Raw genomic sequence first — 57,671 nt, forward strand, 5'->3', positions numbered from 1 at the left:
AAAATTGGCTGGACGAAGTCCAGTACAATACCGAACTCAATCCAGCCAATTAATAGCATAATGGAAACTCTAACTTTGGGGGGTCACTACCATCCTGGGGTTAGTGCAGAATTTCTACGGGGTTTTTCTATGACTTAATCTATTTTAGATAATGTAACGGATGATGTTCTATTTCTTAAGTCTACTTCGATTTCTTCAAGGCTTCTGCCTCTTGTTTCTGGTAAGTATTTGATGACAAATATCATTGCGAGTATACCGATGACTGCAAAGATTAGAAATACTTGTTCGATTCCCATAACTGATGTGAGTAGTGGGAAGAATTGTGCGACTAATAAACTACCTATTGATAATGATAATGTTGCGATACCTGTTGCTGCGCCTCTTGCTCTCATTGGGAATAGTTCTGGTAACATGATCCATAAGATTGGTCCCCAAGTGAATGCGAAGAAGACAATGAACAATGTTAAACATGCGACAATAATCCATGCACCGACTGTTGAGTGTAATCCGATTGTCCATACGAGTGTCGCCATAATAAGTAATGAACAAACCATACCGATATTACCTGTAATGAGTAGTTTTTTACGGTCAATTTTATCCATTATATATATTGCAAATATCGTTACAATTACATTGACTGATCCGATGCCGACTGTTCCAAGAATAGCTGTTGCATCTCCTAAACCTGCTTTACTAAAGATTGTTGGTGCATAGTAAATGATGGCATTAATGCCGATGATTTGTTGGAGTAGTGCAAATATACAGCCAATAACAAGTACGGGTCTTAGCCAAACGGATTTTAAGACTGTCCATGTACTTTCTGATATATGAATAATTTCTTTCATTTCATCAATTTCTTTATCAATTTCTGATTGTTTTCTTGTAATTGCCATAACTTTTCTAGCGGCTTTTTCACTTTTATGTTCAAGTAACCATCTAGGGCTTTCTGGCATAAAGTAAACACCGATCATTAAGATGACAGAAGGTACAACTGCTAATCCAACCATCCATCTCCAAGCTTCCATATCTGCGAACGCATAGTTGACTAAATATGAAGCAAGAATACCTATTGTGATCATCAGTTGGTTTAATGAACTTAAAGAACCTCTCGTGTCAGTAGGTGCCATTTCAGATAAATAGACTGGCACGATCGCTGTAGAGCCACCAACTGCTAACCCGATTATAAATCTACCTAAGACTAAGATAACCATTGATTGTGCTAATGATAGAATTAATGCGCCGACGATAAAGACAATCGCAATAACAAATACGAGCTTTCTTCGACCAAGTTTATCCGATAGTGGTCCACTGAATCCTGAGCCGAATATTGCACCAACTAACATTGAACTCACGACCAAACCTTCAGTGAAACTTGTGAGTGGTATATCATTTTTTATAAAAAGCAACGCGCCAGATATAACACCCGTGTCATATCCGTAAAGCAATCCACCTAAAGCACCTAGGAAGAAAATTAACTTCGTTCTATAATTGCTTGCTTCCATTTTATTACCCCCATGTAATTTGAATAACGCCATCAGAAACTTTAGTTAAAATAAAAGTTTGGAACTCGTTGATGATATTTAATTATTTAAGGTAACTAAAAAAGTTGTAATTACTCTTTGAATCTGATTTAATTATTAATGTAAGCCTTTTCAAATAGAAAATCAAGTAATATATGAATAAAAATATTTATTTTAGTTATTTTGAATTACTTAAAGTTAAGGAGGGGTGTCGTGAAGCAGTCATCTCGGATCAATATTAATTTAATGAAAGATTATAATAAGCAACTTGTATTAAGGATGATTCAAAAGTATGGACCAATCTCTAGAGTAGAAATTGCGAATAGAATTGACTTATCAAGACCTTCTGTTTCAGAAATTGTTTCAATATTAATTGATGAACAATGGATAGAAGAGAAGGCAATGGAAAGAAAAGTTAGAGGCAGACAACCGATACCACTTGATATTAATAAAGAGAAGAAAGTGATGATTGGATTAGAAATTGGTGCATATAGAACGAGTATTATTGTCAGCAATTTGAGAGCAGAAATCTTATTTGAGAAACAAATAGAAATGGATTTACAAAAAGATCCGAATGACATGATTGTTTATTTAGGACAAGAAATTCGTTTAATTGCAGAAGAATATTCAGCCCAACAAATTGAAGTGCTTGGTATTGGAGTAGGCATGCACGGATTGGTCGATACTCAAAATGGTACAAATATCTTTGCACCAAACTTAGGATGGAGAAATATCGAAATTAAATCGATATTAGAATCTGAAACAGACTTGATGGTCTTAATTGATAATGATTGTAATAGTGCAGCACTTGCGGAAATGTGGTTTGGCCAAGGTAAAGAAGAAACAAACTTTATATCGGTCATCGTAGACTATGGTGTTGGAGCAAGTATTATCAATAATGGATCGATTTTAAGAGGCAATCATCATATTACAGGTCAAATTGGACATGTCACGATAGATCCAGACGGTCCATTATGTTCTTGTGGTAACTATGGCTGTTTAGAAACGTTGACTTCAGAAACAGCAATTTTAAAAATGATTAAGCGTCAATTAAAAATTGGTCGTAAAAGCCAAATATTAAATATACAGTCTGAAATTGATGATTTAAATATTGAAGATTTTTATGAGGCAGTGAATCAAGGCGATGAATTATGTGTCCAAATTGCTAAAGAAGTTGGTAGGAATCTTGGTTTAGGCTTTGCAATATTGATCAATTTATTTGGACCAAAATTTATTGTATTAGGTGGTAGTTTAACAAATATTAGTCATCTCTTACTACCAGAAATTAAAGCAATCATTCGGTTAAAAGTAATGGGGGAAGATGCGAAAGAGACACCAATTGTAACTTCTGCTTTAGGGGACGATTTATATACGATTGGTGCAGCATCTTTAATTGTCGAAGAAATATTCTCATTACCAAAACCAAATAAATGAATATAAGGAGGAATTATTAATGAGTGAATTAAATGAACAAGTCATTATTGTAACTGGCGCAGGAAAAGGTATCGGTAAAGGTATTGCAAAACAACTTGGCAGTAAAGGCGCAAAGATTGTCGTTGCTACAATCGATCCAGAGTTTGGTAAAGAAACAGTAGCAGAAATAATCGATAACGGTGGCGATGCATACTTTGTTGAAACAGATGTATCTAAAGAAGAAAGTATTATTAATATGGTTAACGAAACAGTGAATCATTATGGGAAAATCAACACACTCGTTAATAATGCAGGTATCACAGTGTTTAAATCAATTGAAGAAGCAACAGTTGAAGATTGGGATTCTATTATCAATATTGATTTGAGAGGAACATTCTTATGTTCGAAACATGTCATCCCTGAAATGAAAAAACAAGGTGGCGGTTCAATTATCAATATTTCTTCAAACCATTCAATCGCGACTTTACCAGATACTGATATGTATGCTGCCGCTAAAGGTGGCGTTAATGCGATGACAAGAGGTATGGCATTAAGTTTAGGTAAATACAATATTCGTGTAAATGCGATATGTCCAGGATTTACGAACACATCACATTTAAAAAATTGGTTTGATTCAATGGAAAACGAAGATGAAGTGAGACAAGGCGTCTTAGATTTACACGCGACATCAAGAATTAATGAACCAGAAGATATTGGTAAATTAGCGCAATATTTAGCATCTGATGATTCTGAAATGATGACAGGTGAACACTTAGTCATTGATGGTGGTTTATCTGCACGTTTATACAACGCAGACGGCTATTAAGTTATAAGGAGGGTCATGAAGATGGATGTATTGTCTATTGGAGAAACAATGGTTGTGTTTGCACCTAAAGAAGTAGGACCAATGCGTTATGCTCAAGACTTTTCAACGCATATAGCTGGGGCTGAAACAAATACGCTAATTGGGTTAGAAAAGCTTGGCGTTAAAACTGGTTGGATCAGTCAATTAGGAAATGATGAATTAGGGCAGAAGATTTTAAATTTTGTTCGTGGTGAAGGTATTAATGTAGATTCTGTAAAATTAATATCTGAGGCGCCAACTGGCATTTTTCTTAAAGAGAAATTTCGACAAGATCAAACACGTGTTCATTATTATAGAAAAGGTTCAGCAGCTAGTCTAATGTCTGAAGCAAATATAGATGAAAGTTATGTCGCTCAATTTAAATATTTATATGTAACAGGTATTACGCCTGCTTTAAGTGCATCTTGTAAACAAACAATATTTAAACTCATTTCGACAGCAAAATCATTAGGATTACAAGTTGTTTTCGATCCAAACTTAAGACTCAAATTATGGTCTGAAGATGAAGCGAAAGAAACATTAAAACAATTAATCGCTTTAAGTGATATTGTGTTGCCAGGAACGAGTGAAGGGGCATTTTTATTCAATACACAATCTGAAGAAGAAATCGCCCAAGAAATTATTAATTTAGGTGCATCAACAGTAGTTGTTAAATTAGGAAGTAAAGGTGCTTACTATGTACATAACGATATTTCAGGTTATGCAAAAGCTTCAAAAGAAATAGAAGTCGTTGATCCTGTTGGTGCTGGAGATGGCTTTGCGGCAGGTTTAATCGCAGGTATTATCGAAGGATTGTCCATTCATGAAGCGACTGAACAGGCTTGTAATGCAGGTGCACTCGTGACAACAGTTAAAGGTGATGTTGAAGGCTTACCAACTAAAGAAGAAATTGAACAGATGAAACATACAGGTCATGTAGATGATGTGATTAGATAAGGAGGCGTCTAAAATAGATACATTACAAATAATCAAAGAAACTAAATTAATCGCAATTTTACGAAATGCAAAACCCAATGATATTTTACCAATCGTAGAAACGTTATATAAAGCAGGTATTCGTGCGATTGAGGTTACGATGAATTCACCTAAAGCGTTAGAATCTATTGAACTGATCTCTAATGAAATGAAGGATAAAGTTGTAGTCGGAGCAGGTACAGTCTTAGATTCAGAATCGGCAAGGTTAGCTATTTTAAGTGGTGCAACATTTATATTGTCGCCAACGGTAGATAAAGATACGATTCGCATGAGCAAAAAATATGGTGCCGTAAGTATACCAGGTGCTATGACACCAACAGAAATTTTAGAAGCTTATGAATACGGTGGAGATATTATTAAAGTCTTTCCAACAACAAGTTTAGGTCCTGAATATATTAAAGATTTACAAGGTCCATTACCGCATATACCACTTTTACCAACAGGTGGTGTGAGTATAGACAATGTTACTGACTTTATTGAAGCGGGAGCTGTTGGAGTTGGTTTAGGAAGTGCTTTAGTAAATACGAAAGTAGAAACGAATAAAGCGTATTTTGAAGAACTAGAACAAAAAGCACAAGCATTTTATAACAAAGTACATTAAAGAGGAGTGCTAACATGAAGATTGTAGACTATGAGTTGTTTCAAGTACCACCGCGTTGGTTGTTTCTAAAAATTACGACGGATGAAGGTATCGTCGGATGGGGCGAACCTGTAATTGAAGGTAAAGCTCAAACTGTTGGTGCAGCAGTTGATGAATTTATGCAACAGTTGATTGGCAAGAATCCTTTAAATATTGAAGATCACTGGAATATGATGTATAGAAGTAGCTTTTATAGAGGTGGTCCAATTTTAATGAGTGCCATTTCAGGTATAGACCAAGCATTGTGGGATATTAAAGGTAAATATTATAACGCACCTGTTCATGAATTATTAGGAGGGGCATGTAGAGAATCTATGAAAGTATATTCATGGATTGGTGGTGACAGACCTCAAGATACTGCGAACGCTGCTAAAAAAGCTCTTGAAAATGGTTTTGAAGCAATCAAAATGAATGCAACTGAAGAATTACAGTATATAGATAGTTATGACAAGATAGAAAGTGTTGTTCAACGTGTAGCTGGCATTAGAGAAGCAGCTGGCAATCAATTAGGTATTGGAATTGATTTTCATGGGCGTGTTCATAAACCAATGGCTAAAGTCTTAGCGAAAGAATTAGAGCCATACAATCCAATGTTTATAGAAGAACCTGTGTTAAGTGAAAATATAGAAGCGGTTAGAGAAATTAGTCAAACGACAACTATTCCTATAGCACTTGGGGAAAGACTATTTTCAAGATGGGATTTCAAACCTATTTTAGAAAGTGGATTTGTCGATATCATTCAACCTGATTTATCACATGCTGGTGGTATAACAGAATGTAAAAAAATTATTTCTATGGCAGAAGCTTATGATGTAGGTGCTGCACCTCATTGTCCTCTTGGACCTATCGCTTTAGCATCATGTCTACAAGTAGATGCAACTTGTCACAATGCTTTTATTCAAGAACAAAGCTTAGGCATTCATTACAATAAAGACAGTGATATTCTAGATTATATTACGAACAAAGAAGTATTTGAATTTAAAGATGGATATGTAGATATTCCTAAAAAGCCTGGCCTTGGTGTAGAAATAGATGAAGCACATGTCAGAAAAATGGCGGAAGTCGGGCATGATTGGCATAACCCAGTTTGGAGACACAAAGATGGCAGCATTGCAGAATGGTAAATATAACGTATGTTTATAACATGATTAAAGGCTGAGACAATGACGTCTCAGCCTTTAATTGATTTCTCTATATTCATAAACTTGAAGTGGGTTGAACTTTATTAAATAATGATCATACCATGTGCTTAATCCATATTTTTGTTTGTAATGTTCTAAAGCTTCATCTATATAACCTTCAGATACGTCTAAATAATTACTCAGTTCAAATTTATTATGGACACCTGATTGATATGCTTGCACAATACTTTTTAGAGGTATAATTTTTTCAAATCCTAATCTTCTTGCTTTATGCTCAAATTTCCATTTCCATAATTCACTTGTATCGAGAATATCTCCATAAGATATATCATGATGGGCTAACTCTTCTCCTAGCACTTCTAGCTTTTCTTTGTTAGATAAATCATCTTTCAATAAAATTAATCCATCTACATATAAACCTTTCAGTTGATTCGGAAGGTTACTTGTTTCTTTAATCACGATGTGTTCATTATTGATAAGTGTTTTTTCATATCTATTCAAATTATCCCCACCATATTATCCGTTTAATAAATCATTTGTTTTGATGCTTTAGAAAATCAACATATTCTAATACTTTCTTCAATTCTTCTTCTGTTAATTCTCCATCTAAATGTGCGGCAATCGTTTCTGCAGTAGAGTTATAAGTTTGTTTAGCTTCCCCGTCTAAAATATAACTGACACTCACGTCAAATAACTTTGCCATTTCTTCTATTTTCTTCATCTTTGGTGCTTTTCTTCCTGTTTCCCAATATGAAATGGATTGTTTTGAAACTTGTAACGCATCTGCTAATTTTTGTTGCGTCCATCCATTTTTAGTTCTTAATAAACTTATTTGTTCAGAGAGTTTATTTTGAGACACCATAAGTTTCCCGCTCCTTATATGATTGATACTATTATTATAACCTATAGTTATATTTTATCAATAATTTTGCAGAAAAATATAACTAAAAGTTATTGACGTCAACCAAAAGTTATATTATAGTGTAACCAAGGAGGTGATACACATGGTTAAAATGAACTTCAAAACAGATAAAGTAAATTTGAATTATTCCGAAGAAGATAACAGAATCCCAATTGATCTAGACAAAGTTAAACAATTTATTGCAATGATAGGTGGGTTCTTAGGTGCACTATATTTAGCATTGAATGCATCTGGTATTTCGGTAGAATGGTTGAATCCTCAAAAGTTAAATGCGTGGATGAACGTATTAAACACAGGTATACCTATTGTATTTGTGCTTTATGGTATTTGGAAAAATACATTCATTTTTACAAATCAATCACGTGAACAAGAAAAGTTCTTAAAAGAATCTGGTAAAAAATAAAAATAAGAAAGGATGATTGAATGTTAACAGCTATAACTTATTTAACTAAAAAAGGATGGGAAATTTCATCTGACCCAAGAACGTACGATCAATATCCGAAAAACTATGGATATAGAAATTACAGAGAAGATGGAATAAATTATGATGCCTATTGTAGTGGTTATCATAGAGCATTTGATGTCTATAGTAATGAAACGAATCAAATTCCAGCTGTTACTAGTGGAACAGTTATATTAAGTGAACCATTTGGTAATTTCGGAGGGACAATTGAAATTAGAGATAGTAATGGCAATGATTGGATATACGGTCATATGCAAAGAGATACATTACAATTTTCTAAAGGTGATAAAGTCATACAAGGTGACATCATTGGATTACAAGGCAATAGTAATTATGACAATAACCCGATGAGTGAACATTTGCATATTCAATTACGTCAAAAAGGTGAAGACATTTCTAAAGAAGTAACAAGAGTGTGCAGTGGTATGCCAATTGAAAATTATGACATATCCAAACTTAATCAAAAATTAGACAAATCTAACAATAAAGGAGCCGTTAAAATGAGTAGAAAAATTATGATTGTAGCAGGGCATGGATATAATGATCCAGGCGCAGTAGGAAATGGAACAAATGAAAGAGATTTTATTAGAGCGAATATTGTAGACAGAGTAGCAAATTATTTAAAACAAGCAGGTCATACAGTTGGAATATATGGTAAAGACCAAGATATGTATCAAGATACAGCATACGGCGAACAAGTCGGAAATAAAACAGATTACGGATTATATTGGGTTAAATCACAAGGTTATGAAATTGTAGTAGAATTTCATTTAGATTCAGCAGCCGCATCAGCTACAGGAGGTCATGTTATTATTCCAAGTGGATTAGCAGCAGACAGTATTGATACAGCATTACAAACAGCTGTGAAAAAACATGTAGGTACTGTTAGAGGCATTACAGAAAGAAGTGACCTATTACATTGTAACGTTGCTAAAGCAGAATATATCAATTACCGATTAGTAGAATTAGGATTTATTACCTCAACAAAAGATATGAATTACATTAAAAATAATTTAAATGCATATACAAAATCACTAGCAGAAGCCATTAACGGCGGTGCCCTCAATACGAAGCCAACAACATATACAGTCGTAGCAGGAGATACACTATGGAGTATCAGTCAAAAAACAGGCGTTACCGTAGCAACATTAAAGAAATTGAACGGATTAACATCAGGTGTCATACAAATCGGACAAGTATTGAAATTAAAATAGGAGACAAAATATTGAATAAAAACGCAGAAAAAAATACCTTAACCATAAAAATTATACAATGACGGCCATCATTAAATAACATTATGTAAGGTATCCGAATAAATTAAATATACCACAAAACCCTCGCTATCAACAAACAAATAGCGAGGGTTTTAAATGTAAAAAACTGTATAAAAAGTAATTGACAGAATATTATGAATTAAATATATTATTCTTAAGACGTATTGAATTTAATTATTTCATTCAAATTACGCTCTATCGTGATACTTATTACTGGTATAAATATTGTTTGTTGAAAGATGCAAGAAGAGGTGAGACTCAATAATGAAAAAATTAATTTATACATTAATAGCAAGCATTATGGTCATTTGTATAATTTTATTTACGATGAAAAATATTGATGAAAAAATAGATGTAATTAATCCATTAGTTAAAAGAGGTTGGAGTTATGCTGTAGTGCCAAGTACTAATGATGCAGAACATCTAAGTAAACAAGAAATAATAGATATCCAAGATTATAAAGATATAGAATCTTATGATGAAAATGGACATAAAAACAACTATTTATTGGACTTTAAAGGATATAGTCCTTCTGAAAAATATGTCAAAATCGATCACAAAGGTAAGTGGGTTTATTTTATAGAATATATCAGTAAATCAGAGTATGAAAAGGTGACTAAACAATAAATCTTGTAAATGTTTTAAGATAACAAGTTACTAAATAATATTTTTGGAATACAATATTTAAAACGGCAAGGACATTATAGTTTGTCATAGCCGTTATTTTTTATGAGTTGAAAAGTATGGTGGATTTAGTAACAAAAGTCTGTGGAAGTGTAACTAAGGGGGTCTATAGTAACAAAAGTCTGTGGAAGTGTAACTAAGGGGGGCTATAGTAACAAAAGTCTGTGGAAGTGTAACTAAGGAGGCCTATAGTAACAAAAGTCGAGCGAAGTGTAACGAGCGACATAAGATTCTTTACTGCTCATTCATAGTTTTACATAATTTTAATCAAACAAACTGAACTATAAATACTCTGTGTGGTATGATGAGTATGGTGATGAGATATGATAAAAATTGGCCTAACTGGATGGGGAGATCATGATTCTTTATATGAAGACCTGTCTAATAAAAAAGATAAGTTAAAAGCATATGCTGCTCATTTTCCTATTGTGGAATTAGATGCAACTTATTATGCGATTCAACCGCAACGAAATATTGAAAAATGGATTCGGGAAACGCCTAATAATTTCAAGTTTGTTGTTAAGATTCATCAGGCGTTAACAGGTCATGCTGAGGTAACTGATTTTGCTGAGGACAAAATGACATTATTTAATTTATTTAAGGATTCGATGGTACCTTTGAAAGCATCAGGAAAGTTAGCGATGATTCTCGTACAGTTTCCACCTTGGTTTGATTTACAACCTCAAAATATTAATTATTTACGTTATGTACGTGAGCAATTAAAAGATTTTGATGTTTGTATCGAATTCCGTAATCGTACTTGGTTTAAAGAAGATGTTAAAGAGTATACGTTGGAATTTTTAACCGAAATGAAATTTATTCATAGTGTTTGTGATGAACCGCAGAGTGGAGAAGGGTCTATACCACTTGTTAATCGTATTACGCATGATGTTGCTTTCGTCCGTTACCATGGTAGAAATGTAAATGGATGGACGAAGAAAGATATGACAGATCAAGAGTGGCGTGATGTCAGATATTTATATGATTATAATGAAGCAGAACTTAAAGAGTTAGCTGATAAAGTTAAAATTTTAGAGCATAAAGCGAAAGATGTTTATGTAGTATTTAATAATAATTCTGGTGGACATGCTGCACAAAATGCCAAAACTTACCAAAAGTTATTAGATATAGAATACGAAGGTTTAGCGCCTAAGCAACTTAAATTATTTTAGAGGTGACAGGTATGGCATATTTAGTGTTAATTATTATAGGTGTATCGTCTGCAATATTAGGGGCGCTAGTTGGAATTGGTGGCGGAATTATTATTGTTCCGTCACTCGTATACTTTGGTATAGACCATCAATTATTGTCTGGTATGACACCACAAAGAGCGATTGGTACATCATCAGTTATTTTAATTACAACGGGATTAACAGCAACATTAGGGTATTTGAAAACGAAGCAAGTTGATATAAAAAATGGATTAATATTCTTAATTGGTATTATTCCAGGTGCTTTACTTGGTGCATATTTAAGTAAGTATTTTACTTTAGATTCATTTAATTTGTACTTCGGTATTTTCTTAATCTTTATTTCTATCGTATTAATGATACGTAATCATGTGAAACCAATAAAGTATTTCCAACAAGAAAAGTATTTAAAATCATTTACAGATAGATATGGTGAACATCATAAATACGGTGTGCCACCGTTTGTTGCTATTGTTTCATCATTTATTGTTGGTATAACGACTGGTTTATTTGGTATCGGTGGTGGTGCACTGATGACACCATTGATGATTATTGTATTTAGATTCCCACCACACGTTGCTGTTGGTACAAGTATGATGATGATATTCTTCTCAAGTTTATCAAGTTCTGTCAGCCACATTGTACAAGGTAATGTACTTTGGGTACATGCGATTGTATTGATTATTTCAAGTTACTTTGGTGCAAAAATTGGTGTGAGAATAAATAGTAGAATGAAGTCAGATACTGTCGTTTTAATTTTAAGATTTACAATGTTAATCTTAGGTATATATTTGATTATAAAAAGTATTTTATAAGGAGTTGGATTTGTGAAGCTCACGATATTTCATACAAATGATATACACAGTCATTTAAATACATATGCCAAAATATCTCAGTATATTAAAGATGAAAGAAGTCGTTGTCAGCATGATACACTATATATTGATATAGGTGATCATATAGATTTATTTCATCCTTTAACAGAAGCATCACAAGGTAGAGAAAATGTTAATATTTTAAATGACAGTCACGTAGATGTTGTAACAATAGGTAATAATGAAGGTATGACAATATCTCATGATGCCTTGAATCACTTATATGATGAAGCTCAGTTCGATGTTACTTGTTGTAATTTATTTGATTTAAAAGGCAATTTACCAAATCATATAACTTCTCATGTTGTTAAAGATATTAATGGTATTAAAGTATGTATGATTGGTTTGACAGCACCATTTAATCATATTTATGAAAGACTTGATTGGAAAGTAACGTCACCATTACTTGCGCTAAAGAATGAAATCGAACAAGTGGATGAATCATATGATGTACTGCTCGTATTAAGTCATGTCGGCATCTTCTTTGATGAGCAAATTTGCAAAGAATGTCCGGAAGTAAACGTTATTTTCGGTGCACATACACATCATTATTTTGAGAATGGCGAAGTACAAAATGGTGTGTTGATGGCTGCAGCTGGTAAATATGGACATTATGTTGGTAAAGTAGATTTAGTTATTGAAAATCAAAAAGTTATTCATAAAGAAGCGGAAATTATTAATTCTGACTTAATTGAAGAAGTACCAAATGATTATGAAGAAAAAGGTAAGGCATTATTAAATAAACCGATTCTTGAAGGTAATTTTTCATTACCACGTCGTCTTAACAGTGCAAGTTATACAACGGATTTATTATGCGAAAGTGTATTAGAATTTACAGGAGCAGACTGTGCAATTATTAATGCAGGTCTTATCGTTAAAGGTAAGACAGGCAATGAGTTAACAGAATACGATATTCATCAAATGTTACCGCATCCTATAAACACTGTTTCTGTAGATTTAAGAGGTCTAGAACTTAAACAAATTATCTATAAAGCGATGGAACAGTCCTATATGGATGAAGTAGCATTTGGATTTGGCTTTAGAGGGGATATTTTCGGAGGATATGTATTTAAAAATATCGGCTATATTGAGTCTACAGGTCAATGTTTTGTGAATGGTAAAGAAATAGAAGATCACGAACAATATAAGCTCGGTACAATTGATATGTACACATTCGGAAGATACTTCCCAATACTGAAAGATATGAATATAAATTATATTATGCCAGAGTTTTTAAGAAATATTTTTGAACAAAAGTTATTACAACATGAAAAGAAAGTGTAATGAGCATTTAAATTTATACTTATATTCGTTATAATATATAAAGATGAAAATTAATAATAGAAGGGTGTTCACGTATATGGCTACTAAAAATGAAGAAATATTACGTAAACCAGACTGGTTAAAAATAAAATTAAACACGAATAAGAATTACACAGGCTTGAAGAAAATGATGCGTGAGAAGAATCTTCATACAGTTTGTGAAGAAGCTAAATGTCCAAACATTCACGAATGTTGGGGAGAAAGACGTACGGCTACATTTATGATTTTAGGTGCAGTTTGTACAAGAGCATGTCGTTTCTGTGCAGTTAAAACAGGTCTTCCAAATGAGTTAGATCTAGATGAACCACAACGTGTAGCAGAATCAGTTCAACTTATGAACTTAAAACACGTAGTAATTACAGCTGTAGCAAGAGATGACTTGAAAGATGCTGGTTCTAACGTTTATGCAGAAACAGTACGTAAAGTAAGAGAGTTAAATCCATATACAACGATTGAAATTTTACCATCAGATATGGGTGGTAGTTATGAAGCATTAGAAACTTTAATGGCTTCTAAACCAGATATTTTAAACCATAATATCGAAACAGTTAGACGCTTAACACCAAGAGTTAGAGCACGTGCAAAATACGACCGTACATTAGAATTCTTAAGAAGATCTAAAGAAATGTACCCAGATATTCCTACAAAATCTAGCTTAATGGTTGGACTTGGTGAAACAGTTGAAGAAATTTATGAAACAATGGATGATTTACGTGCAAACGGCGTAGATATTATGACAATCGGTCAATATTTACAACCATCACGTAAACATTTAAATGTTCAAAAATACTACACACCTTTAGAATTTGGTAAATTAAGAAAAGTAGCTATGGAAAAAGGCTTTAAACATTGCCAAGCTGGTCCAATGGTACGTAGTTCTTATCACGCAGATGAACAAGTTAATGAAGCTGCTAAACAAAAACATATTCTAGGTGAACAAGCACTTAATAACTAATAAGGTGATTGAATGTTAACTAAAATAGAAAATAACTATTTTGAAGTGATTAAAGATGATCAGAAATCTTTCAATGAAGAACAATTTACATCACGTTATTCTGAAATTCTAGATAAATATGATTTTATTGTTGGTGACTTTGGTTACGAGCAACTTCGTTTAAAAGGCTTTTATCATGATTCTAATAAAAAAAGTGATGCAAATAAGCGATTCTCTGCTATTCAAGATTATATATTAGAGTACTGTAATTTTGGATGTAAATATTTTGTGTTGAGACGATTATCTAAATCTGAGATATCTAAATTAACAGCAGAAGAAGCAACTTTCATAGACGAAGAACATAAATTAGAAGATGTTAAAATAGAGCCAACAATTCAGCAAAACACAAAACAAGAGCAACAAAACAAACAACAAGAAGCTGAAACAGTAGAAACAGAAGAAGACGTAATTGAAGAACAACCTACATCTAAAAATACTTTAAAAGATTATTTATAAACGAAAGAGCCCGAGAAAATTCCGGGCTCTTTTTGTATTGAATTATAACGAGTGTTGAGAACACTTTTGTATGAAGTTGTTTGTAACGACAGGTGAGTTAGTAACAAAAGTCGAGCGAAGTGTTACTATGGAGTGCCTTATTTACAAAACTACTGAGAATTGTAATTACTGGACTTCTTATTTGCACTTTCGACCAGAACTGCAAATAACGGCATCAGTATTAGCACTTTTAGCCAAACTTGCAAATAACGGCATCAGTATTAGCACTTTTAGCCAAACTTGCAAATAACGGCATCAGTATTAGCACTTTCGGCCAGAACTGCTAATAACGGCATCAGTATTAGCACTTTCGGCCAAACTTGTAAATAACGAACGCACTAAAAAAATACATAATTAATTCAAATCTATATATCTATAACATCATGTAAATATTCTGTTACTTCTTCGCCTTCTTCTTCTGTTAAACCGAGTATGTGACTAATATAGCCTTCTTCTTCTAAGTCATCTTTACCGATTATACCAAATGTATTATTTTGGGTATTAAGCACCATTGTTTTTCCATAATGTCTATTAGTATAAATCAGTGTTAAGTCATAGCGACTATGTTCACCGACAAATCCTACAAATTGTATTTTCGCTTCGTCTTGCTCATCATATAAGAACATATCTATCATGTTTAGCGACTCCTTTTTAAAAATCTTTCTTTACTTGTATAGTATACAGAGCAATGCCCTACAATTCAAAATTATGATATGATGATATATGGATAGGAGGTCTTCTACATGTATTTCGTAGATAGCAAAACTTTAACTTTAAAATTAAATTATTTAGAAAAATTAACGGTAGATTTTGAAACCGAGAAAAATTCTCCATATGCTTTGGAAAGAATCGCACATATGATGATTGAATCTGTAGTCGATATTGGGAATTTGATTATTGATGCATTTATTTTAAGAGATCCTGGTAATTATAAAGATGTAATTGATATTATGGAACTTGAAAAAGTATTCCAACCTTCAACTGCTGAAGCAGTTAGAACATCTATTGATTACAGAAAAGAACTTATTCGAAATTATGAAAATCTTGATCATGATCAATTAAGAAAAGCTTTTGAAATTGCGACACCATTTTATAAACAAGCAATTGAAGATACAAAACATTTTTTAGAAAATGAAAATGTTCCCGTAACAGCTTTTGGTGAAGGAGATAAAAATGAAAGATTATAAAGGTTATTTTATTGATATAGACGGCACAATGTATAAAGGTACGGAAGTTATTGAAGGTGCAATCGAATTTATAAATTATTTAAATGAAAATAATAAAGATTATTTATTCGTTACAAATAACTCTTCAAAAACACCTGCTGAAGTAGCAGAAAAATTAAATAATATGGGTTTTCATACTTCAAGCGAACATGTGATTACTTCTGCAATGGCAACGGCTGGATATATAAGTGAAGCTTCTCCTGGCGCATCAGTTTATATGGTAGGTGGAAGTGGATTAGAAACTTCTTTAAAAGATGCAGGCTTAGTTGTGAAAGAAGATGAACATGTTGATTATGTCGTAATGGGCTTAGATGTGAATATTTCTTATGAAAAGCTTTCAGTAGCATGTTTAGCCGTTAGAAATGGTGCGAAATTCATATCTACAAATAAAGATGTTTCGATTCCAAATGAAAGAGGATTTTTACCTGGAAATGGTTCATTAACAAGTGTTGTGAGTGTATCGACTGGACAGACGCCAGTATTCATCGGTAAACCTGAAACAATTATTATGGAACAAGCTATTGAAAAAATTGGTCATGCTAAAGAAGATTGTGTCATGATTGGTGACTTATATGATACTGATATTTTAGCTGGAATCAATAGTGGCATTGATACATTACATGTACAAACTGGTGTAACATCTTTAGAAGAAATTAATAAAAAAGAAGTATTACCAACATATAGCGTTAAGAATTTATTTGAAGTTATTAAGTAAATTCACATAAGGAGCTGAGAACATGAATGAGAAAGTACTTGTTGCAAGACAATTACCAGAAAAGTTTATCAATCAGATTAAAGAATATGCAGAAGTAGATGTTTGGAACAGCGAATTAGAACCAATGCCTCGAGAAGAATTTTTAGAACGTTCTCAAGACGCTACAATTGTCATTACGACATTAAGCGAGCAAATTGATGATGAATTTTTTAACAATGCAACGCGCATAAAAGGTGTCGTCAATTTAGCTGTTGGTTTTGATAATATTGATGTGAAACTTGCTGAAGAAAAAGGTGTTGTTGTTACAAATACACCAGAAGTTTTAACAGAAACGACTGCCGAATTAGGCTTTACGTTAATGTTAACAGCAGCAAGAAGAATTGTTGAAGCGGTTCAATATGTACATAATGGTGAATGGAAAAGTTGGGGCCCGTATCTTTTAGCAGGAAAAGATGTCCACGGCTCAACAGTTGGTATTTATGGTATGGGCTCAATTGGAGAAGCTTTTGCTAGAAGATTGAAAGGCTTTAATTGCAAAGTACTTTATCATAACCGCTCCAGAAAAGAAGAAGCTGAACAGCAATTAAATGTTGAATATCGTACAATGGATGAATTGCTGAATGAGAGTGATTTCGTAGTTTGTACGGCGCCATTAACACCTGAAACGAAAGGTATATTCAATCGAGAAACATTTAAAAAAATGAAAAACTCAGCAATTTTAATTAATATCGGACGTGGTGGTCACATCGTAGAATCTGATTTAATTGAAGCAATTGAGCAACAAGAAATTTTAGGTGCAGCATTAGATGTTGTTGAAAATGAACCTATTTCAGATGATCATCCATTTTTAAAAATGGATCAAGTGATCGTTGTGCCACACATCGGTAGTAGTTCAATTGCAACGCGAGATAAAATGGTGCAATTATGCGTAGATAATGCTAAACAAATTATGTCTAACCAAGATCCAATTACACCGGTTAAGTTAAAATAATCAAACCAAATTAATATAGAAAAAAGACAAACCAAAAGAAATAAATTTTTGGTTTGCCTTTTTATTTACATATATTGCTAAAATTTTACATATTATTCTTGATATTCCATTATGTATAGAATATAATGATGAAATAGAATAATTACAAAATTAAAACACAAGGGGATTAACAATGGAAAAAATTAGGGATATTATAAACTCTGAAAATTTTAAGCTGATTGGTTTAACGATTTTCTATTTACTAATCATGATTGTGTTATTTTGGATTTATGCTGGTGGAAGCGCAAGTAATGATTTTATATATAATGAATTTTAATGAAGGAGAAAGTTTATGAGGGACATCTTAGAAAAAGTAACATTTATGAATAAGTGGCATGCTGATAAGGTTGCTATAAACTATAGAGATGAAGTAATGACTTATGGTGAATTAGATCTTTATTCTAATAAACTAGCTACTTTAATTAAAGTTTCTGAAAAGCCTATAGTACTTTATGGTCATATGTCACCTTATATGATTGTGGGAATGATTGCGAGTATGAAAGCAGGCATTGGTTACGTTCCAATTGATACATCTATTCCATTTGAAAGAATAGAGCATATCATTGAGAAGGTTGAGCCTGTTTTTATTTTGAACACAACTGGAAATTTATTGAATAATTTACATGTAAAGCAACTAACGATAGAAGAAATACTTGCTGTTGAATCGGTGGATCAAGACTTCAATAGAATAACTGATAAAGATATTGTTTATACAATTTTTACATCTGGCTCTACAGGATTTCCTAAAGGCGTACAAATTAGATATGAAAGCCTTGTTGATTTTACAGAATGGATGCTGGAATTAAATCAAATAGGCGAGCACAAAATGTGGTTAAATCAAGCACCGTTTTCTTTTGACTTGTCTGTAATGGCCATTTATCCATGTTTAATGACAGGTGGTACACTTCAACTTGTTGATAAGAAGATGATTGAAAAGCCTAAACAATTATATGAATTACTTGAACATAAAGCAGTAGAAAGCTGGGTATCTACACCTTCATTTTTAGAAATGTGTCTGTTATTGCCTAATTTTAATGAAACACATCATCCGAAATTAAAGCAGTTCTTCTTCTGTGGAGAAATATTAAGTCATAAAACTGCTCAGAAATTACATGATTTGTTTACGACATCAACTATTTATAATACATATGGACCAACTGAAGCTACAGTTGCTGTAACGAGTATACAAATCACGCAAGAAATATTGGATCAATTTAAACCTTTACCAATAGGCAAAGTGCGCCCAAATAGTGAATTGAAATTAACGGATGAGGGTGAATTAATTATTATTGGTAAAAGTGTGAGCCAAGGTTACTTAAAAGATGAAGAAAAACACAATAAAGTGTTTAAAATCATTGATGGCCAATTAAATTATCATACAGGGGACAAAGCATCTTATCGAGATGGCTATTGGTTCATTAACGGAAGAATTGATTTCCAAATTAAGATTAATGGGTATCGTATGGAACTTGAAGAAATTGAAAGCGTACTTGAACATTTACCAGATGTTAAACAAGCTGTCATTTCACCAATTAAACATGGTGAGAAAATCCAATATTTACATGCAACGATTGTACCAGTAGCTGATGAGATAGATAGTGAAAATGATATGACGATGCATTTGAAACATGAATTGAAATTACATTTACCAGAATATATGATTCCTAGAAAATTCAGTTATGCTAAACAGCTACCTTTAACGGCTAACGGTAAATTAGATCGTAACAAAGTATTAGAGAGGTTAAATTCATGACACCATATGGAGATTTTACTTATTTCTACATCTGTTTAATCTTAATGTTACCCGTTATTATTTTAGGATTAATCGGTAAGAAAAGTCTTATATACAATAGGTTAATAACCTTAATTATGCTTGTCTTAATTTTTTCGGATGACAGTAAAAATTTATTCGATAATCAATACTTAAGTTATCAACTCATTTTCTTTGCACTGTACGTATGTTATCAAGTTGTTTTGATTAGAAGTTATAATACGCTCGTAAAGAAAACGAATAACTTTAAGTTATATATGAGTGCAATATTGTTATCTATATTACCGTTAATTGTTGTCAAAGTATTACAAAGTAGCTGGCTTGGAACACATCAACTTACAATACATGGTAATAGAGTCATTGAATTTATTGGATTCTTAGGAATTTCTTATATTGCATTTAAGAGTATTCAACTCATTATGGAAATTCGTGATAGTCGTATTAAGTCTATCGATACGATGAAATTAATTGATTTTATTACGTTCTTTCCAACAATCTCATCTGGTCCAATAGACCGGTATAAACGATTTATTAAAGATGAAGAGAAGACAATAGAACCTGAAAAGTATTATGAAATGCTTATCAAAGCGATACATATGGTGTTTATGGGATTCTTGTATAAATATATTATTGCTTATTACATTAATGAATATGTGATAAAAGTTGTACCAATAGACACGGACCCGACATTTTTAAATTACTTATATTATATGTATGGTTATAGTTTCTATTTATTCTTTGATTTTGCAGGATACAGCTTATTTGCAATTGCATTTAGTTATTTATTTGGTGTGCAAACACCAGTTAACTTTAACCAACCATTTAAAGCTAAAAATATTAAAGATTTCTGGAATAGATGGCATATGAGTTTATCATTTTGGTTTAGAGATTGCGTATATATGCGATTTGTATTTTGGGTATCTAAAGAAAAATTATTAAAAGATAAATTACTAATATCTAATTTAGGATTTTTCTTAAATTTCTTTATTATGGGTATTTGGCATGGTATTGAATGGCATTATATTTTGTACGGTTTATATCATGCATTGCTATTTATTGGGTATGGCTATTATGAACAATGGCGTAAAAAACATCCTATAAAGATGAATCCAAGCATTATGAACATAGTAGCAATTCTTATTACATTCCATTGTATAGCATTTGGATTTTTACTTTTCTCAGGCAAGTTAATACATTAAATAAGGGAGTTATATTATGAATTTTGAAGAGAGTGTTTTAAATATTTTAGCAGAAGTTACAGAAAATGATATCGTTAAAGAAAATCCTGATATTGAAATATTTGAAGAAGGTATTATCGATTCATTTGCGACAGTAGGTTTATTATTAGAAATTCAAAATAATTTAGGCATTGATGTAACAATTACTGATTTTGATAGAGATGAGTGGGCAACACCAAATAAAATTATAGCAGTACTTAAGGAATTACAATGAAACTAAAGTTATTGTTACCATTATTAATAAGTGGTTTATTATTCGGTTTATTTTTACTCGTACCTGTAGAATGGATTAAATCATTTTCAAAGTATGACAGTATTAATAACGAAGCGATATCTTTAGATGATACAGTACTAAAAGGTGTGCACTCACAAGAAGAAATGTTATTAAGTAAAAATTTCTATCCAATCTTTGGATCAAGTGAATTGGAGAAACAAGACATCTTTCATCCAGCGTATATCTTGAATGATAAAAAAGCGAAATTGCAACCATATCTAATAGGTACGGGTGGATCAACTGATTTAATTCATGCAATTAATATGGGGAGCCAAGCACATAATCTTAACGGTAAAAAAATAGCAATTATTATTTCGCCACAATGGTTTACGAATCATGGACTGACAAATGATAATTTTAGTGCTCGATTTTCACCATTACAAGCTGATCACTTATTTAAAAATAAAGTGTTAAGTCCGGAAATTAAAGATCGTTTTGCTAAAAGGTTAGTGCAATTTAAACAATTAAAATCAGACCCATACTTAAAATCAGTCATAGAAAAAGAAAATCATCATTATGATGAAGGTACATTTATGAATGATTTTGAAAAAAATATCTATGAAAAACACGACGCTTTGAAATCAATTTTTGGACAAGAAAAAGCAAAGTTACATAGAAAAGAACACCATCATTTTAATCATATGAATTGGAATGATTTGAAGTTATACGCTTCAGAATATGGCGCACAGCATTCAAGAACAAACAAATTTGGTATGAATGATAAATATTGGCATTTATTAAAGCAGCAACGTAAAAGATATAATCGTAATTACGAGTTTAATATTCATTCGAAAGAATTTGATGATTTACAATTATTAATCGATACTTTAAAAGAAGCCAAAGCAGATCCATTGTTTATCGTTATTCCAGCAAATGGAAAATGGTATGACCATATCCATGTTGATAAAGAGAAACGTGAAGCGGTATATGAGAAAATTAATCATATGATTCAAAAGAACGATATGAAAGTATACGATTTAACGGATAAAGAATATGAACCGTATGTCATAACTGATGCTGTTCATATAGGATGGAAAGGCTGGGTATATATTAATGAACAAATGATACAACACATCAATGGAACATATGATGGAAAAGTGAGTAGACATTATCATTAATATTACCTAGGAAATAAAAAACAGGACATCGTCTTATGAACGATGTCCTGTTTTTTATTAATTATGAAGTTAGAATACTTGTTCTACTTCCACTACGCCAGGTACTTCTTCTAATAAAGCACGTTCTATGCCGGCTTTTAGCGTAATAGTAGAACTTGGGCAAGTACCACAAGCACCAAGTAGACGTAATTTAACAATCCCGTCATCAACATCTACTAACTCACAGTCGCCGCCATCACGTAATAAGAATGGTCTTAACTTTTCGAGTACATCACTAACTTGATCAAACATTGTTTGTTGTTCGGTAGCCATATATATTAATACTCCTCTCATCAAGTGTTATTAGATACATTAATCTTATTTATCTATTATAATAGAAATAAGGTAAAAAATCTATTCATGAAACTAGGGGGATGCTAAAATGTCCAAGGCAAGTATAGTAATTTATGGGGCCGATGTTGTATGTGCAAGTTGTGTAAATGCACCAACATCAAAAGATACATTTGAGTGGTTACAAGCAATTTTAGGAAGAAAATATCCAGAGTTAAACCTTGAATACACATATATTGATATTATGAATCAAACTGAAAATTTAACAGATCACGACCAACAATTTATTGAAAGAATAAACGAAGACGAACTATTCTATCCACTTGTAACAATCAATGATGAATACGTAGCAGATGGTTATGTTCAATTAAAACCAGTAACAAAATTTATAGATGAACACGTAGCAGTAGAACAATAAAAATGAATAATGTTGGGAATTTTTTTGGGGACAAGTGAGTTGGGTAGAGTATAGATGTGAAATATGAGGCAAGATGTGAGTTAAAGAGCTAGTAAACTCACAAGATCGCAAAAGATGTGAGTTAAAGGCGTAGTAAACTCACGAGATCGTAAAAGATGTGAGTTTAAGGTGCAATAAACTCACAAGATCGCAAAAGTTGTGAGTTAAAGAGGCAACAAACTCACATCTTCACTTCCATCCACCCCACACACAATACAAAAAAAGTAGCAGATTAATCTGCTACTTTTTTCTTATCCGTTATGATATTTATATAACCATAAGACGCCTGATTTAATGACTCTTGCTAAACGACCTGTTACGGTTTGTTCCATTAAATAAGCGAATCCTTGTTTTTCACCAAGTGAACCCACAAATCCTTGTGGTTTCAATTCTGGCATCTTTTCAGGTAATGGTTTGTTTGCCCATTGTAATTTCATGACTTCAGCGATTTGGTCAGCTTGTATTTCTGCTAAATATGCGCTTGGTGCATGTGGTAATGCTGCGCAATCGCCTACAATATATACATTTGGATATGTTGGAATTTGATGATATTGATTTACGATAACCCTTCTACCGTCATTTGTATCAACTGGAAGATTTCTAACGATTTCAACTGGTTGTATACCGGCAGTCCATACGACTAAATCAACGTTATGAATATCTTCGTTGTTATAAAGTTGTCCGGGTTCAACTTTCGTGATATTTGAATTTGGTACAACTTCTACATTATGTTTATCAAACCATTTTTTTACGTATTTACTTAATTTCTCTGGGAATGCAGGTAAGATTCGTGAACCTCTATCAAAAAGTTTAATTTTGATATCTTGTCTACTTTCACGTAATTCACTTGCAAGTTCTATACCACTTAATCCTGCACCAACGATACCAACAGTTGCATCGCTTGGTAAGTCACATATTGCTTGGTATGTTTTGCGTGCGTTTTGTACAGTTTGAATACTATAAGTATATTCTTTTGCGCCAGGTACGTTGTGGTATTTGTCTTCACAACCTAAACCTATTACAAGTTCATCATAATCAACTCGTGTATCTCCAACTGAAACAATTTGATTGTCTAAATCAATATCAGTAATTTCCCCATATACTGTATTAATTTTTTTATCTTTTGGAAATTGAACTCGAATATCTTTATCTGGTTTTGTGCCTGCTGCTAATGCGTAGAATTCTGTTTTTAAACCGTGAAATGGCATACGATCAATCAGCGTAATTGAATAATCGGAAGGTAATGTGCTAGGAAGTATTTCTTTCATTAAGCGCATATTACCGTATCCGCCCCCTAATAATACTAAGCTTTTCATCGTTATTCTCCTTTGTCCATAAATCAAATTTCTACAAATTTGTATGTATATATTTTATAATATATAAGTATACTTTTAGTATAATCGTTTTTGGCATAAACTACAATGAATGTTAAAATAGTTTAATGAATAAAAAGTGAGTAGGTGAACACATTGAACCCAATTGTCGAATTTTGTATTTCAAACTTGGCCAAAGGTGCTGATGTAGTGTTTAACAAGCTCGACAATGATCCAGAAGTAGATGTATTGGAATACGGTTGTCTACAAAATTGTGGACCATGTGCAAGAGGGTTATATGCATTAGTCAATGGAGATATGGTCAAGGGAGAAACACCAGAAGAATTACTTGAGAATATATATAGTCATATAGAAGAAAATTGGATTTTTTAGGAGGAATAAATATGTCAACTGTTATATTAACTGAAGCAGCAGCTTATGAAGTTAAAGATATGATGAAAAATAACGATATGCCAAATGGTTATTTGAAAGTATCTGTTAAAGGTGGCGGTTGTACGGGACTTTCTTACGGGATGTCAGCAGAAGAAGAACCAGCAGAGAATGATGAAGTTCTAGAGTTTTATGGTGTGAAAGTGTTAGTAGATAAGAACGATGCACCAATTTTAAATGGTACAACAATTGACTTTAAGACATCTTTAATGGGTGGCGGATTTGCGATTGAAAATCCTAATGCTATTGCAGCTTGTGGTTGCGGAAGCTCATTTAAGACAAGAGATGTTTCTGGTACACCAGAACAATGCTAAGGAATTGATATGTCACACTTGAATTTATCTTTATAAAAATATACAATAAAACTTGTATGTAAATAGTATTATCTTTATTTGTGAGGAAAAACACAAAGTGACACAACTTTCCTATAAGTGTCAAACAAAATTTAGAAAGTATAGGTGAAAATAATGGGATTTGAACGTAAAAAAGTTCTAGTATTAGGGGCAGGTTACGCTGGCTTACAAACAGTAACTAAATTGCAAAAATTAGTTTCAAACCAAGACGTTGATGTTACATTAATCAACAAAAACGATTATCACTACGAAGCTACATGGTTACACGAAGCTTCTGCTGGTACTTTAAACTATGAGGATGCTTTATACCCAATTACAAATGTAATCGACAGAAATAAAGTAAACTTCGTTAAAGCAGAAGTAACAAAAATCAACAAAGATGCTAAAACAGTTGAAACATCTAACGGTGTATTCGAATATGATATTCTTGTTGTTGCATTAGGATTTGAAAGTGAAACATTCGGTATTGAAGGTATGAAAGAACATGCTTTACAAATCGAAAACATTAACACTTCTCGTCGTATTGCTAAACACATCGAAGATAAATTTGCTAATTATGCTGCATCTAAAGAAAAAGATGAAAATGACTTAGCAATCTTAGTTGGTGGCGCTGGATTCACTGGTGTTGAATTATTAGGTGAATTAACAGAACGCATTCCTGAATTATGTAAAAAATACGGTGTAGATCAATCTAAAGTTAAAATCACTTGTGTTGAAGCTGCTCCAAAAATGTTACCTATGTTCTCAGAAAACTTAGTGAACTACGTTGTTAAATATTTAGAAGATCGTGGTGTTGAATTCAAAATTTCTACTCCAATCGTTGCTTGTAATGAAAAAGGTTTCGTAGTTAAAGTTAACGACGAAGAACAAACTTTAGAAGCTAACACAGCTATTTGGGCTGCAGGTGTTAGAGGTAGCAAATTAATGGAAGAATCATTTGACGGCGTTAAACGTGGTCGTATCGTAGTTAAAGATGATTTATCAATCGACAACTATGATGATATCTTCGTAATTGGTGACTGTTCAGCTGTTATGGCTGGTGAAGGAGACAACAAACGTCCACTTCCAACAACAGCACAAATCGCTATGCAACAAGGTGAACACCTTGCTAAAAACATCAAAAACATCTTCAATGGTGAGAAAACAGAACCATTCGTATACGATGACAAAGGTACTGTATGCTCATTAGGTAGCCATGATGGTGTTGGTGTTGTTATGGGTCGTGAAATTACTGGTAAAAAAGCAGCATTCATGAAAAAAGTTATCGATACTCGTGCAATTTTCAAAATTGGTGGTATCGGATTAGCCTATAAAAAAGGTAAATTCTAATTGATTCATTATTAAGTGTAGAGACCTGCTATTAGGCGGGTCTCTTTTTTTAAAGGAGGTTAGCTATGATATCTTTACCGCAAGTTATCATATCAATGGCATTATTTTTTGTTCTGTTTTTTGGAATCGCTTTTATATTAAATATGCTATTAAAAGGTACTTGGTTAATGGTCGTACTTTATCCATTTGTTATTTTTGCAATTGTAGATAAAATTTCCACAGCTATGTACTTTACAGATCCACCAACTGCATTTTCAAAACTTATTACAGGTTTAACACATATACATACTGCGGATATATTAATGCTTGGTTCAGGATGGATTGGCGCGATTGTCGCAGGATTTGTTATAAGGAATTTACGAAGAAGCGGTTATTCAATGTTTTAACAAAAGGGGATATTAATGATGAATATAAAAATTAAAGAATCATATTCTAATAATGAACATCCGATTGTAATCGGTTGTCCAAGTCATTTAAATCAAATGCACAGTTTTGATGAAATTGATCAAATTTTAGGCGGACAACTTGAAAATTTAAAAAAACAACAAATTATTAGTAGCGAACTTGGTAAAATCACTAGTACAGCGATTATCGTAAATGGACAAGTCGTTAAACTAATTGCTGTAGGGTTAAGTAATTTAAAAGAAATTAAAGAAAATGACTATCAAGTTGTGTATGGAAACTTAAGCAGATATTTACAAAGTAATAGAATTGAAGAAGTCCATTTGTTAGATGATACGTTTGTATCACAAAATGTATCTCATCAAGAACGTGCTTATCGTTTTGGTTGGTTATTCACACAAGCTACATTTGTATTTGATACGTATAAATCAAATAAATCAGCAAATGTTGATACAGTCATTAACTATGTTACAACGACAACTGAAGATGTTACGACATTTATTAATCAAGGTGAAATTTTAGGAGAAAGTGTTAATTTAGCGAGAACATATTCGCAAACACCTCCTAATATTTTAACGCCAGATTATTTCGCAAACCAAATTGAACAGCACTTTAAAGATTCACAAGTAAAAGTAACGATTAAAAATGAAGATGAAATTAGAGAAGAAGGTATTGGTTTATTAGATGCAGTTGGTAAAGGATCTATAAACCCACCACGTTTAGTCGTGCTTGAATATAAAGGTTCAACTCAAGATCCAATCGCACTTGTAGGTAAAGGTGTGACATATGATTCAGGTGGTTACCAAATTAAATCTAAAACAGGTATGCCAACGATGAAATATGACATGAGTGGTGCAAGTAACGTAGTAGGTATGATGCATGCTATTAATCAATTACAATTACCAATTCATGTGGTGGCAGTATTACCATTAGCTGAAAATATGATTTCAAGCAATGCAATGAAACCAGATGATGTATATACAGCATTAAGTGGAGAAACAGTTGAAATAACAAATACGGATGCTGAAGGAAGATTAGTATTAGGTGATGCTGTTTCATTCGTTAAACAATATAAGCCAGAGCTTATTATGAACTTTGCGACATTAACAGGAGCTGTTGTTGCAGCATTAGGTTTAGGGAAAACGGGGATATTCTCAAGCGATGCTGATCAATACATTGATGATGTGAAACAAGCTGCGAAATATTCAAATGAAGTAAGTTTTGAATTACCGATAACAGATGAAGAGAAACAAGATATTAAATCTTCAGAAGTTGCAGATTTAACTAACTGTATTTTAAATAAAAACGGTAAAGCATTATTTGCAGCAGCATTTGTAACGCATTTTAGTGATGAAATACCTCACTTACACTTTGATATTGCAGGTTCAGGGGAAACAGAAAAGGATTCATTCAAAGGACCAAAGGGTGCGACAGGTGCTATGATACCAACAGTACTACATTTCTTAAAAAATAAATAAAATCAGTCAATCACATATAAAGCGGGATAAAAAATCTATGTAGAAAGCTAGGTTTAGATCCCGCTTTAATTATGACGAAATTTGATTCAGAATATTCGGACTAATTCTTGAAATGTTGACATGCTATTTCTCAACTGATATGATAAGTTCATTATTTCACTTTATCGTGGTAGAGAACTAAAGAATGGAGAGGGTCTTTTTGGAAATAAATGCAGTATTAGTAGCTGTTATTGTGATGATTATACTTTGTTTAATGCGTTTAAATGTTGTACTAAGTATATTCATAGGTGCATTAACAGGTGGTTTATTAAGTGGAATGTCTGTTGATAAAGTCATTTCCACATTTGGTAAAACAATCGTTGATGGTTCAGAAGTTGCATTATCTTATGCATTATTAGGAGGATTTGCAGCACTGATTTCATATAGTGGTATAACTGACTACATTGTAGGAAAAATCATTACATCAATGAAAAAAGAAAATTCACAGAAAAGTAGAGTAAAAATAAAAATATTATTAGTAGCTGTATTACTTGTCATATCAGTACTCAGTCAAAATATTATACCTGTCCATATCGCATTTATACCTATTCTTATACCACCATTATTAAGCTTATTTAATGAACTACAAATGGATAGAAGATTAATTGCTACAGTTATTGGTTTCGGACTATGTTTCCCATACATTTTATTCCCATACGGTTATGGTCACATATTCCAATCTATTATCTTTGATGCATTTGGAAAAGCAAACGTAGATATAGAATTCAATAGTATTTGGAAAGCGATGTTAATTCCATCAATGGGTTATGTATTCGGATTAATTGTTGCGATTATTATGTACTGGAAACCTAGAACATATAAAACAATTAAAGTAGAAGAAGACGAAGAAATGAAAACTTTAAAGCCATATCCTTTAATTGTGACTGGCTTAGCGATTTTAGGAACATTCGTTGTTCAAACATTAACGGAATCTATGATTTTTGGTGCATTAGCAGGGATCTTAATATTCTTCTTTTCAGGGTTATATAACTGGAGAGATTTAGATGCTAAATTAGTTGAAGGTATTCAAATCATGGCATACATTGGTGTTGTAATTTTAACAGCAAACGGATTTGCAGGTGTAATGAGTGCTACAAACGAAGTGAGTTCACTTGTTAAAGGATTAGCAACAATTACAGGAGATAATAAAGCATTCAGTATTATTATGATGTACGTTATTGGTCTCATTGTTACGCTAGGTATAGGATCATCATTCGCGACAATCCCGATTATTGCTAGTTTATTTATTCCTTTTGGACAAGAAATTGGACTTAGCACAATGGCATTAATAGCTGTTATCGGAACAGCAGGTGCGTTAGGTGATTCAGGAAGCCCTGCAAGTGATTCAACTTTAGGACCAACAGCTGGTTTAAATGTTGATGGTGAACACGATCATATTAGAGATACGTGTATACCGAACTTCTTAATATATAATATCCCGCTAATTATTTTTGGATTTATTGCAGCAATGGTATTATAGTATGATTAAGGGGGATTAATCATATGGATTTAATAGAGAACTTTGGAATAGAAACAATCGAATCAAGACATGGTTATATCGAAATGACGATGCCAGTTACGGATAAAGTTAAACAACCATTTGGATTCTTACATGGCGGTGCAACAATAGCATTAGCTGAAACAGCAGCATCTATGGGAGCACATTACGCTTCAAGTGAAGATGAAATACCATTAGGATTAGAAATCAACGCAAACCATATAAAATCAACTAGATCTGGTACTGTACGTGCAATAGGTCAAGCTCTTCATATCGGAAGTACAACTCAAGTATGGGACGTCAAAGTTACGAACGAAAAAGACGAACTCATATCCGTTATACGCGCAACAATTGCTATCAAAAAGAAAAGATAAACAAATAAGAGCATGGGACTAACTGTCCCATGCTCTTATTATTTATTTTGCATCTTTTAAATCATCACGTATTGTTCTTTCACTAGGTCTAACGCCCATATAGTAAGCACTTCTTGAAACTAAGTGGCCTGCTAAAGGTCCTGTTATGAATATAAAGATAATACCTAGTAGAAGTTGAACATTGAAATGTCCTTCTTTTGCGATAAAGTATATCAATACACCTAACAAGATAAGCATAACTCCTAACGTAGAAGCTTTTCCTGAGGCGTGTGCGCGAGAAAAGACATCTGGTAATCTTAGAATACCTAACGCTGCGAAAAAGCTAAAGCAAGCTCCAATGACCATCATAAAAATTGAGATACTAATAAGAATCGTTTCTATCATTTTCAATGATCTCTCCTTTATCCATAAATTTCGCAAATGCTGCAGTACCTAAGAATGCTAATATACCTATTAATAATAGTATAACGAATAAATATCTAGTATTAGTTAATACTGAGAATAAAGCTATGATGGCCATTAATGTAATACCCAATGCATCGAGTGCAATGACTCTATCAGCAAGAGTAGGGCCAATAATAACACGAATCAGCATACCAATCATAGAGAGTGCAACGATGATAATCGCAATTATAACGAAAATATTTGTCATCGTATGCTCACCTCCTTGATAGCTTTTTCAAATGAATCTTTAATCGCACTCACTTCAGAATCGATATCTGAAAAATCAATTGAATGAATATAGAGTGTTTTTTTGTCATCTGAAATTGCTACGACGATTGTACCTGGTGTTAAAGTGATTAATTGTGATAATAAACTTATTTCCCAATCTTTATCTAAATCTGTAGGGTAAGCGAAAAATGCCGGCTTATTATGGATTTCTTTTTGTATGACTATTCGAATAACATCTATATTCGCTAAAATTAATTCTTTCATGAATATAACTGCCAAAATTAGTGATTTCCAAACAGGACGTAAGTATAAATGTTTGCCTGGAAGAAGCGGTAAGGCTACTAAGACGAACAATATACCAAATAGATAACCAAATACAAATGCACCAAATGTATAAGTATCTGAAAGCATCATCCATAATGCAGCTAAAAGAACATTTATAAGTACTTGTATCGCCATTAATAATCGCCTCCTAACGCATTAACATAAGTCTCTGGGTTATAGAATGGTAATGCAGCTTTTTCCACTAATGGATATAAGTAGTCTGCACCAAGACCAAATAGAATGGCTACAATTGTAATGGCAACTGATGCAATCATTAATTTATTAATTGGTAGTTTAGGATTATAAACATAACCTTTTTCTTCACCCCAAAATGCCATTAAGAAAATGCGCATTACAGAATAGAGTACACATAAACTTGATAAAAGAACGATAATACCACTTATGTAATAACCATTTTCAAATGTAGACATTACGATGATATATTTACCATAGAATCCACTTAATGGAGGTATACCAGCTAACGAAAGGGCAGCTATAAAGTATATCCAACCAAGAACTGGATAGTGATTGATTAATCCACTGAACCTTCTTAAATCAGGTGTACCAGTTATTTTAATGATGACACCAATTAATAAGAATAAAGCAGCTTTGATAATCATGTCATGTAACAAGTAGTATATACTTCCCATTATGCCATTTTTATCCATCATAGCAGCACCGATTAAGATAACGCCAATCGCAATCATAATGTTATAGATAATAATCTTTTTAACATCGTAATAAGCGATAGCACCGATACAACCCATGATAATTGTTAAAATTGCTAGAACAATTAATGTTTGCGTAATAAATTCACTATTTGTTGAATAGAATAAGCTAAATGTACGCATAATTGCATATGCACCGACTTTAGTTAATAAAGCACCGAATAGCGCGATAATTGGAATTGGTGGTGCATAATAAGCGCCAGGTAACCAGAAATACAGTGGAAACATACCTGCTTTAGTTGCAAATACAAATAGAAACATAATAAATGTAATCACAACGATATTTAAATCTGTTCCTGAAAGTTCAGCGAATTTAACATGTAGATCTCCCATGTTTAATGTACCAGTAATTGAGTAAAGCATACCGACACCTAATACAAAGAATGCAGATGTTAATACATTAACGAGTATATATTTAATACTTTCTTGTAGTTGGATTTTAGTACCACCAATAACAAGTAATAAATATGATGACATTAAAAATACTTCGAAAAATACGAATAAGTTAAATAAGTCACCAGTCATAAATGCGCCGTTAACACCTGTCACCATCATTGAAACACCAAAGTAATAAAAATATCTTTCACGATGGAGTCCAATTGATTGGTGAGAGTATATGAGTACGATAAGCGTAATCAGTAAACTTACAGTTACGAGTAATGCACTTAACATATCCACGTATATAACAATGCTGTATGGAACTGGCCAGCTACCTAAATTTAAAGTTTGTGTTCCATTCATATATATGTGGTAGAGGTTGTATAAACTCACTAAAAATGCTAACGAGAAACCTGTTAATACTACTTTACGTTTAACATAAGGTCTATGACCGACAAAAATTAACATGACCGCAGTTAAAAATGTAATGACAAGAGGTACAATAATCAAATTACTCATCTTTCGGTACCTCCTTCATCTCTTCTAAATTATCAGTTCCTAATTCTTTATAACTTCTAAAAGCTAATACTAAGAAGAATGCTGTAACAGCGAAAGCTATTACGATGGCAGTTAAGATCAATGCTTGTGGTAATGGGTCAACATAGTTCTTAATACCTTCTTCTTCAATTGGTAAGGCACCTTTTTTCAATCCACCCATTGTCAGTAACATTAAATGTACGCCATGGGATAGTAATGTAGTACCAATAATTATCCTAATTAAACTTTTAGAGAGAACTAGGTACACTGATACGGATATAATAATACCTGCAACGAAAATCATTAATATTTCCATTATTCATTCTCTCCAATCGCTAATATGATAGTAATGGCAGTACCCACAACAGCTAGTAATACACCTAAATCAAATAGCATTGCTGTATGCCAATGAACTTCACCAAAGATAGGAAGATGGAATTCTCCAAATTTATGTGTGAAAAATGTTTTGTTGTATGTCCAACTTAAAATTGGTGTTAGAACACAGAAGAACAAACCAGTTGCTGTTACTAATTTAAAGTCAAATGGGAACATTTTCTTTAATGTTTTAGTGTCAAATGCTATACCGATAATAATGACTGCAGATGAAAGTAATAATCCACCTACGAAACCGCCACCTGGTGTATAGTGTCCACCAAAGAAAATAGAAACAGCATACATCATAATAATTAGGAAAATGATAATGGCATTAAACTGAAAGAATACATCATTCGATTGTTTCTTCATGTTCTTCACCTCCATCTTTACCTTTGTCTCTTAATTTAACTAATGTGTAAATACCTAAGCCAGCAATACCTAAAACAGCTGACTCGAATAATGTATCGAATCCACGGAAGTCTACAAGAATAACGTTTACCATGTTTTTCCCAGCGGCTAGATCGTATACATTATCTATATAATATTGAGAAATAGAATCAAAATGTCTATTTCCATATGAAATTAATCCGATTGTGATAACACCAATACCGACACAAATCGAAATAATTAAGTTACCGATTTTAAAGTTTCTATTTTCATCATGTCTACTCATTTTAGGTAAATGGTAGAAACATAGTAAGAATAGAGCAGTTGAAATTGTTTCAATTGATAATTGTGTCAGTGCTAAGTCTGGTGCACCGAAGAATACAAAGAATAAAGCAACTGAATAACCAACTGCAGCTAACATAATGATGCTAAATAGTCTTGATTTAGCTAATACGATACAGAATGTACTCACTAAAATTAAGCCCATTAAAATGACTTCATATGGTCTAATTTCGCTTATATTATCGAATGCAACACTTACAGGATGTGTAAATAACGTAAGTGCAGTCATAATGATAAAGAATGCGAAAATATACATTAAGTATGATCTGATAAATCCAGTCATATAGCTTTGCGTGATTTTGTTTGAGATATAAGAACTTAATTGAATACCTCTGTCGTAATAATAATTAAACGTTAAGTATTCAGGTTGAATACTGTAAATATTGAACCATTTTTCTACTGATTTAAATAATATAAAGCCAATAATAAATACGATTAACGTACCTATTAAAGCAGGCGTTATACCGTGCCAATGAGATATATGAACATCAGGCGCGTCAGCAAATGGTGCAATTGCTCTTACTGCTGGTGCAATAATACTATTGCTTAATATATTTGGGAATAAACCAAATAACACAACTAAGAATGTCAAAATACCTGTCGGCAATAACATAAGTAATGGCGCTTCGTGTGGTTTCTTAGGTAATGCTTCAGGTTTGTAATCTCCAAAGAATATTTCATGTACATATTTAAATGAATATACAAACGTAAAGATACTACCAACAATCGCAACGATAGGTAGTAAGTAACCAAGTGTTGATAAGCCAAATACATCAGCTTGATGACTATCAAACATTGCAGTTAAGAACATTTCTTTAGATAAGAAACCATTAAATGGTGGAACACCTGCCATACTTAAAGCAGTAATAATTGTGAACGTACAAGAAATTGGCATGATGGTCATTAAACCGCCTAATTTCTTAATGTCTCGTGTACCAACTTCATGATCGATTGTTCCCGTAATCATGAATAACGCACCTTTAAATGTTGCGTGGTTAATTAAATGGAATACTGCAGCGATAATACTAGCTAAGAATAACTGACTTTCTTCACCAGAATAATGATAACTGACAGCACCGATTCCAAGCATGGACATGATCATACCGAGCTGTGAAACTGTTGAGAATGCTAAAATACCTTTTAAATCTTGTTGTTTAACAGCGTTAAATGATGCCCAGAACAATGTGATTAATCCGACAGCAGTTACCGCCCAAACAAATCCAGCACTTGCTGCAAAAATTGGTGTTGTACGAGCAACTAAATATATACCTGCCTTAACCATTGTTGCTGAGTGCAAATACGCACTGACTGGTGTAGGTGCTTCCATTGCATCTGGTAACCAAATATGAAATGGAAATTGTGCAGATTTAGTCATAGCACCAATTAAAATTAAAATCATTGCAAAAATAAAGTAAGGTGAACTTTGAATTTCAGCGGCATTTTGTACTAAAGAAGTAATGCTCCATGAATTACCTGCAATTGCGATACAAATAAATCCACCTAGTAACATTAAGCCACCGAACACTGTAATTAATAATGACTTTTGTGCGCCATATATTGAAGATTGTTTATGGCGCCAATAAGCAATAAGTAAGAAACTTGAAATAGATGTTAATTCCCAGAATAGGTAAAGCATTAATAGATTATCTGATAATACAACACCTAACATAGCCCCCATGAACATAAGTAAATAACAATAAAAATTACCGAGTGATTCATTTTTACTTAAATATGTAATGGAATATAATACAACGAGCGCACCAATCCCTGTAATTAATGATGCGAATAATAAACTTAGTCCGTCTAAATGAACGGAGAAGTTCATACCTAATCTAGGCATGAAATCCCATATTACAATGAATGGCTTTTCCGAATCCGGAACATTTATGTATGACATAAAATAACTAAATATAATAATCGGAATAGGTAGTACAAACCATCCTAGATGTATACCTTTATAAAATCTGTATAAAATTGGTATTATGATTGCAAAAATTAAAGGTAACAAAATCATAATATGCATCAAACTCATTTAATAACCTCCTTCCAAAAATCTTATAAATATTATTATACACAATAAAGTTAATGCTTGAAAATACTATCAAGTCAATATTTCAGAATTTTTAGGCTATTTTTAAATATGAAGAAACACGTTAAAAATTTATTAAATTTTTTTAGTTTTGCTAAAAATTCGCCTTGTATTGACGTGAATAATCTATTTTTAATTGTTCAATACACTTCAAAGCTTGTTCACTATAAGCGTTATTTCTTTTAATCATTTTTTCTTCAAGTTCAGCTAATGATGATTTTAATGAATCAATATAATTCGGAACATCGTGTGGATATTCTTTTAAAAACTGTGCAGTTGTATATCTTTTTTCGAATTGGCTTAAAGCTTTTCTTTCGTGGAAAAAGACATTTTCAACTTCATTTGGACTATGTAGATCTCCTTGTCTAGGATGTTTGAGAACAGCTAATACTTTAACAAGAAACTGATCTCCTTTTTCTTCAACTACTTCTACGACATATTGACCTGTTTTGTGTGGAAATTGATAATACATGTTGATATCCCCTTTCTAAAAAATTATGTTATGATATCACTATTGTAATTATTTTAACATGAATGGAGAATATTAAATGACAAACTATCCTCAATTAACAACTGAAATATTAGAAGGTGAAAGAGTTGTAGAAATTAAAACAACTAAAGGAAACATGACATTCAAACTATTTCCTGAATTAGCACCTAAAACTGTTGAAAACTTCATCGGTTTAGCTGAGAAAAAATACTATGATGGCATCATTTTCCATAGAGTTATCAATGACTTCATGGTTCAAGGTGGAGACCCAACTGGTACAGGTATGGGTGGAGAAAGTATTTATGGAAGTGCTTTTGAAGATGAATTCTCATTACAAGCATTTAACTTATACGGTGCGTTATCTATGGCTAATGCTGGACCAAACACAAACGGTTCTCAATTTTTCATTGTACAAATGAAAGAAGTACCAGCAAATATGTTATCTCAACTTAAAGATGGTGGTTGGCCAGAAGAAATCGTTGATCGCTATGCAGAAAAAGGTGGTACACCTTGGTTAGACCAAAAACACTCAGTATTTGGTCAAATCGTTGAAGGTGAATCAGTTCTTGAAGAAATCGCAAATGTTAAAGTTGGCGCTAACGATAAACCAGTTGAAGACGTAGTAATTGAAACAATTGAAATTATAAAATAAATCGACATTCAATTGTCATAAAAAAATCAATGCATTCGACTCAATCTTTGGTATAATTTAGTTGCTAAGGGAGTGGTCGGCTTATGATGGAATTTCTTTATTTTCCAGATAATAAATTAGAATATATTCCTGCTGTTGCTACGTTGATATTATTTATGATTTTGGCGTATATCGTATTTATGATGTTCCGTAAAAAATCTAAAAAAGACGAAGAAAAAATGAAATCATTTGAAAAACAAGTAATGGATCATTTAGAGCAAGAGGAGAAAAAGAACAATAAGAAGTAAATAAAGCATTCCAAACGAATACTATATATAGGAAGAGACTGAGACATATGTATGTCGAAGTCTCTTTTTTATATGTTGAACTGAGGGGTTGGCGCTAACGATCAAGAAACAAAAACAAGATCGTTAGAAATTCTAACGTCCAAGAAACAGAAACAAGATCGTTAGCGCAGGAAAAAATCCAAAAAGAGAGCAAAAACCAGGCGCTAACGATCAAGACTCAAAAACAAGATCGTTAGCGCCCAACATATCTCACAATATCCCTATACAAATCCTCCAACACATAAAGAATCTTTAATCTATTTTCTCCATAGAATACTTATTTTTTAATCTAATTATAAATTCATGAATTTATAGATGATTTATATTTATGCATAATATTTTCAGAATTATATATCAAATTAATGGTTTAATAAAAATAACTATGCTATGATGAAATAGTTAATAACTTCAAGTACAAGGGGTTTTCTAAAAGTGAGAAAACAATATAAAGTTGGTCAGTTTGTAAAGGTAAAAGTGACTGGCATTCAGCCATATGGCGCCTTTGTTGAAACCCCTGATCATGTGGAAGGTCTCATTCATATTTCTGAAGTGATGAATGATTACGTGCACAACCTTAATCAATTTCTTAATGTTGGCCAGATAGTAAAAGCTAAAATAATTAAAGTTGAAGCGGATGGCAAGTTGAATTTATCACTTAAAGATAATGAATATTTCAAAAGACAAGAACGTAAGAAAGAAAAGCGCTCAGTTCTAGATGAAATTAGAGAGACAGAAAAATACGGGTTTCAACCTTTAGAAGAAAGGTTGCCTAAGTGGATTAAACAATCAAATAAACATTTTGAAGACGAATAAATGATCTATCGTCTTTATAAGCCGGATATCTTACATGATAATCCGGCTTTTTTTATGCGAAAAATCACTTCATTTGATGAACATTTAAACGGCTTTTTGAATATTTATTTGAAGTAAATTTACAACTTATTTTTATTGTAAAAATTCAGAAAAAAATAGCTTGAAGTAATCTATAAAAGTGTGTCATTATAGGAATGTAAGGGGTTTCTTAATACCCCGTATAAACATAGGGAGGTTTACTTTAATGATTCCATACAAACACGAACCATTTACTGATTTTACGAAAGAGGAGAATAAGGCTGCTTACTTAGAAGGTCTTAAAACAGTTGAAGGATATTTAGGAAAAGAGTATCCAATTATTGTTGGAGGCGAACGTATTTTTACAGAAGATAAAACACGTTCATATAACCCTTCAAATATTGAAGAAACAGTAGGATTAGTTTCTAAAGCAAGCAAAGAACATGCTGAAAAAGCAATGGAAGCTGCTAAAGAAGCCTTTAAAACATGGAGAGATACTGATCCAAGTGTCCGTGCTGACGTTTTATTCAGAGCAGCAGCAATTACGAGACGTCGTAAACACGAATTCTCAGCTTTACTTTCTAAAGAAGGTGGTAAACCATGGAAAGAAGCAGATGCAGATACTGCTGAAGCAATCGACTTTATGGAATACTATGCACGTCAAATGCTTGAATTAAAAGACGGTAAAAAAGTAGAAAGTCGTCCAGGAGAATATAATAAATATAATTATTTACCAGTTGGTGTAAGTGTTGTTATTTCACCATGGAACTTCGCATTTGCAATCATGGCTGGTACAACTGTAGCACCAGTCGTAACAGGAAACACTGTGTTATTAAAACCATCATCTAAAACACCAGTTATCGCTTATAAATTTATGGAAGTTTTAGAAGAAGCAGGTTTACCAAAAGGGGTGGTAAACTACATTCCAGGTTCATCAAGTGAAATCGGTGATTATTTAATTGATCATAAAGATACAAGTCTTATTTCATTCACTGGTTCTCGTGATGTAGGTGTTTCTATTTACGAAAGAGCTGCAAAAGTTCAAAAAGGCCAAACACACCTTAAACGCGTTATTGCTGAAATGGGTGGTAAAGATACAATTATTGTTGATTCAGAAGGCGACTTAGATTTAGCAGCTGATTCAATTGTACAATCAGCATTTGGATTCTCAGGTCAAAAATGTTCAGCATGTTCACGTGTCATTGCAGTTGAAGATATTTATGATGAATTATTAGACAAAGTAGTTGAACGTACAGAAAAACTAACTGTCGGTGATTCAACTGACCAAGCTAATTATATGGGTCCAGTAATTGACGAAAACTCATTAAACAAAATTAAAAAATATATCGAAATCGGTAAAAAAGAAGGCCGTATTGTAGCAGGTGGTACAACTGACGAAGAAAAAGGACATTTCGTTAACCCAACTGTTATTGCTGATTTAAAACATGACGACAGAGTAATGCAAGAAGAAATCTTCGGACCAGTTGTTGGTTTCAGCAAAGCAAAAGATTTTGATCAAGCAATTGAATTTGCAAATGATACAGAATACGGTTTAACAGGTGGCGTTATTACAAATAACCGCGCTAAATTAGAACAAGCACGTAGAGACTTTATGGTAGGTAACTTATACTTCAATAGAGGATGTACAGGTGCAATTGTAGGTTACCAACCATTTGGTGGCTTTAAAATGTCAGGTACAGATTCTAAAGCAGGTGGACCAGACTACTTAGTACTTCACTTACAAGGACGTACTACTTCAGAAATGTTATAATATTGTTGAAATAATAAAAATACAGTAGGGCGTATACATGCTCTACTGTTTTAATGGGAGGAGATTTAATATGACAAAGTCACAAGAAATCATTGAACAAACAAATACATTTGGTGCGCCGAACTATTTGCCATTACCAATTGTAATTTCAGAAGCGGAAGGTATTTGGGTTAAAGATCCAGAGGGCAATCGCTATTTAGATATGTTATCTGCTTATTCTGCAGTTAACCAAGGTCATCGTCATCCGAAAATTATCCAAGCATTAAAAGATCAAGCAGATCGTGTAACACTTACTTCACGTGCATTCCACAGTGACCAATTAGGTCCTTGGTATGAAAAAATTTGTAAACTTGCAAATAAAGAAATGGTATTACCAATGAACACAGGTGCAGAAGCTGTTGAAACAGCGATTAAAGCTGCAAGACGTTGGGCATATGATGTGAAAGGTGTAGAAGATAACAAAGCAGAAATCATTGCGATGAATGGTAACTTCCATGGTCGTACAATGGCTGCAGTTTCACTTTCTTCAGAAAAAGAATACCAAAGAGGTTATGGTCCATTATTAGGTGGATTCAAACTTGTTGATTTCGGTGATATCGAACAAATTAAATCTGCTATTACACCAAATACAGCAGCCGTATTAATTGAACCTATCCAAGGTGAAGCGGGTATTAATGTACCTGAAGACGGTTATTTAAAACAAATTAGAGAAGTTTGTGATGAAAACAATGTATTATTCATTGCAGATGAAATTCAAGCTGGTCTTGGTAGAACAGGTAAAATATTCGCAACAGATTGGGATAATGTTCAACCAGATATGTATATCTTAGGTAAAGCATTAGGCGGAGGCGTATTCCCAATTTCATGTATCGTTGGTAATAAAGAAATACTAGAAGTATTTAACCCAGGTTCACATGGTTCTACTTTTGGTGGGAACCCTCTAGCATGTGCAGTATCTGTTGCAGCATTAGATGTACTAATTGATGAAAAATTATCTGAACGTTCTTTAGAATTAGGAACTTATTTCAAAGAAGAATTACAAAAAATTGATCATCCATCAATCAAAGAAGTAAGAGGTAAAGGTTTATTCATCGGTATCGAATTAACTGAAGATGCAAGACCATATTGTGAAAAATTAAAAGAATTAGGTCTGTTATGTAAAGAAACACACGATACAGTTATTCGTTTTGCACCACCACTTATTATCGAAAAAGAAGATTTAGATTGGGCACTTGATCAAGTTAAGTCTGTTTTTAAATAAAAAATCTGATAACGTTTACAAAAAAACGTTTAAGACCTTTTAAAAATAATCAATTATGTTACAATTATTTAGAGATTAAAAGTATTTAAAAAAGAGGCGAAGAGGATCATGAGCGAAAATTTAAATTTAGTTTCATCGACACAAGAAATTATTGGTGAAGCCCTTAATAAATTAGGTTTTGACGAGGGAATGTACGATTTAATTAAAGAACCAATGAGATTATTAACAGTGCGTATACCTGTTAGAATGGATGACGGTTCTGTTAAGACATTTACTGGTTATCGTGCACAACATAATGATGCAGTTGGACCAACTAAAGGTGGGGTTCGTTTCCACCCAGATGTTGATGTCGAAGAAGTAACAGCATTATCTATGTGGATGACGTTAAAATGTGGAATTGTAGATTTACCATATGGTGGTGGTAAAGGTGGTATTGTCTGTGACCCAAGACAAATGAGTATTCATGAAGTAGAAAGATTATCTCGTGGATATGTTCGTGCTATTTCTCAAATAGTAGGTCCTACAAAAGACATTCCAGCACCAGACGTATTTACAAACTCACAAATTATGGCTTGGATGATGGATGAATATAGTCAAATGGATGAATTCAATTCTCCAGGATTTATTACTGGTAAACCTATTGTTTTAGGTGGTTCTCAAGGTAGAGATCGTTCTACTGCATTAGGTGTTGTTATTGCAATTGAAGAAGCAGCTAAGAGACGTGGAAAAACAATCGAAGGTTCAAGAGTCGTTATTCAAGGATTTGGTAACGCAGGAAGCTTTTTAGCGAAATTCTTATATGATCAAGGCGCTAAAATTGTAGGTATTTCAGATGCTTACGGTGCACTTCATGATCCTGAAGGTTTAGATATCGATTATTTATTAGATCGTCGTGATAGCTTCGGAACAGTTACAAATCTATTTGATGACACAATTTCTAATAAAGAATTATTTGAAATTGATTGTGATATCCTTGTTCCAGCAGCGATTTCAAATCAAATTACAGAAGAAAATGCTAATGATATTAAAGCTGAAATTGTAGTAGAAGCAGCTAATGGTCCAACTACAATGGCAGCAACTAAAATATTAAGTGAGCGTGGCGTTCTTCTTGTACCAGACGTACTAGCAAGTGCTGGTGGCGTAACAGTATCATACTTCGAGTGGGTACAAAATAACCAAGGTTATTACTGGACTGAAGAAGAAGTTAACGAAAAACTACGTGAAAAATTAGTTAAAGCTTTTGATACAATTTACAACTTATCAGAAAACAGAAAAATAGATATGAGATTAGCAGCTTATATTGTAGGTATTAAACGTACAGCTGAAGCGGCTAGATATAGAGGTTGGGCATAAGCCTTAACCAATAAAAAACACACCATTTTGAATGGTGTGTTTTTTGATTATATGAGTTCTTTAGCGACATTAATTTGATGTTGTACGGACTCTTGACCTGTTGAACCATAACTTTTTCTACGGTTTAAACAGTTTTCAGGTTTCAAGTAATCATATACATTTTCTTGTATACGTTCGTTATAAGATTGATATTGTTCTAATGGCACATCTAATAAATATTTGCCATTTTGAATGCACCATAAGACGATTTTACCTACGATCTCATGTGCTTCTCTGAAAGGTATATTTTGTTCTACTAAATAATCAGCTAGCTCAGTAGCATTAGAAAAATCTTTATGCACTGTTTCATTTAAACGCTCTTTATTCACTTGCATAGTAGAAATCATACCTTCGAAAATACGCAATGAGCCTTTAATCGTATGAATGGCATCAAACAGACCTTCTTTATCTTCTTGCATATCTTTATTATATGCGAGTGGCAAGCCTTTTAAAGTAACGAGCATACTCATTAAATGACCTGTTGTTCTTCCTACTTTTCCTCTAATCAATTCAGCCATATCAGGATTTTTCTTCTGAGGCATAATCGATGATCCAGTAGAAAAACTATCTGATAACGTAACGAATTTAGCTTCATCAGTAGACCAGAAAATAATTTCTTCAGCAAATCTTGAAAGGTGAACCATCGTTAATGAAATATTATGTAATGTTTCAACGATATAATCACGGTCACTAACTGCATCAAGACTATTTTCATATAAACTGCTAAAGTTTAAAAGTTCTTGTGTACGATGTCTATCAATAGGGTGCGTTGTACCGCTTAAAGCTGCAGCACCTAGTGGACTGATGTCGATTCTTTTTAAACTATCATTAAATCTCGATTTATCACGCTCTAACATCCAGAAATAAGTCATGATATGATGTGCGAAAGATATAGGTTGCGCTCTTTGTAGGTGCGTGTAACCAGGCATGATAGTATGCACATGTTCATCAGCAATAACAAGAATTGATTTTTGAAGTGATTCTATAAGTGTAAGAATCTCTTGAACATGTTGTTTTGTATAAAGGTGCATATCCGTTGCAACTTGGTCATTTCTACTTCTACCAGTGTGCAATTTACCGCCAACTTGACCAATCTTCTGAATTAAAGCAAGTTCAATATTTAAATGAATATCTTCTAGTGATTCAGAAAGCTCAAGATTACCATTATAATAATCGGCTTGGATATCTTTTAAACCTTGAATAATTTGATTTGCTTCTTCTGTCTTGATGATATTTTGCTCGGCTAACATTGTTGCATGTGCAATACTACCTTGAATATCTTGATCAATTAAATTTTTATCAAAATGGATAGATGCATTAAATGCATCTACCCATGATTCAGGGTTAGACTCGAATCTTCCACCCCATGCTTTTTTTGTCATTTTAAAACACCCTCTGTTTCTAATAATGCTTTAACTTTAGTAGGTAAACCAAAGATTTCAATGAATCCTACAGCAGCTTCTTGGTTAAATGCGTCTTCTTTAGTATACGTAGCAAGTGATTCATTGTATAAACTAAATGGAGATTTACGTCCATTAACGATTACATTTCCTTTAAATAGTTTAACACGTACTGTACCTGTTACTTGAGTTTGTGTAGAATCGATAAATTGTTTTAAGCTATCTGTTAATGGAGAGAACCATAATCCATTATAGATTTGTTCAGCTAATTGTTTTTCGATTACCGGTTTAAAGTGTGCAACGTCTTTAGTTAAAGTAATCGTTTCTAATGCTTTATGTGCTTCCATTATAACCTTTGCACCTGGTGTTTCATATACTTCACGTGATTTAATACCAACTAAACGGTTTTCTACGTGATCGATTCTACCGATACCGTGTAAACCAGCAATTTCATTAAGTTGTAAAATTAATTCATCTAACGGATATGATTTATTATTGATTGAAATAGGTAAACCTTTTTCAAATACAATTTCAAGTTCTTCTGGTGTGTCAGGTGTTTCTTCAATTGGTTTCGTTAAATCATATGCATCTTCTGGTGGTGTCGCAAATGGATCTTCAAGAATACCACACTCATTACTACGACCCCATAAATTTTGGTCAATTGAATATGGAGAATCTAAATTGATAGGAATTGGAATGTTATGTTTTTTAGCATAATCAATTTCTTCCTCACGACTCCAAGACCATTCACGTACTGGCGCTAATACTTCAATATGAGGTGCTAAAGCTTTAATAGCTACTTCAAAACGTACTTGGTCATTTCCTTTACCAGTACAGCCATGTGCTATTGCAATCGCATCTTCTTCTTGCGCGATTTCAACTAATTTCTTAGAGATAAGTGGTCTACTTAATGCAGAAACAAGTGGATAACTTCCTTCATACATTGTATTCCCTTTAATTGCATATCCAACAAAATCTTCACTGAATTCTTTTGTTGCGTCTATTACATATGATTTTTCTGCACCCATATCATATGCTTTTTGTTTTACTAGTTCTAAATCTTTACCTTCACCAACATCTAGGCAACATGCAATTACTGTATATCCTTTTTCAATTAGCCATTTTACTGCAACGCTCGTATCTAATCCACCTGAGTATGCCAATACAACTTTATTAGTCATTAAAAAAACCTCGCTTTTGTATTAATATTTAATATCTTGTATATTTAATCGATAAACATACAATATCATATTAAGAATGAATGTTCAATAGTTATTTTAAATATTTATGCACTTAAAAGTATATCGTTGCATTTCGATTGAAAGCCTATGAAAACTAGAGTAAAATAAAGACGTTGTTGAAATTAAATATAGATTACATAGGAGGATATTATGTCACATATTCAATTTGATTATAAAAAAGCTTTAACATTTTTTGGTGAACATGAGTTAGAACAATCACGTGATCTAGTAAAAAATATACATCATGTTATACATGAAAAGACTGGAGCAGGTAGCGACTTTTTAGGATGGGTTGACCTTCCTGTAGATTATGACAAAGAAGAGTTCGATAGAATTCTAGCTGCTTCTAAACGTATTAAAGAACAATCTGAAGTATTACTTGTAATTGGTATTGGTGGTTCATATTTAGGTGCTCGTGCAGCAGTTGAAATGTTAAATTCTACATTTGCTAATTATGAAAAAAGTGAAAATCCTCAAATTATATTTGTAGGACATCATTTATCTTCATCTTATGTACATGATTTAATTCAGTATATAGATGGTAAAGATTTCTCTATTAACGTTATTTCTAAATCAGGTACAACGACTGAACCTGCAGTAGCATTTAGAATCTTCAAGAAAATTTTAGAAGAAAAATACGGTAAAGAAGAAGCTAAAAACCGTATCTTTGCTACAACTGATAAAGAAAAAGGTGCTTTAAAAGATTTAGCAACTGGTGAAGGATATGAAACATTTGTCGTACCAGATGATGTCGGTGGTAGATATTCAGTATTAACAGCAGTTGGATTATTACCAATCGCAGCAAGTGGTATTGATATTCAAGATATGATGAAAGGTGCTGCAGCTGCACGTGAAGATTTATCATCTTCAGAACTTGATGACAATATTGCATATCAATATGCAGCAATTCGTAACATCTTATATGCAAAAGGATATTCAACAGAAATGTTAATCAACTACGAACCAGCTTTACAATACTTCAGTGAATGGTGGAAACAGTTATTCGGTGAATCTGAAGGTAAAGACTTCAAAGGTATTTATCCATCAAGTGCAAACTTTACTTCTGACTTACATTCACTTGGTCAATATGTACAAGAAGGACGTCGCTTCTTATTTGAAACAGTTGTAAAAGTTGAAAATCCTAAACATGATATTACAATTGAAGAAGATAAAGACGATTTAGACGGTTTAAACTTCTTAGCAGGTGAAACAGTTGACTTCGTTAATACAAAAGCATTCCAAGGAACATTATTAGCACATACAGATGGTGGCGTACCAAACTTAGTTGTTAAAGTTCCTCAATTAGATGCATATACATTCGGTTATGTTGTATACTTCTTCGAATTAGCATGTGCTATGAGTGGTTATATGTTAGGCGTGAATCCATTTAACCAACCAGGTGTTGAAGCATACAAACAAAATATGTTCGCATTACTTGGTAAACCAGGATTCGAAGACTTGAAAAAAGAATTAGAAGATAGACTATAATATGAAGCGTATCTTAGAAAAAAGTCCCCAAATTTAATTTGGAGGACTTTTTTTATTTTGGATTTGAAATTTTTGAAGAAATGAGTGGTATTTTATGAAAATACGTAAAAATTTATTTTTAGCTTATATTGATGCATTGCAAAATAGGATAGATGTGTTACCTGAAAATATAGATGAACAATACCAAGTCACAAAACAAGGGTACGAAGGTGAAAAAGCATTCGCTCAAATACTTGAAAGTTATGGGGCAGAATGGTGGCTATATGATTTGCAGATTAAAAATTTTAACCATATTCAATTTGATTTTGTAGTCATAACAGACGATGCCATCATCCAATTTGAAATTAAAAATTATACAGGTGACTATTATTTTGATCAGCACAAACTATTTAGAAGTACAGGTTTTGTATCTAAAGATCTTATTAATCAATATGAAGTTGCTCAAGAAGGCTTAAAAAGAATCGTTGAGAAATATAAATTGAAACGCAAAGTAGAAAGCTATGTTGTTTTTATACATCCAACATTCACATTACATGGTGATTTACGATCTCGAATGAACATTATTTTAAAAAGTGAGATACATAAAATAAAAGATATGGTATTACAAAACTTTAAATATGAAGAAAATAAATGGATATATCACAAACTAAAAAGCCTACATGAACCATTTTTAAATACAAATGAAATACCAAATTTGAATATAGACTATAAAAATTTAAAAAGAGGCGTACGATGTACAAACTGTCGAAAGTTGATTCGAGTAGATGAATTATTTAATAAACGAAAATATTTAAAATGTCATCATTGTAAAAAAGAATTGAATAGAGCGAATATTATTATTCAATCATTAGAAGAATTATATTTATTAAAAGGCGCACCATTTTCAGTAAAAGAAGCAGAAATGTGGACGGGGGTCTACAGAAGTTCCATAAAGAGAATCCTATATAAGTACTTTATTAGAAGTGGTAATAGAAAAAGTACTAAATATGGACCGATAAAATAAATTACCGGTCCAGAAATGAGAAATATGGACCGATAAAAAAATTTACCGGTCCAGAAATGAGAAATATGGCCGATAAAAAAATTACCGGTCCAGAAACGAGAAATATGGACCGATAAAAATAAATTACCGGTCCAGAAATAAGAAATATGGACCGATAAAAAAAATTACCGGTCCAGAAACGAGAAATATGGACCGATAAAAATAATTATCGGTCCATAACCAGCGATTATCCATACCAGCAATCTCATTATCTCCATAAACTAAATTCCTCCTACTGAGCAATCATTAGCTCCTACCAACCTATAAATTCCTTCTCATTCCTAAAGATACGACTTTTGTATGATGTCAATTTACTTTTCTATTTACACATTTATCGGTATAATTAATCTAAATTTAAGAAGGAAGTTGCGTTACATGTTAATACAAGATTTAATGAATTGGTTCAGTGAAGAGAATATTACTGAATTAATTGAAACGTTTAGATCGTTCGGGATATTCATAGCATTTTTATTACCTTTTATTGAGGCATTCTTACCGTTTTTACCGATTATTCTCTTTGTTATTGCTAATGTAAATGCTTATGGATTATTGCTAGGTTTTATCATTACATGGGCTGGTACTGTTTCGGGAAGTTATATTGTCTTTTTAATCTTTAGATTAATTTCTAAAAAGCCTTTTATGAAAAGGATTGTTGAACAGCCTAGAGTTGTAAGATTTATTCAGTGGATTGATGAACACGGCTTTGGACCACTGTTTATTTTGTTATGCTTTCCATTTACACCAGGTGCTTTAGTTAATATGGTTAGTGCATTTTCAAATATTAGTAAACAAGTCTATTTAATCGCGTTAATTTTATCAAAAGCCATTATGATATTTACGTTAAGTTTCATTGGTGCCGATATAAATTCCTTTTTTGCAAGTCCTAAAAAGAGTATAATAGTAGTCGTGATTATATTTGTACTCTGGCTAGTTGGAAAAGGCTTAGAAAAATATTTTGATAAACGCTTAAAAAATAGGAGTCAAAAATGAAAAAAATATTCGAATGGATAATTGCAATTATTATTGCGTTAGTATTATTATTTGCTGTAAGAACATTTTTATTCATCGGTTATGTTGTAGACGGAGACTCAATGAAACCAACTTTTCATGATAATGATAGAGTAATTGTTAATAAACTTGTTAAAAATTTTGGACAAATTAATAACGGTGATGTTATCGTATTTCATGCGAATAAAAATGCTGATTATATTAAAAGAGTTATCGGGTTACCAGGCGACACAGTTGAAATGAAAAACAACAAACTGTATATTAATGGTACTCATGTAAATGAGCGTTATTTAAATGATGATATAAAAACTGATGACTTCAGTACAAGAACAATTCAAGGATCTAAAAGTGATGTTATTCCTAACGGTGAATATCTAGTATTAGGTGACAATCGTAGCAATAGCAGAGACTCAAGAGAAATTGGATTTGTACATGAAGATGATATCGTTGGTACTGTGAATTTAAGATATTATCCATTTAATCAAATAGATGTGAATTTTGATAAATAATAATAATGAGGTGGCATTTTTGAAAAAAGAGATATTTGAATGGGTTGTGGCGATTGCAGTAGCAGTTGTATGTGTATTATTGATACAAAAATTCTTATTTGTAACATATACAGTTTCTGGAGATTCCATGTACCCAACTTTAAAAAATAGTGAAAAAGTAATCGTCAATAAAATTGGTTATAAAGTAGGAGATATTGATAACGGTGATGTTATTGTATTCCACGCAAACGCAAATGATGATTATGTAAAACGTGTTATCGGTAAACCTGGTGATACAGTAAAATATGAAAACGACCAATTATATGTAAATGGTAAAAAAGTACCTGAAGAATACTTGAAAGCAAACAAAGCGAATAAGTCTCGTGATTTATTGACAGAGAACTTTGAAGTAAAAGATTTAGTGAATTCAAATGGTGCTAATAAAATACCTAAAGATGAATATTTAGTCTTAGGTGACAATCGTGAAGTGAGTAAAGATGGCCGTTCATTTGGTTTGATTGATAAAGATGTCATTGTTGGTGAAGTTGCATTAAGATTCTGGCCAATTAATCAATTCCATTATAATTTTGACCCATCTACAAATTAATATAAAAGTTCTGTAACACCTTACTTTGAAATTAAGTGAGGTGTTCTTTTTATGTTAAAATAAATGAATAAGAGAACGTAAGGGAGGTAGAAATAAATGCAATTAAATGTATGGATTGGACGAAGTGGGACCGGGAAAACGAATCAAATGCTTAACCAAATGACTGAAGCTATGATTGAAAATCCATTAGGAGACCCAATTATATTTTTGACGCCAACTCAAAATACCTTCCAATATGAACAAGCATTTGTTAAAAATCCTAATTTAAAAGGAAGTATACGTACTTCAGTATTCGGATTTGAAAGATTAAGTTGGAGAGTTTTAAGTGATGAAGGCGGTCTTGTTGAACAACAAATTTCAGATGAAGCGTTAGAAATGCTTACATATCACTTATTACATACACATAAAAAACAATTAAATTTATATCAGTCTACCATTCAACATTATGGGTTTAGTCATAAAATGATGAATGAGATTAAAGACTTCAAGAAATATAATGTAAGTCCTGATGATTTATCACATTATATTGAACATAACGAAGCCATTCCTAAAAGAATGAAAGATAAACTTAGTGATATCGAAACAATATATAAAGCGTTAGAGGATCAATTAAACGGACGCTATGTACAGGCAGAAGATGTCTTGTATAAATTAATTGAGAAAATACCTAACTCAGACTACATTAAACAAGCAGATATTTATATTGACGGTTTTCATAACTTTTCAACACTTGAATATCGCGTTATTGAAGCCTTAGTTAAATATAGTAAGTCGGTAACAATTGGTTTAACGACAGATGGAGACAAAGATCCATTTAGCTTATTTAGAAAAACATCCGAATCTCTCAATCATGTTGAAGACATTGCGGATGCATTACAAATTAAGATTAACTATACGCACTTTAAGACAACGGAACGATTCAATAATCAAAAAGTATTAAAGCATTTGGAAAGTCAATTTGATGCATTACTACCGAATACCATTGATAGTGAAGATTTGAAAATTATTGAAACATCCAATATGAGAGATGAAGTTCAATACGTTGCGAGAGAGATATTAAGACGTTCGAGAGAAGAACATTTATCGTACAAAGACATCGCGATACTTTATCGTGATCCAGGTTATGAGCAGTTGATTGACACGGTATTACCGCATTTTAATATTGCATATAATCATGATGCGAAAAAGAAAATGGCATATCATCCGTTCATTGAATGTTTAAGGTCTATGTTAGAAGTCATTCAAACTGGATGGAGATTTGAACCTGTCATGAGCATGTTGAAGACAGGCATCTTAACAAGCCATATCCCAAATGCGCCTTATTTAATTGATATATTAGAAAACTATGCATTTGAAAGAGGGATATCTGGTAAGAGATGGACGAATCCAGAATTTTTCACAGTTGAATCTTTTGAAAAACTCGGCAAAAAATCATTAAGAAAAGAAGAAGATACATTTATAGAAGAAGATAGAAAAACAGTGCAAAGTGTCATCGACTTGAAAGATTATGTTGTGAATCGAATTGAAAAGTTGAACGAAGCTTTAGCTGATAGTCAAACAGTAGAAGACTTTACGAGTCGATTATACGGCGTTATCGAACAATTTGATTTACCTACGCACTTAATGACAATGCGCGATGAATTAGAAATAAAGCATCAGTTTGAAGAAGCGGAAGAAATTGACCAAGTATGGGAAGGTACAATTCGCATATTTGATGACATCGTAGAAGTGTTAGGCGATGTAAAGCTTTCTTTAAATGAATACATCGAAATATTAGATAGAGGATTGGATGAATTAGAATTCTCAATGATTCCACAAACACTAGATGAAGTAACAGTCGGTAATATGGATTTAGCCAAAGTGGATAATAAAGAAATTGTATTCTTGCTTGGTATGAATGACGGTGTCTTACCGAAAGTATCTAATCAAATGTTGTTATTAACAGACGATGAGAAAAAAGAATTAGCAGCATCAAGCGGTTTAGAATTAAGCCCGACGAGTGATATTTTACAGATGGATGAGGCGTTTGTATGTTATATTGCGATGACGCGTGCTAAGAAAGAAGTTATATTCACATATAGTTTAATGTCCGATGGCGGAGAAATTAGAGAGAAGAGTCCATTTATCAATACGATTCAATCTCTATTTACAAACCTCGAAGTTCAATCATTAAAATCAAATATAGAACACAATCCTATCCAACTATTAGAACATGAACATCAAAGTCAAATGCATATATTTGAACATTTAAATGATTGGATGAATGATGAGATTGTTAATGATATATGGTTAGATGCGTATCATGCTTCATTAGATATTCATCATTTAGATCATACTGTTCAATTTTTAACATCAGCTTTAACGTATAAAAATGATACAGTCCAATTGAATACAGACGTATCTGAATCACTATATGGTCAGAAAATAAATGCCAGTGTATCAAGGTTTGAAACATATAATCAATGTCCATTTAAACATTACGTTTCACATGGTTTAAAATTAAACGAACGTACGAAATATCAAATTCAAAGTGTCGATATCGGTAATATATTCCATCAAACATTGAAATATATTTCAGATGAAGTAAATGGAGACTTTAGTAAGTTATCAGCGAAAGCCATGACTAAACTCATAAACGAAGCTATCGATGAAAGCTTGCCTAAAATTCAATTTGATGTCCTACATCGTACTGCACATTATAGATATTTAAAATTACGCATCCAAAACATTTTGAAATCTACATTAGAAGCAATGAAGTATCAAACAAGTCATTCAAAATTCAAAGCTTATCAATTTGAATTAAACTTTGGTGCAACATCTAAACATCAATTAAAAACGACACCTTTAGCAACGAAACGAAAAATTCCAATTAATATTAGAGGTCAAATTGATAGATTGGACGTATATAAAGGTAAAGATAAAGATTATGTGTCCATTATTGACTATAAGTCATCTGTGACAAGTTTAGATTTAACTAAAGTAATGTATGGCATGCAAATGCAAATGTTTACGTATTTAGATGTCGTACTACAAAATAAAGCTTTGTTAAATCTACAAGATAATGTATCACCTGGTGCATTATTGTATTTCCATGTGCATGAACCTGAAATTAAAGCAACAAGTTGGGGTGAAATTCCAGAAGTAGATGATATTTATCAACAAACCATTGAAAAATTCAAAATGGACGGCTATGTGAATAGAAATCCTGAAGTAGTCGATGCGCTTGATGATAAATTGATAGATCAATTAAAATCTGACATGATTCCTGTTACGAAAAAGAAAAATGGTGAATTGAATAGTTATAGTAAAGCTTTAGATGAAGAACTATTTTTCAAATTAATGAATAAAAATAGAGAAAACTTTGTTGAAACAGCCACACAAATTATGGATGGGCATACAGAAGTTTCGCCTATGCGCTATCAAAAGCGATTACCTTGCCAATTTTGTGAATTTAAATCAGTTTGTCACATCGACCCTATAACTGATACAGAGCAATATAGAGAAATCGAACATACATTAACGAAAGATGAAATCATCGACATGTTGAGAGAGGAGGCGGAAGAATGACATTGCCAGAAAAGCCGATAGATGCACAGTGGACGGATGATCAATGGAAAGCGATATATAGCGAAGGGAAAGATATCCTTGTTGCAGCTGCAGCGGGAAGTGGTAAGACAGCTGTGCTAGTTGAGCGTATTATTCAAAAAATTATGCGTAACAAACAAGACGTCAATAGGCTGCTTGTTGTAACCTTCACTAACGCAAGTGCGAGAGAAATGAAAGCAAGGGTCAATGCTGCGATTCAAAAAGAAAGTATTAAATATCCTGAAGATGAACATTTGAAATCACAAAGAATTAAAATTCATCAAGCTCAAATTTCTACACTTCATAGCTTTTGTTTAACATTAATTAAATCACATTATGACACGATTGATATTGACCCAAACTTTAGAACTGCAAATGAAGTTGAGAGTATTGTCTTATTAGAACAGGCAATAGATGATGTGTTAGAAAGCTATTATGAAAAGAATGAACAGACATTTTTAGAAATCGTTGAGCATTTATCCAATGACCGTTCTGACGAGCCTTTAAGAGCATTATTGAACCGTTTGTATCGATTTAGTATTGCGCATGCAGATCCTTTCGCGTGGTTAAATGAATTGGATCAACCATATGATCAAATTGATGAAAATCATGCTTATTTTAAAATGTTTGACCAACTTATTTATCGTAAATTAGATAGTGCTAAAAATGCTTTGTATCAGTCAATAGATTGCTACCAGCATTTGAATGAAGTGGATAAACATGTGAAATATCTTGAAGGTGAACGTATATGGTTGGAGCGCGTATTTGAAGGTAGTAAGCCACTTGATCAAATACATTTAGATATGGCAGCAAAGAAATTACCGACAAATAGTGCAAAGATTAAGTCTGAAAATGAAGGGTCAGAGCAATTACTGGTACTAGGTAAAGACTATCATACAGCCTATATTGACCACTTAAAAGAACTGACTGAAGGTTATCTTAGCAGAAGTAGAGAAGATTTAATTCAAGATATGAAAGATATGGGACCAAGAGTGAAAGTGATTGCGGATATCACGAAAGATGTCATTCAATATTTCCAATCACTTAAACAACAAAAAAGAATTATTGATTTCTCTGATTATGAACATTTAGCTTTAGAAATTTTGACAGATGATGATGGTAATCCTTCAGAAATTGCATTGCAATATCGAGATTACTTTGATGAAATTTTAGTAGATGAATATCAAGATACTAATAGAGTACAAGAGGCTATCATCAGTTGTATTAAACGTGGAGAAGAGCATAATGGTAACTTGTTTATGGTTGGTGATGTGAAACAATCCATCTATAAATTTAGACAAGCTGAGCCAGAATTATTTATAGAAAAATATAAACGATTTAATGATCCGAAAATAGCATCAGGTGAAGTGATCGATTTATCTAAGAACTTTAGATCTAGAAAAGAAGTGCTCGATAATACGAATTTTATCTTTTCACATATGATGGATGAAGTTGTAGGTGAAATTGAATATAACGATGAAGCTAAATTGTATTACGGTGCAGATTATGATTCACAACATACGCCATTAGAAATGGATATTATCGTCCAAGATTCATTTGAAGTAGAAGATAATAATCTTATTGAAGCAAAGGCTATTGTAGATAAAGTGCAATATATATTAGATAACAAACGCGTATTTGATAGAAAAACGCAAAGTTATCGACCTGCAACATTTAAAGATATCGTGATTCTTGAGAGAAGTTATAGTAATGCGATGCACATGCAACAACAATTTAAAGAAGCGAATATTCCGTTTTATGTAGAATCGAAAAAAGGCTACTTCGAACAAAATGAAATTAGATTGATGCTTTCATTTTTACGAGTAATAGATAACCCGTTGCAAGATAAATATTTAGTTGGTGTTATGCGTTCGATAGCATTTCAGTTTAAAGAAGATGAACTTGCTGAAATTAGAAATAAAGCGCCGCAAGAAATTTACTATATAGATTCTATTTATAAATATATGTCAAATCCAGAAGCGGACACAGCACTAGTAGAAAAGCTTAATCAATTTTTAACGCAATTGAAAGACTATCAAGCATATAGTAAGTCTGTCCCGGTATGGCAACTGTTGGATAAATTGTATAATGACTATTACTTAATTTCTTACTTTAGTGGCCTTACTGGTGGTGTTCAAAGAAGACAGAACTTATACGGCTTATTAAATAAAGCTATACAATTTGAAGCATCAAGTTTAAGAGGTATTTTCCAATTTATTAGATTTATCGATGAATTAATTGATCGTGGCCAAGATTTCGGACAAGAAAGTGTTATAGGGCCGAATGATGATGTTGTACGTATGATGACGATTCATAGTAGTAAAGGTCTGGAATTTCCGTTTGTTATTTATTCAGGTATTACACGTGAATTTAACCGTACTGAATTAAGAGAGCATGTTATCTTAAATAATCGATATGGATTAGCTTTAACATATTTCAATACTGAAAAAGAAGTCTCATTCCCAACATTAGCATCTATTATATTTAAAAATATTAACGAAACAGAAATGATTTCTGAAGAAATGAGATTGATTTATGTCGCATTAACGAGAGCTAAAGAGGGATTATATCTTATTGGTCGTGTTAAAGGTGATAAAGCACTCGAAAAAATTGGGCTTGTTAGTGCAGATCAAGATGAAATGATTGAATCTGAATATAGAGTGAAGGCGAAATCACCATTTGATCTTATCTCTTCAGTTCTAGCTAAATCGAAAGATAATGGTTTATCACACTCAATGCCATTTAAATCTGAACGAAGTGAATCTTTTAATATCAATATCATACGTGACGAAGAACAAGATGAAGAACAAGATATCTCATACGAGAAACCAACATTAGATACACTTATGAAATATAAACCTTCTGAGAAAAAGGATGAAATCTATAATCAGATGGTGTACAAATATCCGGATGAACAACTGTTAAATATTGCAGCAAAACAATCTGTTTCTGAAATTAAACGTCAGCGAGAAACTGAAGAAGCAGGAACGGATTATCAAATTGTGAGACAATATCAGCTTGGTACTAAATCATATGACAGACCTAAGTTTATGACTAAACAAAAAAGACAAAGTGCAGAAATTGGTACTTTGATGCATGCTGTCATGCAACACCTTCCTTTAAAACAAGGAGGTTTATCTGTAGAAGACTTACAAAATCTTGTACATGAGTTGATGGATAAAGAAATACTACCTGATGACGCTATGCAAGATTTAGATTTATCATTAATAGAAGTGTTTACACAATCTGATTTATACAAAAGGTTAGTTAATGCAGACAAAGTCATGAGAGAGGTACCTTTTGTAGTTGGTCAAGATGATATCGATCAAGGTTTATCTTTCGATGTTTCTGAAAAAGATAATAAACCCATAATTCAAGGGATGATAGATTGTATATTTATTGAAGGAGATAAAGTATCATTTATAGATTATAAAACAGATGCATTTATCGTTCGTAGAGGTAAAACAAAAGAAGAAGTAGCAGAAACGATGAAACAAAAGTATGACGTTCAAATGCGTTATTATCAAAATACATTGGAAACAATATTGAAGAAACCAGTTGAAGGTTATTTATACTTCTTTCAATATGGAACGAAACACATCAAGGAGAATCATTAATGGCAAAACAAAGAATATTTAGTATTGATGCTTTAAGAGGGTTTAGTTTACTAGGTATATTACTTATGAATATTTTAACCTTTGCTTATCCATATCAAATCATCAATCCGTTTGAGTTTTTTCAACATCAAGATGGTGCATGGTTTAAAATCAGTTCATTATTTATAATCGCTTCGTTTTATCCAATATTTGCATTTCTATTTGGTTATGGTTTGTCTATCATGTATCAAAATAGTTTGGATAAGGGATTAAACTATTATCCAATGATTACGAGAAGATTATTATTTTTATTATTGCTAGGTATCATTCATGGCGTGTTCATTTTTTATGGTGATATTTTATCAACATATGCATTGTTAGGTTTAATAGCAATCATATTTGTGCGCTTGAAACCACAATTTACATTAGTTGCACTATCAATAGGAATCGGCATATTTGTACTGTTATATTTACTGCCAATGATTTTATTA

General features: G+C 32.5%; 58 protein-coding genes and 1 pseudogene (1 of these 59 running past the window's edge). 43 read left to right on the forward strand and 16 right to left on the reverse strand.

Annotated features, from left to right (window positions below; all coding sequences use genetic code 11):
• Positions 1-134: 134 nt before the first annotated feature.
• On the reverse strand, positions 135-1,502 hold the full coding sequence (glcP, locus tag LQ611_RS08795; RefSeq protein WP_103361240.1) for a glucose transporter GlcP: 1,368 nt from the start codon (positions 1,500-1,502) through the stop codon (positions 135-137).
• A 231-nt stretch (positions 1,503-1,733) separates the two neighbouring features.
• Here glcP and LQ611_RS08800 point away from each other — a divergent pair, with 231 nt between their 5' ends.
• From LQ611_RS08800 to dgoD, 5 genes are read left to right on the forward strand one after another with little or no spacing between them, the layout of a single operon-like run.
• Positions 1,734-2,954: an ROK family transcriptional regulator gene (locus LQ611_RS08800; protein ID WP_119625840.1), complete on the forward strand. Its 1,221-nt coding sequence runs from the start codon at positions 1,734-1,736 to the stop codon at positions 2,952-2,954.
• 19 nt (positions 2,955-2,973) lie between these two features.
• Complete coding sequence (locus LQ611_RS08805) at positions 2,974-3,759, forward strand: SDR family NAD(P)-dependent oxidoreductase (RefSeq protein WP_107565548.1); 786 nt, start codon at positions 2,974-2,976, stop codon at positions 3,757-3,759.
• A 21-nt stretch (positions 3,760-3,780) separates the two neighbouring features.
• The gene (locus LQ611_RS08810; protein ID WP_107572709.1) at positions 3,781-4,734 is read left to right on the forward strand and encodes a sugar kinase; all 954 of its coding nucleotides are present in this window, start codon (positions 3,781-3,783) and stop codon (positions 4,732-4,734) included.
• 31 nt (positions 4,735-4,765) lie between these two features.
• Positions 4,766-5,374 carry a bifunctional 4-hydroxy-2-oxoglutarate aldolase/2-dehydro-3-deoxy-phosphogluconate aldolase gene (locus LQ611_RS08815; RefSeq protein WP_311403215.1) on the forward strand — a complete coding sequence of 203 codons (609 nt, stop codon included), beginning with the start codon at positions 4,766-4,768 and terminating at the stop codon, positions 5,372-5,374.
• Between the two features lie 14 nt (positions 5,375-5,388).
• Positions 5,389-6,537: a galactonate dehydratase gene (gene dgoD, locus LQ611_RS08820; protein ID WP_107572707.1), complete on the forward strand. Its 1,149-nt coding sequence runs from the start codon at positions 5,389-5,391 to the stop codon at positions 6,535-6,537.
• 54 nt (positions 6,538-6,591) lie between these two features.
• Here the strand turns inward: dgoD and LQ611_RS08825 are convergent, their stop codons facing one another.
• Both LQ611_RS08825 and LQ611_RS08830 read right to left on the reverse strand, forming a co-directional pair.
• Positions 6,592-7,056 (reverse strand): ImmA/IrrE family metallo-endopeptidase, encoded by a 465-nt coding sequence (locus LQ611_RS08825; protein ID WP_025904387.1) that lies wholly within the window; start codon positions 7,054-7,056, stop codon positions 6,592-6,594.
• 31 nt (positions 7,057-7,087) lie between these two features.
• The gene (locus tag LQ611_RS08830) at positions 7,088-7,417 is read right to left on the reverse strand and encodes a helix-turn-helix transcriptional regulator (RefSeq protein WP_025904388.1); all 330 of its coding nucleotides are present in this window, start codon (positions 7,415-7,417) and stop codon (positions 7,088-7,090) included.
• A gap of 142 nt (positions 7,418-7,559) precedes the next feature.
• Between LQ611_RS08830 and LQ611_RS08835 the strand changes: the two genes are divergently transcribed.
• The 8 genes and pseudogenes from LQ611_RS08835 to LQ611_RS08870 all read left to right on the forward strand — a co-directional run.
• On the forward strand, positions 7,560-7,880 hold the full coding sequence (locus LQ611_RS08835) for a phage holin (protein ID WP_107572706.1): 321 nt from the start codon (positions 7,560-7,562) through the stop codon (positions 7,878-7,880).
• 20 nt (positions 7,881-7,900) lie between these two features.
• Positions 7,901-9,154, forward strand: a complete 1,254-nt coding sequence (locus LQ611_RS08840) for an N-acetylmuramoyl-L-alanine amidase (RefSeq protein WP_239709530.1) — start codon at positions 7,901-7,903, stop codon at positions 9,152-9,154.
• Between the two features lie 324 nt (positions 9,155-9,478).
• A complete protein-coding gene (locus LQ611_RS08845) occupies positions 9,479-9,841 on the forward strand; it encodes a YxeA family protein (RefSeq protein WP_107572704.1) in 363 nt (120 codons plus the stop codon).
• A 380-nt stretch (positions 9,842-10,221) separates the two neighbouring features.
• The gene (locus LQ611_RS08850; RefSeq protein ID WP_107572703.1) at positions 10,222-11,070 is read left to right on the forward strand and encodes a DUF72 domain-containing protein; all 849 of its coding nucleotides are present in this window, start codon (positions 10,222-10,224) and stop codon (positions 11,068-11,070) included.
• 11 nt (positions 11,071-11,081) lie between these two features.
• Complete coding sequence (locus LQ611_RS08855) at positions 11,082-11,903, forward strand: sulfite exporter TauE/SafE family protein (RefSeq protein WP_239709531.1); 822 nt, start codon at positions 11,082-11,084, stop codon at positions 11,901-11,903.
• A gap of 12 nt (positions 11,904-11,915) precedes the next feature.
• Complete coding sequence (locus LQ611_RS08860; RefSeq protein WP_239709532.1) at positions 11,916-13,247, forward strand: bifunctional metallophosphatase/5'-nucleotidase; 1,332 nt, start codon at positions 11,916-11,918, stop codon at positions 13,245-13,247.
• Positions 13,248-13,323: 76 nt separating this feature from the next.
• Positions 13,324-14,241: a lipoyl synthase gene (gene lipA / locus LQ611_RS08865; RefSeq protein ID WP_025904395.1), complete on the forward strand. Its 918-nt coding sequence runs from the start codon at positions 13,324-13,326 to the stop codon at positions 14,239-14,241.
• A 12-nt stretch (positions 14,242-14,253) separates the two neighbouring features.
• A pseudogene (locus LQ611_RS08870) lies at positions 14,254-14,631 on the forward strand (YutD family protein); the annotation flags it as partial.
• Positions 14,632-15,140: 509 nt separating this feature from the next.
• On the opposite strand, the gene LQ611_RS08875 reads toward LQ611_RS08870, so the two are convergent.
• Complete coding sequence (locus LQ611_RS08875) at positions 15,141-15,410, reverse strand: DUF3055 domain-containing protein (RefSeq protein WP_049319809.1); 270 nt, start codon at positions 15,408-15,410, stop codon at positions 15,141-15,143.
• A gap of 108 nt (positions 15,411-15,518) precedes the next feature.
• On the opposite strand from LQ611_RS08875, the gene LQ611_RS08880 reads away from it, so the two are divergent.
• The 8 genes from LQ611_RS08880 to dltD all read left to right on the forward strand — a co-directional run bounded on the left by LQ611_RS08880 (position 15,519) and on the right by dltD (position 22,147).
• Entirely contained in the window at positions 15,519-15,962 is a 444-nt protein-coding gene (locus LQ611_RS08880; protein WP_107572699.1) for a DUF86 domain-containing protein, read from the forward strand.
• Positions 15,949-16,716, forward strand: coding sequence for a TIGR01457 family HAD-type hydrolase (locus tag LQ611_RS08885; protein ID WP_025904399.1), 768 nt, complete (start codon positions 15,949-15,951; stop codon positions 16,714-16,716). Before LQ611_RS08880 ends, LQ611_RS08885 begins: the two co-directional genes overlap by 14 nt.
• 22 nt (positions 16,717-16,738) lie before the next feature.
• Positions 16,739-17,707 carry a 2-hydroxyacid dehydrogenase gene (locus LQ611_RS08890; RefSeq protein WP_107572698.1) on the forward strand — a complete coding sequence of 323 codons (969 nt, stop codon included), beginning with the start codon at positions 16,739-16,741 and terminating at the stop codon, positions 17,705-17,707.
• 172 nt (positions 17,708-17,879) lie between these two features.
• Positions 17,880-18,023 carry a teichoic acid D-Ala incorporation-associated protein DltX gene (locus LQ611_RS08895; RefSeq protein WP_075577785.1) on the forward strand — a complete coding sequence of 48 codons (144 nt, stop codon included), beginning with the start codon at positions 17,880-17,882 and terminating at the stop codon, positions 18,021-18,023.
• A gap of 15 nt (positions 18,024-18,038) precedes the next feature.
• Positions 18,039-19,499, forward strand: a complete 1,461-nt coding sequence (gene dltA / locus LQ611_RS08900) for a D-alanine--poly(phosphoribitol) ligase subunit DltA (protein WP_107572697.1) — start codon at positions 18,039-18,041, stop codon at positions 19,497-19,499.
• On the forward strand, positions 19,496-20,716 hold the full coding sequence (gene dltB / locus LQ611_RS08905) for a D-alanyl-lipoteichoic acid biosynthesis protein DltB (protein WP_107572696.1): 1,221 nt from the start codon (positions 19,496-19,498) through the stop codon (positions 20,714-20,716). Before dltA ends, dltB begins: the two co-directional genes overlap by 4 nt.
• Before the next feature lie 16 nt (positions 20,717-20,732).
• Positions 20,733-20,969 (forward strand): D-alanine--poly(phosphoribitol) ligase subunit 2, encoded by a 237-nt coding sequence (gene dltC, locus LQ611_RS08910; protein WP_107572695.1) that lies wholly within the window; start codon positions 20,733-20,735, stop codon positions 20,967-20,969.
• A complete protein-coding gene (dltD, locus tag LQ611_RS08915; RefSeq protein WP_107596489.1) occupies positions 20,966-22,147 on the forward strand; it encodes a D-alanyl-lipoteichoic acid biosynthesis protein DltD in 1,182 nt (393 codons plus the stop codon). Before dltC ends, dltD begins: the two co-directional genes overlap by 4 nt.
• Before the next feature lie 69 nt (positions 22,148-22,216).
• Here dltD and LQ611_RS08920 read toward each other — a convergent pair whose 3' ends face one another.
• The gene (locus LQ611_RS08920) at positions 22,217-22,459 is read right to left on the reverse strand and encodes a NifU family protein (RefSeq protein WP_025904405.1); all 243 of its coding nucleotides are present in this window, start codon (positions 22,457-22,459) and stop codon (positions 22,217-22,219) included.
• Positions 22,460-22,568: 109 nt separating this feature from the next.
• Here LQ611_RS08920 and LQ611_RS08925 point away from each other — a divergent pair, with 109 nt between their 5' ends.
• Positions 22,569-22,895, forward strand: coding sequence for a YuzD family protein (locus LQ611_RS08925; protein ID WP_050971145.1), 327 nt, complete (start codon positions 22,569-22,571; stop codon positions 22,893-22,895).
• A gap of 290 nt (positions 22,896-23,185) precedes the next feature.
• Here the strand turns inward: LQ611_RS08925 and LQ611_RS08930 are convergent, their stop codons facing one another.
• Positions 23,186-24,250 carry an NAD(P)/FAD-dependent oxidoreductase gene (locus tag LQ611_RS08930; RefSeq protein ID WP_058591486.1) on the reverse strand — a complete coding sequence of 355 codons (1,065 nt, stop codon included), beginning with the start codon at positions 24,248-24,250 and terminating at the stop codon, positions 23,186-23,188.
• Positions 24,251-24,403: 153 nt separating this feature from the next.
• Here LQ611_RS08930 and LQ611_RS08935 point away from each other — a divergent pair, with 153 nt between their 5' ends.
• The 7 genes from LQ611_RS08935 to LQ611_RS08965 all read left to right on the forward strand — a co-directional run bounded on the left by LQ611_RS08935 (position 24,404) and on the right by LQ611_RS08965 (position 30,170).
• A complete protein-coding gene (locus LQ611_RS08935; protein WP_025904683.1) occupies positions 24,404-24,640 on the forward strand; it encodes a YuzB family protein in 237 nt (78 codons plus the stop codon).
• Positions 24,641-24,651: 11 nt separating this feature from the next.
• On the forward strand, positions 24,652-25,011 hold the full coding sequence (locus tag LQ611_RS08940) for a HesB/IscA family protein (protein ID WP_048540148.1): 360 nt from the start codon (positions 24,652-24,654) through the stop codon (positions 25,009-25,011).
• Positions 25,012-25,164: 153 nt separating this feature from the next.
• Positions 25,165-26,379: an NAD(P)/FAD-dependent oxidoreductase gene (locus LQ611_RS08945; protein WP_037588845.1), complete on the forward strand. Its 1,215-nt coding sequence runs from the start codon at positions 25,165-25,167 to the stop codon at positions 26,377-26,379.
• A gap of 65 nt (positions 26,380-26,444) precedes the next feature.
• Positions 26,445-26,765 (forward strand): YuiB family protein, encoded by a 321-nt coding sequence (locus LQ611_RS08950; RefSeq protein ID WP_107596488.1) that lies wholly within the window; start codon positions 26,445-26,447, stop codon positions 26,763-26,765.
• An 18-nt stretch (positions 26,766-26,783) separates the two neighbouring features.
• Positions 26,784-28,259 (forward strand): M17 family metallopeptidase, encoded by a 1,476-nt coding sequence (locus LQ611_RS08955; RefSeq protein WP_107596487.1) that lies wholly within the window; start codon positions 26,784-26,786, stop codon positions 28,257-28,259.
• A 184-nt stretch (positions 28,260-28,443) separates the two neighbouring features.
• On the forward strand, positions 28,444-29,778 hold the full coding sequence (locus LQ611_RS08960) for a Na+/H+ antiporter family protein (RefSeq protein WP_182579430.1): 1,335 nt from the start codon (positions 28,444-28,446) through the stop codon (positions 29,776-29,778).
• A 23-nt stretch (positions 29,779-29,801) separates the two neighbouring features.
• Positions 29,802-30,170: a PaaI family thioesterase gene (locus LQ611_RS08965; RefSeq protein ID WP_119651058.1), complete on the forward strand. Its 369-nt coding sequence runs from the start codon at positions 29,802-29,804 to the stop codon at positions 30,168-30,170.
• 42 nt (positions 30,171-30,212) lie between these two features.
• Here the strand turns inward: LQ611_RS08965 and mnhG are convergent, their stop codons facing one another.
• The 8 genes from mnhG to kapB form a co-directional block, all read right to left on the reverse strand.
• Positions 30,213-30,554: a monovalent cation/H(+) antiporter subunit G gene (mnhG, locus tag LQ611_RS08970; protein ID WP_025904690.1), complete on the reverse strand. Its 342-nt coding sequence runs from the start codon at positions 30,552-30,554 to the stop codon at positions 30,213-30,215.
• Positions 30,532-30,822, reverse strand: a complete 291-nt coding sequence (locus tag LQ611_RS08975) for a Na(+)/H(+) antiporter subunit F1 (RefSeq protein ID WP_025904691.1) — start codon at positions 30,820-30,822, stop codon at positions 30,532-30,534. The genes mnhG and LQ611_RS08975 overlap by 23 nt, the downstream gene beginning before the upstream one ends.
• A complete protein-coding gene (locus LQ611_RS08980; RefSeq protein ID WP_025904692.1) occupies positions 30,819-31,301 on the reverse strand; it encodes a Na+/H+ antiporter subunit E in 483 nt (160 codons plus the stop codon). The genes LQ611_RS08975 and LQ611_RS08980 overlap by 4 nt, the downstream gene beginning before the upstream one ends.
• Positions 31,301-32,791, reverse strand: a complete 1,491-nt coding sequence (locus tag LQ611_RS08985) for a Na+/H+ antiporter subunit D (protein ID WP_107618114.1) — start codon at positions 32,789-32,791, stop codon at positions 31,301-31,303. The genes LQ611_RS08980 and LQ611_RS08985 overlap by 1 nt, the downstream gene beginning before the upstream one ends.
• Complete coding sequence (locus tag LQ611_RS08990) at positions 32,784-33,125, reverse strand: Na(+)/H(+) antiporter subunit C (protein WP_025904694.1); 342 nt, start codon at positions 33,123-33,125, stop codon at positions 32,784-32,786. Before LQ611_RS08990 ends, LQ611_RS08985 begins: the two co-directional genes overlap by 8 nt.
• Complete coding sequence (locus LQ611_RS08995) at positions 33,125-33,553, reverse strand: Na(+)/H(+) antiporter subunit B (RefSeq protein WP_025904695.1); 429 nt, start codon at positions 33,551-33,553, stop codon at positions 33,125-33,127. The genes LQ611_RS08990 and LQ611_RS08995 overlap by 1 nt, the downstream gene beginning before the upstream one ends.
• Positions 33,534-35,945, reverse strand: a complete 2,412-nt coding sequence (locus tag LQ611_RS09000; RefSeq protein WP_025904696.1) for a Na+/H+ antiporter subunit A — start codon at positions 35,943-35,945, stop codon at positions 33,534-33,536. The genes LQ611_RS08995 and LQ611_RS09000 overlap by 20 nt, the downstream gene beginning before the upstream one ends.
• A 151-nt stretch (positions 35,946-36,096) precedes the next feature.
• Positions 36,097-36,474: a sporulation phosphorelay system protein KapB gene (gene kapB / locus LQ611_RS09005; RefSeq protein WP_107565324.1), complete on the reverse strand. Its 378-nt coding sequence runs from the start codon at positions 36,472-36,474 to the stop codon at positions 36,097-36,099.
• A 76-nt stretch (positions 36,475-36,550) separates the two neighbouring features.
• On the opposite strand from kapB, the gene LQ611_RS09010 reads away from it, so the two are divergent.
• From LQ611_RS09010 to LQ611_RS09035, 6 genes are all read left to right on the forward strand, one after another.
• A complete protein-coding gene (locus tag LQ611_RS09010; protein WP_025904698.1) occupies positions 36,551-37,144 on the forward strand; it encodes a peptidylprolyl isomerase in 594 nt (197 codons plus the stop codon).
• An 83-nt stretch (positions 37,145-37,227) separates the two neighbouring features.
• Complete coding sequence (locus tag LQ611_RS09015) at positions 37,228-37,431, forward strand: hypothetical protein (RefSeq protein WP_025904699.1); 204 nt, start codon at positions 37,228-37,230, stop codon at positions 37,429-37,431.
• Between the two features lie 471 nt (positions 37,432-37,902).
• Positions 37,903-38,283 carry a S1 domain-containing post-transcriptional regulator Ygs gene (ygs, locus tag LQ611_RS09020; protein ID WP_025904700.1) on the forward strand — a complete coding sequence of 127 codons (381 nt, stop codon included), beginning with the start codon at positions 37,903-37,905 and terminating at the stop codon, positions 38,281-38,283.
• Between the two features lie 244 nt (positions 38,284-38,527).
• The gene (gene pruA / locus LQ611_RS09025) at positions 38,528-40,072 is read left to right on the forward strand and encodes an L-glutamate gamma-semialdehyde dehydrogenase (protein WP_025904701.1); all 1,545 of its coding nucleotides are present in this window, start codon (positions 38,528-38,530) and stop codon (positions 40,070-40,072) included.
• A gap of 70 nt (positions 40,073-40,142) precedes the next feature.
• Entirely contained in the window at positions 40,143-41,333 is a 1,191-nt protein-coding gene (locus LQ611_RS09030) for an ornithine--oxo-acid transaminase (protein ID WP_107565322.1), read from the forward strand.
• Positions 41,334-41,441: 108 nt separating this feature from the next.
• On the forward strand, positions 41,442-42,686 hold the full coding sequence (locus LQ611_RS09035; protein ID WP_025904703.1) for a Glu/Leu/Phe/Val family dehydrogenase: 1,245 nt from the start codon (positions 41,442-41,444) through the stop codon (positions 42,684-42,686).
• Between the two features lie 47 nt (positions 42,687-42,733).
• Here the strand turns inward: LQ611_RS09035 and argH are convergent, their stop codons facing one another.
• Positions 42,734-44,107, reverse strand: a complete 1,374-nt coding sequence (gene argH / locus LQ611_RS09040) for an argininosuccinate lyase (RefSeq protein ID WP_107590547.1) — start codon at positions 44,105-44,107, stop codon at positions 42,734-42,736.
• A complete protein-coding gene (locus tag LQ611_RS09045) occupies positions 44,104-45,306 on the reverse strand; it encodes an argininosuccinate synthase (protein ID WP_107565320.1) in 1,203 nt (400 codons plus the stop codon). Before LQ611_RS09045 ends, argH begins: the two co-directional genes overlap by 4 nt.
• A 210-nt stretch (positions 45,307-45,516) precedes the next feature.
• Here LQ611_RS09045 and LQ611_RS09050 point away from each other — a divergent pair, with 210 nt between their 5' ends.
• The 8 genes from LQ611_RS09050 to LQ611_RS09085 all read left to right on the forward strand — a co-directional run.
• Entirely contained in the window at positions 45,517-46,854 is a 1,338-nt protein-coding gene (locus tag LQ611_RS09050; protein WP_107565319.1) for a glucose-6-phosphate isomerase, read from the forward strand.
• Between the two features lie 94 nt (positions 46,855-46,948).
• Positions 46,949-47,857, forward strand: a complete 909-nt coding sequence (locus tag LQ611_RS09055) for a nuclease-related domain-containing protein (RefSeq protein ID WP_107565318.1) — start codon at positions 46,949-46,951, stop codon at positions 47,855-47,857.
• A gap of 414 nt (positions 47,858-48,271) precedes the next feature.
• Positions 48,272-48,886: a TVP38/TMEM64 family protein gene (locus LQ611_RS09060; RefSeq protein WP_025905258.1), complete on the forward strand. Its 615-nt coding sequence runs from the start codon at positions 48,272-48,274 to the stop codon at positions 48,884-48,886.
• Complete coding sequence (lepB, locus tag LQ611_RS09065; RefSeq protein ID WP_103361877.1) at positions 48,883-49,413, forward strand: signal peptidase I; 531 nt, start codon at positions 48,883-48,885, stop codon at positions 49,411-49,413. The genes LQ611_RS09060 and lepB (LQ611_RS09065) overlap by 4 nt, the downstream gene beginning before the upstream one ends.
• Positions 49,414-49,432: 19 nt before the next feature.
• The gene (lepB, locus tag LQ611_RS09070) at positions 49,433-49,999 is read left to right on the forward strand and encodes a signal peptidase I (RefSeq protein ID WP_025905256.1); all 567 of its coding nucleotides are present in this window, start codon (positions 49,433-49,435) and stop codon (positions 49,997-49,999) included.
• A 96-nt stretch (positions 50,000-50,095) separates the two neighbouring features.
• Complete coding sequence (gene addB / locus LQ611_RS09075; RefSeq protein ID WP_107565317.1) at positions 50,096-53,566, forward strand: helicase-exonuclease AddAB subunit AddB; 3,471 nt, start codon at positions 50,096-50,098, stop codon at positions 53,564-53,566.
• Entirely contained in the window at positions 53,563-57,201 is a 3,639-nt protein-coding gene (gene addA / locus LQ611_RS09080; protein WP_107572688.1) for a helicase-exonuclease AddAB subunit AddA, read from the forward strand. The genes addB and addA overlap by 4 nt, the downstream gene beginning before the upstream one ends.
• Positions 57,201-57,671: the 5' portion of a DUF418 domain-containing protein gene (locus LQ611_RS09085; protein WP_107590548.1), read on the forward strand. Its footprint extends 657 nt past the window's final position; the window shows 471 of its 1,128 coding nt (coding positions 1-471); it begins with the start codon at positions 57,201-57,203; the stop codon falls past the right edge of the window. Before addA ends, LQ611_RS09085 begins: the two co-directional genes overlap by 1 nt.

The organism is Mammaliicoccus sp. L-M44, assembly GCF_022386355.1.
Lineage (GTDB): Bacteria > Bacillota > Bacilli > Staphylococcales > Staphylococcaceae > Mammaliicoccus > Mammaliicoccus sciuri_A.

Excerpts from the sequence above, each read along its gene's own strand:
- glcP (WP_103361240.1), bottom strand. The coding sequence starts at position 1,502 with ATGGAAGCAAGCAATTATAGAACGAAGTTAATTTTCTTCCTAGGTGCT.
- LQ611_RS08805 (WP_107565548.1), top strand. The coding sequence starts at position 2,974 with ATGAGTGAATTAAATGAACAAGTCATTATTGTAACTGGCGCAGGAAAA.
- LQ611_RS08810 (WP_107572709.1), top strand. The coding sequence starts at position 3,781 with ATGGATGTATTGTCTATTGGAGAAACAATGGTTGTGTTTGCACCTAAA.
- dgoD (WP_107572707.1), top strand. The coding sequence starts at position 5,389 with ATGAAGATTGTAGACTATGAGTTGTTTCAAGTACCACCGCGTTGGTTG.
- LQ611_RS08830 (WP_025904388.1), bottom strand. The coding sequence starts at position 7,417 with ATGGTGTCTCAAAATAAACTCTCTGAACAAATAAGTTTATTAAGAACT.
- LQ611_RS08835 (WP_107572706.1), top strand. The coding sequence starts at position 7,560 with ATGGTTAAAATGAACTTCAAAACAGATAAAGTAAATTTGAATTATTCC.
- LQ611_RS08840 (WP_239709530.1), top strand. The coding sequence starts at position 7,901 with ATGTTAACAGCTATAACTTATTTAACTAAAAAAGGATGGGAAATTTCA.
- LQ611_RS08845 (WP_107572704.1), top strand. The coding sequence starts at position 9,479 with ATGAAAAAATTAATTTATACATTAATAGCAAGCATTATGGTCATTTGT.
- LQ611_RS08850 (WP_107572703.1), top strand. The coding sequence starts at position 10,222 with ATGATAAAAATTGGCCTAACTGGATGGGGAGATCATGATTCTTTATAT.
- LQ611_RS08855 (WP_239709531.1), top strand. The coding sequence starts at position 11,082 with ATGGCATATTTAGTGTTAATTATTATAGGTGTATCGTCTGCAATATTA.
- lipA (WP_025904395.1), top strand. The coding sequence starts at position 13,324 with ATGGCTACTAAAAATGAAGAAATATTACGTAAACCAGACTGGTTAAAA.
- LQ611_RS08875 (WP_049319809.1), bottom strand. The coding sequence starts at position 15,410 with ATGATAGATATGTTCTTATATGATGAGCAAGACGAAGCGAAAATACAA.
- LQ611_RS08880 (WP_107572699.1), top strand. The coding sequence starts at position 15,519 with ATGTATTTCGTAGATAGCAAAACTTTAACTTTAAAATTAAATTATTTA.
- LQ611_RS08885 (WP_025904399.1), top strand. The coding sequence starts at position 15,949 with ATGAAAGATTATAAAGGTTATTTTATTGATATAGACGGCACAATGTAT.
- LQ611_RS08890 (WP_107572698.1), top strand. The coding sequence starts at position 16,739 with ATGAATGAGAAAGTACTTGTTGCAAGACAATTACCAGAAAAGTTTATC.
- LQ611_RS08895 (WP_075577785.1), top strand. The coding sequence starts at position 17,880 with ATGGAAAAAATTAGGGATATTATAAACTCTGAAAATTTTAAGCTGATT.
- dltA (WP_107572697.1), top strand. The coding sequence starts at position 18,039 with ATGAGGGACATCTTAGAAAAAGTAACATTTATGAATAAGTGGCATGCT.
- dltB (WP_107572696.1), top strand. The coding sequence starts at position 19,496 with ATGACACCATATGGAGATTTTACTTATTTCTACATCTGTTTAATCTTA.
- dltC (WP_107572695.1), top strand. The coding sequence starts at position 20,733 with ATGAATTTTGAAGAGAGTGTTTTAAATATTTTAGCAGAAGTTACAGAA.
- dltD (WP_107596489.1), top strand. The coding sequence starts at position 20,966 with ATGAAACTAAAGTTATTGTTACCATTATTAATAAGTGGTTTATTATTC.
- LQ611_RS08920 (WP_025904405.1), bottom strand. The coding sequence starts at position 22,459 with ATGGCTACCGAACAACAAACAATGTTTGATCAAGTTAGTGATGTACTC.
- LQ611_RS08925 (WP_050971145.1), top strand. The coding sequence starts at position 22,569 with ATGTCCAAGGCAAGTATAGTAATTTATGGGGCCGATGTTGTATGTGCA.
- LQ611_RS08930 (WP_058591486.1), bottom strand. The coding sequence starts at position 24,250 with ATGAAAAGCTTAGTATTATTAGGGGGCGGATACGGTAATATGCGCTTA.
- LQ611_RS08940 (WP_048540148.1), top strand. The coding sequence starts at position 24,652 with ATGTCAACTGTTATATTAACTGAAGCAGCAGCTTATGAAGTTAAAGAT.
- LQ611_RS08945 (WP_037588845.1), top strand. The coding sequence starts at position 25,165 with ATGGGATTTGAACGTAAAAAAGTTCTAGTATTAGGGGCAGGTTACGCT.
- LQ611_RS08950 (WP_107596488.1), top strand. The coding sequence starts at position 26,445 with ATGATATCTTTACCGCAAGTTATCATATCAATGGCATTATTTTTTGTT.
- LQ611_RS08955 (WP_107596487.1), top strand. The coding sequence starts at position 26,784 with ATGAATATAAAAATTAAAGAATCATATTCTAATAATGAACATCCGATT.
- LQ611_RS08960 (WP_182579430.1), top strand. The coding sequence starts at position 28,444 with ATGGAGAGGGTCTTTTTGGAAATAAATGCAGTATTAGTAGCTGTTATT.
- LQ611_RS08965 (WP_119651058.1), top strand. The coding sequence starts at position 29,802 with ATGGATTTAATAGAGAACTTTGGAATAGAAACAATCGAATCAAGACAT.
- mnhG (WP_025904690.1), bottom strand. The coding sequence starts at position 30,554 with ATGATAGAAACGATTCTTATTAGTATCTCAATTTTTATGATGGTCATT.
- LQ611_RS08975 (WP_025904691.1), bottom strand. The coding sequence starts at position 30,822 with ATGACAAATATTTTCGTTATAATTGCGATTATCATCGTTGCACTCTCT.
- LQ611_RS08980 (WP_025904692.1), bottom strand. The coding sequence starts at position 31,301 with ATGGCGATACAAGTACTTATAAATGTTCTTTTAGCTGCATTATGGATG.
- LQ611_RS08985 (WP_107618114.1), bottom strand. The coding sequence starts at position 32,791 with ATGAGTAATTTGATTATTGTACCTCTTGTCATTACATTTTTAACTGCG.
- LQ611_RS08990 (WP_025904694.1), bottom strand. The coding sequence starts at position 33,125 with ATGGAAATATTAATGATTTTCGTTGCAGGTATTATTATATCCGTATCA.
- LQ611_RS08995 (WP_025904695.1), bottom strand. The coding sequence starts at position 33,553 with ATGAAGAAACAATCGAATGATGTATTCTTTCAGTTTAATGCCATTATC.
- LQ611_RS09000 (WP_025904696.1), bottom strand. The coding sequence starts at position 35,945 with ATGAGTTTGATGCATATTATGATTTTGTTACCTTTAATTTTTGCAATC.
- kapB (WP_107565324.1), bottom strand. The coding sequence starts at position 36,474 with ATGTATTATCAATTTCCACACAAAACAGGTCAATATGTCGTAGAAGTA.
- LQ611_RS09010 (WP_025904698.1), top strand. The coding sequence starts at position 36,551 with ATGACAAACTATCCTCAATTAACAACTGAAATATTAGAAGGTGAAAGA.
- LQ611_RS09015 (WP_025904699.1), top strand. The coding sequence starts at position 37,228 with ATGATGGAATTTCTTTATTTTCCAGATAATAAATTAGAATATATTCCT.
- pruA (WP_025904701.1), top strand. The coding sequence starts at position 38,528 with ATGATTCCATACAAACACGAACCATTTACTGATTTTACGAAAGAGGAG.
- LQ611_RS09030 (WP_107565322.1), top strand. The coding sequence starts at position 40,143 with ATGACAAAGTCACAAGAAATCATTGAACAAACAAATACATTTGGTGCG.
- LQ611_RS09035 (WP_025904703.1), top strand. The coding sequence starts at position 41,442 with ATGAGCGAAAATTTAAATTTAGTTTCATCGACACAAGAAATTATTGGT.
- argH (WP_107590547.1), bottom strand. The coding sequence starts at position 44,107 with ATGACAAAAAAAGCATGGGGTGGAAGATTCGAGTCTAACCCTGAATCA.
- LQ611_RS09045 (WP_107565320.1), bottom strand. The coding sequence starts at position 45,306 with ATGACTAATAAAGTTGTATTGGCATACTCAGGTGGATTAGATACGAGC.
- LQ611_RS09050 (WP_107565319.1), top strand. The coding sequence starts at position 45,517 with ATGTCACATATTCAATTTGATTATAAAAAAGCTTTAACATTTTTTGGT.
- LQ611_RS09055 (WP_107565318.1), top strand. The coding sequence starts at position 46,949 with ATGAAAATACGTAAAAATTTATTTTTAGCTTATATTGATGCATTGCAA.
- LQ611_RS09060 (WP_025905258.1), top strand. The coding sequence starts at position 48,272 with ATGTTAATACAAGATTTAATGAATTGGTTCAGTGAAGAGAATATTACT.
- lepB (WP_103361877.1), top strand. The coding sequence starts at position 48,883 with ATGAAAAAAATATTCGAATGGATAATTGCAATTATTATTGCGTTAGTA.
- addB (WP_107565317.1), top strand. The coding sequence starts at position 50,096 with ATGCAATTAAATGTATGGATTGGACGAAGTGGGACCGGGAAAACGAAT.
- addA (WP_107572688.1), top strand. The coding sequence starts at position 53,563 with ATGACATTGCCAGAAAAGCCGATAGATGCACAGTGGACGGATGATCAA.